Below are 56,658 nucleotides of genomic sequence, written 5' to 3'. Positions count from 1 at the left end.
CTGCAGTCGATCACCGACAAGGGGATCGTCCACACCCTCTTCACCGAGATCGCCCCGCGTTACTCGGAGCGTCCGGGTGGTTACACCCGTATCACCAAGATCGGCAACCGTCGTGGCGACAACGCCCCGATGGCCGTGATCGAGCTGGTCGAGGGCGAGATCGCCAAGAAGGCGACCGTCGCCGAGGCCGAGGCCGCCACCGTGCGCGCCGTCAAGGAGGCCGACGCGGCCGCCGAGGCTCCGGCCGAGTCCGTCGAGGACTCGACCAAGTAAGACGTCGTGAAGGACGCGTAGGCGTTCCGGCCGACTGTTCTCGTGAGCGGGCCCGTACCCCCTTGGGGTGCGGGCCCGTTCCCGTGTGTCTGAGAGGATCTCCGCGTGAGCGATGACGTGCAGGACGGGTTCGTACGGGTTCGGCTTGACCTGTCGTACGACGGCAGGGACTTCTCCGGCTGGGCCAAGCAGGCCGGCGGGCGGCGGACGGTGCAGGGGGACATCGAGGACGCCCTGCGGACCGTGACCCGGTCCAAGGAGACGTACGAGCTGACCGTGGCCGGCCGCACCGACTCCGGGGTCCACGCACGCGGCCAGGTCGCCCATGTCGACCTGCCGGCCGAGCTGTGGGCCGAGCACCGCGACAAGCTGCTGAGGCGGCTCGCGGGGCGCCTCTCCCACGACGTACGGGTGTGGTCCCTGACCGAGGCCCCCAGCGGCTTCAACGCGCGGTTCTCCGCGATCTGGCGCCGCTACGCCTACCGCGTCACCGACAACCCCGGCGGGGTCGACCCGCTGCTGCGCGGCCACGTCCTGTGGCACGACTGGGCCCTCGACATGGACGCCATGAACGAGGCCGCCACCGCGCTCGTCGGCGAGCACGACTTCGCCGCGTACTGCAAGCGGCGCGAGGGCGCCACCACCATCCGCACCCTGCAGGAGCTGCGCTGGGAGCGGCGGCCCGACGGTGTGATGGAGGCCACGGTGAAGGCGGACGCCTTCTGCCACAACATGGTCCGCTCGCTCGTCGGCGCCCTGCTGTTCGTCGGCGACGGGCACCGGCCGGTGGACTGGCCGGGCAAGGTCCTGGCGGCGGGGGTGCGGGACTCGGCCGTGCACGTCGTACGGCCGCACGGGCTCACCCTCGAAGAGGTGGGCTACCCCGCCGACGAGCTCCTGGCCGCCCGGAACCTGGAGGCCAGGAACAAGCGGTCACTCCCCGGGAGCGCCGGCTGCTGCTGAGGCCTGGGAGCGGCCCCGGGCGTAGATCTGGTTGAAGGTGAAGGTGCCCAGGTCGTCGCTGGCCTGGAAGACGGCCTTGTCGGCCTTGGTGACCTTCTTGCCGTCGGCGAAGCCGGCCTGGGTGAAGTACGCGTAGCGGCCGACCGAGTTCGAGCGGCGCAGACAGACCGTGGCGTGGCAGAAGTCACCCACGCCGGCGCCGGCCAGCGGGGAGACGCCGCCGGTGGCCTGGTTCTTCGCCTTGAGGGCCGCGGCCTCCGAGGGGAAGACGGCGACGCCGACGGTGATCGCCACGCCGTCCTTCACATAGGTGGCGCGGAGCACCCGCTGGCAGCCGTTGTTCTTCAGGACGGTGCCGAGACCGCCTTGGGTGACGGCCGCGCAGTTCGTCGTGGCGGAGGTCGCGCCCTTCTTGTAGGGGCGCTTGTTCATCGTGAGCTTCTTGCCCGGGAAGAGGCCCTCCGCGCTCAGTGGGGCCTTGTCCTTCTTCGGGTCCGAGATGTAGTCCTTCGGGTTCGGCGGGGGCGGCGGCGCCACCGACGAGAAGGTCGGCTCCGGGGTGGGGGAGGCGGTGGGGGCGGCCGTGCCGGTGGGCCCCCCGGCGGTCGCGGCCTCGTCGTTCTTCTTGCCGCTCGCCACCACGGCGGTGGCGACGATCGCGCCGACGACGACCGCGGCCACCGCGCCGCCGCCGATCATCAGCCAGCGCTTGCGCCGGTTACGGGAGGCCGAGGCATCGGCCAGGGCGCCCCAGTCGGGGGTGCTCCCGCCGCCCTGGGCGCCCGGGAAGGGGTCCGGCTGCCCGCCGCCGTATCCGGGCTGCCCGCCGTGGCCCTGCTGCGGTCCGTGGCCGGTCTGACCGCCGTATCCGGGCTGCTGCCCGTATCCCTGCTGCGGCTGTCCGCCGTACCCCTGCTGCCCCTGCTGCTGCGGCTCTTGCGGCCACTGCGGTCCCCCAAAGCTCATGCCGCGCATCCTAAACCGGTTGGGCCCGGCCGACGCGGGCGGCGACAATGCACCTCATGGGACATGTCGAGGCCGCGCATCTTGAGTACTACCTTCCCGACGGGAGGGTCCTCCTCGGGGACGCCTCCTTCCGGGTCGGGGAGGGCGCCGTGGTCGCCCTCGTCGGGGCCAACGGCGCCGGGAAGACCACACTGCTCCGGATGATCGCCGGAGAGCTCCAGCCGCACGGCGGCTCCGTCACCGTCAGCGGCGGGCTCGGCGTGATGCCGCAGTTCGTCGGCTCCGTACGGGACGAGTCCACCGTCCGTGACCTGCTGGTCTCGGTGGCGCAGCCGCGCATCCGGGAGGCCGCGAAGGCCGTCGACGAGGCCGAGCACCTGATCATGACGGTCGACGACGAGGCCGCGCAGATGAAGTACGCGCAGGCCCTCAGCGACTGGGCCGAGGTGCAGGGGTACGAGGCCGAGACCCTCTGGGACATCTGCACCATGGCCGCGCTCGGCATGCCGTACGACAAGGCGCAGTTCCGGGAGGTGCGGACGCTCTCCGGCGGCGAGCAGAAGCGGCTGGTCCTCGAGTACCTGCTGCGCGGCCCCGACGAGGTGCTGCTCCTCGACGAGCCGGACAACTACCTCGACGTGCCCGGCAAGCGGTGGCTGGAGGGCCGGCTGCGGGAGACCCGCAAGACCGTGCTCTTCATCTCCCACGACCGGGAGCTGCTCTCCCGGGCCGCCCAGAAGATCGTCGCGGTCGAGCCCGGCCCGGCCGGCTCGGACGTGTGGGTGCACGGTGGTGGCTTCGGCACCTTCCACGAGGCGCGGCGCGAGCGGTTCGCGCGCTTCGAGGAGCTGAAGCGGCGCTGGGACGAGGAGCACGCGCGGCTGAAGGCGCTGGTCTTCAAGCTGCGGCAGCAGGCGGCGATCAGCCCCGACATGGCGTCGCGGTACCGGGCGATGCAGACGCGGTTCAAGAAGTTCGAGGAGGCGGGTCCGCCGCCGGAGCCGCCGCGCGAGCAGGACATCCGGATGCGGCTGCGCGGGGGCCGGACCGGGGTGCGGGCCGTGACCGTCGAGAACCTCGAGCTGACCGGTCTGATGAAGCCGTTCTCGCTGGAGATCTTCTACGGGGAGCGGGTCGGCGTCCTCGGCTCGAACGGGTCGGGCAAGTCGCACTTCCTGCGGCTGCTCGCGGGGGATCCGTCGGTCGCCCACACGGGTACGTGGAAGCTGGGCGCGCGGGTCGTGCCGGGGCACTTCGCCCAGACCCACGCGCACCCGGAGCTGACCGGGCGCCCGCTCGTCGACATCCTGTGGACGGAGCACGCCAAGGACCGGGGCGGGGCGATGTCGATGCTGCGCCGGTACGAGCTGGAGCGGCAGGGCGACCAGTCCTTCGACAGGCTCTCCGGGGGTCAGCAGGCGCGGTTCCAGATCCTGCTCATGGAGCTGGCCGGGACGACGGCGCTGCTGCTCGACGAGCCGACGGACAACCTGGACCTGGAGTCGGCGGAGGCCCTGCAGGAGGGCCTTGAGTCGTACGACGGGACGGTGCTGGCCGTGACCCACGACCGGTGGTTCGCGAAGAGCTTCGACCGGTTCCTGGTCTTCGGCTCGGACGGGGTCGTACGGGAGACGAGCGAGCCGGTGTGGGACGAGCGGCGGGTCGAGCGGGCGCGGTGACCTCGGGCGGTCGGCGGTCGGTGTCCCGGGGCGTTTTGACCCGTCGGGGGGCGCGCGGGTAGTGTTGCGGTTTGTTATGCGTAGTGGCTTCGTCGTTCTCAGGCGAACGGCCCTTACGCAGGTTCCCTGGAGCAGTTACCAGTGGCTCGCATACGGGCGGTGTCCCGGCAGTGCAGGCCCAAGCTGCATGATCGCTTCAGGTGTGTCTGGACTCCATCCACTGAAGAAGCGAAGGCTACGAAGTGCGTACGTACAGCCCCAAGCCCGGCGATGTCACTCGCCAGTGGCACATCATCGACGCGCAGGACATCGTCCTGGGCCGTCTGGCGACCACGGCTGCGAACCTCCTCCGAGGCAAGCACAAGCCGGTCTACGCCCCGCACATGGACATGGGCGACTTCGTCATCATCATCAACGCTGACAAGGTCCACCTGTCCGGCAACAAGAAGACCCAGAAGCTGGCGTACCGCCACTCCGGCTTCCCGGGTGGTCTGCGCTCCGTCCGTTACGACGAGCTGCTGTCGAAGAACCCCGAGAAGGCCGTCGAGAAGGCCATCAAGGGCATGATCCCCAAGAACACCCTGGGCCGTCAGATGATCTCGAAGCTGAAGGTCTACGCGGGCGAGAACCACCCGCACGCTGCTCAGCAGCCGGTTCCGTTCGAGATCACCCAGGTCGCGCAGTAGTTCCGGCCACACCCCCTAAGAACGAAAGAAATCTGAGGAGAATCGTGGCCGAGACCACCCCCGAAACCCCCGTCGACGAGTTCGAGGGCGTTGAGGAGTACACCACCGAGACCGAGCTCGTCGAGGGTGAGTACACCTCCGAGTCGCTCGCGTCCCGCTTCGGCGACCCGCAGCCGGCCGCCGGCCTGGGCCGTCGCAAGAACGCCATCGCCCGCGTCCGGATCGTTCCGGGCACCGGCAAGTGGAAGATCAACGGTCGCACCCTTGAGGACTACTTCCCCAACAAGGTGCACCAGCAGGAAGTCAACGAGCCCTTCAAGGTGCTCGAGCTCGACAACCGCTACGACGTCATCGCCCGCATCGCGGGTGGCGGTGTCTCCGGTCAGGCCGGCGCCCTGCGCCTCGGCGTGGCCCGTGCGCTGAACGAGGCGGACGTCGAGAACAACCGCCCGGCGCTCAAGAAGGCCGGCTTCCTCTCCCGCGACGACCGTGCGGTCGAGCGCAAGAAGGCCGGTCTCAAGAAGGCCCGTAAGGCTCCGCAGTACAGCAAGCGTTAATCGCCTGCTCGGTCTGCTTTCGTACGCCCCGGCGGCACTGCCCGTGCCGTCGGGGCGTACGTTTTTTCATAAGCTCTTTCGTCACCTCTTTCATCTTTCATCAGCTTGGGCACGTATTTTCGGAGGACAGCTGTGGGACGACTCTTCGGCACGGACGGCGTGCGCGGTGTGGCCAACGCGGACCTGACGGCGGAGCTGGCGCTCGGCCTGTCGGTCGCGGCGGCGCATGTGCTCGCCGAGTCGGGCACCTTCGAGGGCCACCGGCCGACCGCCGTGGTCGGGCGGGACCCGCGTGCGTCCGGAGAGTTCCTGGAAGCGGCCGTCGTGGCGGGACTCGCCAGCGCCGGTGTCGACGTGCTGCGCGTCGGCGTGCTGCCCACCCCGGCCGTGGCCCACCTCACCGGCGTCCTCGGCGCCGACCTCGGCGTGATGCTCTCCGCCAGCCACAACGCCATGCCCGACAACGGCATCAAGTTCTTCGCGCGCGGCGGCCACAAGCTCGCCGACGACCTCGAGGGCAAGATCGAGTCGGTCTACGAGGAGCACCGCACCGGCGCCCCCTGGGAGCGTCCGACCGGTTCCGGCGTCGGCCGGGTCCGTGACTACGACGAGGGCTTCGAGACGTACGTCTCCCACCTCCTCGCCGTCGTCCCCAACCGGCTCGACGGCCTCAAGGTCGTCCTCGACGAGGCCCACGGCGCCGCCGCCCGCGTCTCGCCCGAGGCCTTCACCCGGGCCGGCGCGCAGGTCGTCACCATCGGCGCCGAGCCGGACGGCCTCAACATCAACGACGGCTGCGGCTCCACCCACCTGGGGCTGCTCCGCGCCGCCGTCGTCGAGCACGGCGCCGACCTGGGCATCGCCCACGACGGCGACGCCGACCGCTGCCTCGCGGTGGACGCCGCGGGCAACGAGGTCGACGGCGACCAGATCCTCGCCGTGCTCGCCCTCGCCATGCGCGAGGCCGGGACGCTGCGCGGTGACACCGTCGTCGCGACCGTCATGTCGAACCTGGGCTTCAAGCTCGCCATGGAGGGCGCGGGCCTGAACCTCGTCCAGACCGCGGTCGGCGACCGGTACGTGCTGGAGTCCATGAAGGAGCACGGCTACGCGCTCGGCGGCGAGCAGTCCGGGCACGTCATCGTGCTCGACCACGCCACCACCGGCGACGGCACCCTCACCGGCCTCATGCTGGCGGCCCGCATCGCCGCCACCGGCAGGTCGCTCGCGGACCTCGCCGGGGTGATGGAGCGGCTGCCGCAGATCCTGATCAACGTCCCCGACGTCGACAAGGCCCGGGTGAAGACCTCCGGCGACCTGGCCGCCGCCGTCGCCTCCGCCGAGCAGGAGCTCGGCTCCACCGGCCGCGTCCTGCTGCGCCCCTCCGGCACCGAGCCGCTGGTCCGCGTGATGGTCGAGGCGGCCGACATCGAGCAGGCCCGCGCGGTCGCGCAGCGGCTCGCGGATGTCGTGAAGTCGGCGCTGGGCTAGGCTTTCTGAGGCACCGTCATGCTCCGACGAGAGGCCCCGCCGCACCGGACGTCCGGTACGGCGGGGCCTCTTCGCGTGCTCAGCCCCTGCGCAGCCTGTGTCGCAGCCGGCCGCGCTGGGTCCGCCACAGCCGCTTCTGCAGGAACAGCGTCGCCGTTCCCGCCAGCATGATCCCCAGCAGGTTGAGCAGCAGCTGCTGGATCGAGCCCCACATCTGTCCGACCTCGCCGTAGCTGAGCGCCACCGCCGCGTTCGCCGCCGCCGGGACCGTCGTCACCGAGATCGCCACGCCCACCAGCGCGCCCGACTTGGACGAGGTCAGCGAGAGGGTGCCGGCCGCGCCCGCGAGGAGCGCCACCACGAAGGAGAACAGGTCCGGCTGCCAGATGAAGCTGGTCTGCGGGCGCTGCGCGTCGAGCATGGACTGACTGAACTGGTTCAGCCGGTCCATGACCAGGCTGAACACGGTCGTCGCCAGGATCGCCGTAGCGAAGCCGATGAGCAGCGCCATCAGCGAGCGCGCCGCCAGTTTCGGCGCCCGCTGCACGATCGCCGTACACACCCCGGCGAGCGGGCCGAACTCCGGGCCGACCGCCATGGCGCCCACGATCAGGATCGCGTTGTCCAGGACGACACCGCAGGCCGCGATCATCGTCGCCAGGCCCATGAACGAGAGGTACGTGAAGGAGAGCGTCGACTCCTCGTGGGTCGCCTCCGCCAGCTGCTCCCAGATGACCGCGTCCGCGCCCTCGCCCGGGGCCTCCCGCTCGGCCGTGTCCGCCCGGGTCGACATCGACAGGTCGATGCCGTCCACCGCGATCGAGCCGTCCTGATCGATCCTCATTTCGCGCAGTCCGTGCAGGAGTTCGTCGGCCGCCTCGCGGGCCGTGTCGCACATGACCACGTCGCCGTGGGGGTCTCTGGCCACGCCCGGCAGCACCACGAGGTGGGTGGTGCCGACCGTCGACTCGATCAGCGCGATCGCGGACGTGGTGCGGTCCGGCGGGACGATCATCCGTAGATGCAACATGCCCTGAGCTTACGAAGGTCAGAGCTTGCGCAGGCTCAGGCGCTGCACCTTGTGGTCGGGGCCCTTGCGGACGACGAGGGTCGCCCGGCCGCGGGTCGGGGCCACGTTCTCCAGGAGGTTCACCTTGTTGATGGTCCGCCACATGGTCCGGGCGTAGTCGAGGGCCTCGTCCTCGGAGACCTGCGTGTAGCGCTGGAAGTACGAGGACGGGTTCTGGAAGGCGGTGTCGCGGAGCTTGCGGAAGCGGTTGAGGTACCAGCGCTCGATGTCCTCCGGCCGCGCGTCGACGTACACCGAGAAGTCGAAGTAGTCGGCGAGGCCGACGCGGGTGCGGCCGTCCTGGCCCGGAAGCGCGGGCTGGAGGACGTTCAGCCCCTCCACGATGAGGATGTCCGGGCGGCGGACGACGAGCCGCTCGTCGGGCACGCGGTCGTAGATCAGGTGCGAGTAGACCGGGGCGGAGACCTCCTCCTTGCCCGCCTTGATGTCGGCGACGAAGCGGGTCAGGGCCCGGCGGTCGTACGACTCGGGGAAGCCCTTACGGGACATCAGCCCGCGCGCCTTCAGCTCCTCCATCGGGTAGAGAAAGGCGTCGGTGGTGACCAGCTCCACGCGCGGGTGCTCGGGCCAGCGGGCGAGGAGGGCCTGCAGGAGGCGGGAGACCGTCGACTTGCCGACGGCGACGGAACCGGCGACCCCTATGACGAAGGGGGTGCCGCGCTGCTCGGCGCTCTCGCCGAGGAAGGTGTTGAGGGCCCCGCGCAGCCCGCTGGTGGCCTGCACGTACAGGTTGAGCAGCCGGGACAGGGGGAGATAGATGTCCCGCACCTCGTCGAGGTCGATGACGTCCCCGAGACCGCGGAGCCGCTCGACCTCGACGGCGGTCAGCGGCAGGGGCGTCTTGTCACGCAGGGCGCTCCACTCGGCCCGGGTGAGGTCGACGTAGGGGCTCGCCCCGCTGGCGCTTCGTGGCGGCGAAGTGATCACCTCGCCATTGTCGGGGGTCGAGGAGGTTCACGGGACTCCGCGGGCCGTGGGCTGGGTCACGCGACAAAAGCCCTCCTCCGGCCCCGGCCGGAGGGGTGAGCCCGTCCGACGGCGCTCCCGGGGGACGTCGCCGACGCGCAGACCGCCGGGCTGGGCCGACTCCGGCCCTCCGGGCACCTTCCGCCGTACGCTTCCGTCATGTGCGGAATCGTGGGATACGTCGGCGGGCAGTCGGCGCTTGATGTGGTGGTCGCGGGCCTCAAGAGGCTCGAATACCGGGGCTACGACTCGGCCGGTGTCGCGGTGCTCTCCGACGGGGGGCTGGCCGCGGCCAAGAAGGCGGGCAAGCTCGTCAACCTGGAGAAGGAACTCGTCGACCGGCCGCTGGCCGGCGGGTCCGTGGGCATCGGACACACCCGCTGGGCCACCCACGGCGGGCCGACCGACGTCAACGCCCACCCGCACCTGGACAACGCGGGGCGGGTCGCCGTCGTCCACAACGGCATCATCGAGAACTTCGCCGGCCTGCGCGCGGAGCTCACCGAGCGCGGCCACGACCTGGCGTCCGAGACGGACACCGAGGTCGTGGCCCACCTCCTCGCGGAGGAGTTCTCCTCCGCCGGCGAGCTGGCGGAGGCCATGCGGCTGGTGTGCCGGCGACTCGAAGGGGCCTTCACCCTGGTCGCGGTGCACGCCGACCAGCCGGACGTCGTCGTCGGCGCCCGCCGGAACTCCCCGCTGGTCGTCGGCGTCGGCGAGGGAGAGAACTTCCTCGCCTCCGACGTGTCCGCCTTCATCGCCCACACCCGTTCGGCGATCGAGCTCGGTCAGGACCAGGTCGTCGAGCTGACCAGGGACGGCGTCACCGTCACCGACTTCGACGGTGCCCCCGCGGACGTACGGGCCTTCCACGTCGACTGGGACGCCTCGGCCGCCGAGAAGGGCGGCTACGACTACTTCATGCTCAAGGAGATCGCCGAGCAGCCGAAGGCCGTCGCCGACACCCTCCTCGGCCGGATCGACGGCACCGGCCGGCTGACCCTCGACGAGGTGCGCATCCCGGACGCCGTGCTCCGCGAGGCCGACAAGATCGTCATCATCGCCTGCGGCACCGCCTTCCACGCGGGACTCATCGCCAAGTACGCCATCGAGCACTGGACCCGCATCCCCTGCGAGGTCGAGCTCGCCAGCGAGTTCCGCTACCGGGACCCGATCCTCGGGCAGAAGACCCTGGTCATCGCGATCTCGCAGTCCGGCGAGACCATGGACACGCTGATGGCGCTGCGGCACGCGCGCGAGCAGGGTGCGAAGGTGCTCGCCGTCTGCAACACCAACGGCTCGACGATTCCACGGGAGTCGGACGCCGTCCTCTACACCCACGCCGGGCCCGAGGTCGCCGTCGCGTCGACCAAGGCCTTCCTCACCCAGCTGGTCGCCTGCTACCTCCTCGCGCTCTACCTCGGGCAGGTGCGCGGCACCAAGTGGGGCGACGAGATCCGCGCCGTCGTCCGCGAACTCGCCCGCATCGGCGACGAGGTGGAGCGGGTCCTGGAGACCATGGAGCCGGTCCGGGCCCTCGCCCGCTCGCTCGCCCACAAGAACACGGTCCTCTTCCTCGGCCGGCACGTCGGCTACCCGGTCGCCCTCGAAGGCGCCCTGAAACTCAAGGAACTGGCGTACATGCACGCCGAGGGCTTCGCCGCCGGAGAGCTCAAGCACGGGCCGATCGCGCTCATCGAGGAGGACCTGCCGGTCGTCGTGGTGGTGCCCTCGCCCAAGGGCCGCTCCGTCCTCCACGACAAGATCGTCTCCAACATCCAGGAGATCCGGGCGCGCGGTGCCCGGACGATCGTGATCGCCGAGGAGGGCGACGAGACGGTCGTCCCGTACGCCGACCACCTCGTCCGCATCCCCGCCACGCCTACGCTGCTCCAGCCGCTGGTCTCCACGGTGCCGCTCCAGGTCTTCGCCTGCGAGCTCGCCACCGCGCGGGGCAACGAGGTCGACCAGCCGCGCAACCTGGCCAAATCGGTGACCGTGGAGTGAGTGGTAAATGATCATTGGGGTGGGGATCGACGTGGCGGAGATCGACCGCTTCGCCGCGTCGATCGAACGGACGCCGGGGCTGCTCCAGCGTCTCTTCGTCGAGAGCGAGCTGCTGCTGCCCAGCGGGGAGCGGCGCGGACCGGCCTCGCTCGCGGTGCGGTTCGCCGCGAAGGAGGCGGTGGCGAAGGCGCTCGGCGCGCCGGGCGGACTGCACTGGACGGACGCCGAGGTGTACGTCGAGGGAACCGGGCAGCCGAGGCTCCGGGTGCGGGGCACGGTGGCGGCGCGGGCGGCGGAGCTGGGCGTGAAGCACTGGCACGTCTCGCTGAGCCATGACGCGGGGGTCGCCTCGGCGGTGGTGATCGCGGAGGGCTGAGCCCGGCCGCGCGGCTGCGGCCCTTACGTACGGGCCCGTGCGTGGGCCCGTACGGGGGCTCCCTTACGGCGGAGCCTGTACGGCGGTCCCGTACGGGTGCTCCCGTACGGCGGTCCCGTACGGGTGCTCCCGTACGGCGGTCCCGTACCTGGGCTCCCGTACGGCGGTCCCGTACGGGGAGCGTTCCTCCGGCGCGGGCGGCAGACTGCTGACCATGCGTACCGCTTACCGCGTGGAGACCGTACGGGCCGCCGAGGCCGCTCTCATGGCCCGCCTCCCCGAGGGCGCCCTGATGATGCGGGCCGCCGCCGGGCTCGCCGCCGCCTGCTGCTCACTGCTCGGCAAGGGACGGGTGTACGGGTCCCGGGTCGTCCTCCTCGTCGGCAGCGGCGACAACGGCGGCGACGCCCTGTACACCGGGGCCCGGCTCGCCCGGCGCGGCGCCGGGGTCACCGCCGTCCTGCTCGGCACCCGCGCCCACGGCGCCGGGCTCGCCGCGCTCCGGGCGGCCGGGGGACGCGTCGCCGAAGACCCCTTCGAACCGCTCGCCACCGCCGACCTGGTCCTCGACGGCATCACCGGCATCGGCGGGCGCGGCGGGCTCCGGCCCGAAGCCGTGCCCGTCGCCCGTGCCGCGCGCGGCTCCGACGCCGTCGTCGTCGCCGTCGACCTGCCCAGCGGCGTCGACGCGGACACGGGCGAGGTGGCGGGGGAGGCCCTGCGCGCCGACGTGACCGTCACCTTCGGTACGTACAAGCCCGGGCTCCTCGTCGACCCGGCACGGGAGTACGCGGGCGCCCTGCGCCTCGTCGACATCGGGCTCGGCGACGAACTGCCCGGCGTGCCCGACCTGGAGGCGCTCCAGCACCTGGACGTGGCACGGCTGCTGCCCGTACCGGGCGCCGCGAGCGACAAGTACCGGCGCGGGGTCCTCGGCGTCGTCGCCGGGTCCGCCCGCTACCCGGGGGCGGCGGTCCTCACCGTCGCGGCGGCGCTGCGCGGCGGGGCCGGCGCGGTCCGGTACGTCGGCCCGGCCGCCGACGCGGTGATCGCCCGGCACCCCGAGACGCTGGTCCACGCCGGGCCCCCGGACCGGGCCGGGCGCGTCCAGGCCTGGGTGGTCGGGCCCGGACTCGGCGACGGGCCGGGTGTCGCGGAGGTCCTCGCCTCCGACGTGCCGGTGCTCGTCGACGCCGACGGGCTGCGGGACCTCGACCCCGCCCTCGTACGGGCCCGCAGCGGCCCGACCCTGCTCACCCCGCACGCGGGAGAGGCGGCGGCGCTGCTCGGCGCGTCACGGGAGGAGGTCGAGGCGGGCCGGCTCGCGGCGGTACGCGAACTGGTGGGCAGGTTCGGGGCGACGGTGCTGCTCAAGGGCTCGACGACGCTGGTGCACGGGCCGGAGGGCGGTCCCGTACGGGTGAACCCCACCGGGACCGGCTGGCTGGCCACGGCCGGCAGCGGCGACGTCCTCTCCGGGCTCGCGGGCTCGCTCCTGGCGGCCGGTCTGCGCCCGGTGGACGCGGCCTCGTGCGCCGCGTACCTCCACGGTCTCGCGGCCCGGCGGGCGTCGGAGGAACGCGGACCTGTGACGGCGGGGGAGGTCGCCGAGGCGCTGGGGGGCGCGTGGCGGGACGTACGCGCCTAAGTCCTCGTACGGGCCTGGGTCCTCGTTTCCCCCACCCGGCGAAACCCGTTGCCCCACCCGCGTCTCCCGGCGCGCTGCTTCCCCGCGGTGGGGTGGGCGGGGTGACCAGAGGGAGAAGGCGCGTCGCGCCGCCGTCATGGCCTCTTGCCACCCCGCTCGTGCCCTTCCACGGCGTCTGCGGGCAGCTCGCCACGCCCACCGGCAGCCGGGGCCGCGTGAGTCTCAGCTATCGCAAGGCCGGGAAACTCTGGGACGTGCTGCGCAAGGGTGACCGGGTCTACATCTGGGGAAAGCGGCCCGCGGGCTGACACCTGAGAGACTGGGCGCGATGACTGAGACACCGCCGCCCCGCAGAGCCCGCGCCGAGATCGACCTCGGTGCGCTGCGTGCGAACGTCCGCACGCTGCGCGCCCGCGTCGCCCCCCACGTCCGGATCATGGCCGTGGTCAAGGCCGACGCGTACGGACACGGCGCGGTGCGCTGCGCCCGCGCCGCCCTGGACGCGGGCGCGGACTGGCTCGGTACGGCCACCCCGCACGAGGCGCTCGCGCTGCGCGCCGCCGGGATCACGGATGTGCCGGTGATGTGCTGGCTCTGGACGCCGGGCGACCCCTGGGACCGGGGCATCGAGGCCGGTCTCGACATGTCCGTGAGCGGGCTGTGGGCCCTGGAGGAGGTCGTCGAGGCGGCCCGCACCACCGGGGGGACGGCCAGGATCCAGCTCAAGGCCGACACCGGCCTCGGGCGCAACGGCTGCCAGCCCGCCGACTGGCCCGAGTTGGTGGAGCGGGCGCTGAAGGCCGAGGCCGAGGGCCTGGTCAAGGTCACCGGGCTCTGGTCGCACTTCGCGTGCGCCGACGAACCCCACCACCCCTCGATCGCCGCGCAGCTCGACGTCTTCCGCTCGATGCTCGACCACGCCGAGACGGCGGGCGTCCGGCCCGAGGTCCGGCACATCGCCAACTCGCCGGCCACCCTCACCCTCCCCGAGGCCCACTTCGACCTGGTGCGGCCGGGGATCGCGATGTACGGCGTCTCGCCGAGCCCGGAGCTCGGCACCTCCGCCGAGCTGGGGCTCCGGCCGGTGATGTCGCTCAAGGCGAGCGTCGCCCTGGTGAAGCGGGTCCCGGCCGGGCACGGCGTCAGCTACGGCCACCACTACGTCACCGACGCGGAGACGACCCTCGGTCTCGTCCCGCTCGGCTACGCCGACGGCGTCCCCCGGCACGCCTCGGGCCGCGGCCCCGTCCTGGTCGCCGGCACCGTCCGTACGGTCGCCGGGCGGGTCGCCATGGACCAGTTCGTCGTCGACCTCGGCGGGGAGGAGCCCGCGCAGGGCACCGAGGCCGTGCTGTTCGGCCCCGGCGACGGGGGCGAACCGACCGCCGAGGACTGGGCGGTGGCCGCCGACACCATCGCGTACGAGATCGTCACCCGGATCGGCGCGCGCGTCCCGCGCGTGTACCTGGGCGAGTAGAGGGGGCCCCGTGGGCGAGTCCAGCAGCACCGGTACCTGGCGGCGCGCCGGATTCGCCGGCGCCGCGATAGGCGTGCTGGCGGCGGGCGCGGCGGCCGGGGTGGCCGTCGAGCGGCTCACCGTCGGGCGTTCCGTACGGCAGAAGGCACGGCTGGCCCTGGACGCCACCGGCCCTTACGGGGGGCTGCGAGGGACGCCGGGACGGGCGCTCGCGGAGGACTCGACCGTCCTCTACTACGAGGTCGACGAGGTCGCGGACGACACTCCGCCGGCCCGCCGCCGAAGGCTCTTCGGGCGCAAGGAGCCCGCCCCGGTCACCGTCGTCTTCAGCCACGGCTACTGCCTGAACCAGGACTCCTGGCACTTCCAGCGGGCCGCGCTGCGCGGTCTGGTCCGTACCGTCCACTGGGACCAGCGCAGCCACGGCCGCTCGGGCCAGGGCGTCTCGCAGTCGGGGCCCGACCCGGTGCCCGTCTCCATCGACCAGCTGGGCCGCGACCTCAAGGCGGTCCTCGACGTGGCGGCGCCCGAGGGGCCGCTCGTCCTCGTCGGGCACTCGATGGGCGGCATGACGATCATGGCGCTGGCGGACCGGTACCCGGAGTTCGTCCGTGAGCGGGTCGTCGGCGTCTCCTTCGTCGGCACCTCCGCGGGGAACCTCGGAGAGGTGTCGTACGGGCTGCCGATCGCCGGAGTCAACGCCGTCCGGCGGGTCCTGCCGGGGGTCCTGCGGGCGCTGGGCTCGCAGGCGGAGCTGGTCGAGCGGGGCCGGCGGGCGACGGCGGACCTGTTCGCCGGGCTGATCAAGAAGTACTCGTTCGCGTCGAAGGACGTGGACCCGGCGGTGGCCCGGTTCGCGGAGCGGATGATCGAGTCGACCCCGATCGACGTGGTCGCCGCCTTCTATCCGGCCTTCGCCGAGCACGACAAGGCTGCGGCGCTGGCCGTCCTGAGCGAGCTTCCGGTGCTGGCGCTGGCCGGGGACCACGACCTGGTGACCCCCAGCTCGCACACCGAGGTCATCGCGGGGCTGCTCCCGGACGCGGAGCTGGTCATCGTCCCCGACGGGGGCCATCTGGTGATGCTGGAGCACCCGGAGGCGGTCACCGACCGCCTCGCGGACCTGCTGGTACGGGCGGGGGCCGTGCCGGCGACGGCGGAGCCTGACCCCCGCAACGGCTAAGTTGGCGGGTATGGAAGCAGCGCACCCGCCCGTCTCCGGCGCCACCCTCTCCGTCGACTCCCCCCAGCAGATGCAGGAGCTCGGCCGCAGCCTCGCGAAGATCCTCCGCCCCGGCGACCTCGTCATGCTCACCGGCGAGCTGGGGGCCGGGAAGACCACCCTCGCCCGGGGCCTCGGTGAGGGCCTCGGGGTGCGCGGGGCCGTCACCTCGCCGACCTTCGTCATCGCCCGCGTCCACCCGTCGCTGGTCGGCGGCCCGGCCCTGGTGCACGTGGACGCGTACCGCCTCGGCGGCGGTCTCGACGAGATGGAGGACCTCGATCTGGACGTCTCGCTGCCCGATTCGGTGGTCGTCGTCGAGTGGGGCGACGGCAAGGTCGAGGAGCTGACCGACGACCGGCTGCACCTCCTGATCCACCGGGTCACCGGCGACACCGACGACGACCGGCGCACGGTCGTGCTGCGCGGGATCGGGGCGCGCTGGGCCGACGCGGACCTGGCCGCGCTCTGAGCGGCGCTCCGTAGATTCCGACAACGTGTCGGGAAGGTGTTGCGTGCTTCGTGCGTGCCGTGGTGACATGGAGGCACGAGCTGGTTAGGTGTACCTAACCTACGGGAGGCATGCATGGCGACGCCGGAGCACGCGGAACCCGCCCGGGACCACGTCCCGATGAGTGAGCTGCTGGCGTCCTGCGCGGCGGCACGGGCGCTCTCGACCCCGCCGCGCAGAACGCCGGAGCGATACGACGAGGAGCCTTCGGGCGAGCCGGAGGCCGAGCCGGCGCGTCCGGTGGTGCGCGGCGAGGCCGCGTAGCCCTGACCGGGGCCCGTCCGGCAGGCCCCGCGCGAGGACGGCCTACGCGACGACGACGACCTTCGCGCCGATCACCGCGAACGTCCACAGCGCGTCGCCGTCGGTCCGCTTCATGCGGATGCCGCCCGTCCTCTTCGACGCGTCCGGGGCCGGCGTCGAGCCGTCGACCGCCGAGCTGAACCCGATCGCCACGTCCTGCGTCATCGCGAACCGCACGACGTGCTCGATCTGCACCCCGTCCGAACCGCGGACCGAGCCCGAGCGGGACGTCACGCGGTACGCCCCCGGCACCGGGTGCACGGTGCTCGGCATCACCGTGAACGTCCGGGTCGCCTTGCCCTTCGCGTCGACCAGCCACACGCGGCGGTCGTCGAGCGCGTACACGACCCGCTCGCCGCTGCCCGAGTCGGCGGGGACGGCGAGGGGGTTCTTGGCGGGTTTCCTGGGGCCGCCGCTCGGCGAGACCGAGGGCGCGGCGCTGCTCGGCGTCCGGGGATCGGCCGACGGATTCGCGGGAGCGTTCGCCGAGGCCTGGTAGGCCAGGAAGCAGACCGCGGCGACGGCCACCGCCGTGAGCCCGGCCACGAATCCCGAGCTGCTCCGTGCCACCGTGCCCACCTCTCGTACGAACGTTTCGAAGGGTGACGGTAGCAGCCGGGGGAGCGCGGGGCGGGGCACCGTGCCCGGGAGCCGTAGGCTGTTCGCGTGCTGTTGCTCGCCATGGATACCGCCACCCCCGCCGTCACCGTCGCCCTCCACGACGGCGAGGCCGTCGTCGCCTCCTCGGCCCAGGTCGACGCCCGCCGTCACGGGGAGCTGCTGCTGCCCGCCGTCGACCGGGTCCTCGCCGAGGCCGGGCTGAAGCTCGACGCGGTCACCGGCATCGTCGTCGGCGTCGGACCGGGGCCGTACACCGGACTCCGGGTCGGCCTCGTCACGGCCGCCGCCTTCTCCTCCGCGCTCGGCGTACCGGTCCACGGCCTGTGCACCCTCGACGGCCTCGCGTACGCCTCCGGGCTCGACGGTCCCTTCGCCGTCGCCACGGACGCGCGCCGCAAGGAGGTCTACTGGGCGCGGTACGAGGACTCCCGTACGCGCGTGACCGACGCGGCCGTCGACCGGCCCGCCGAGATCGCCGAGCGGCTCGCGGGCCTCCCGGTCGTCGGCGCGGGCGCCCGCCTCTACCCGGAGGCCTTCCCCGACGCCCGCGACCCCGAGCACCAGTCGGCGGCCGGGCTCGCCGCCCTCGCGGCGGAGAAGCTGGCGGCCGGCCCCTCGGCGGACGGCGACGACGGCTTCCTGGAGCCGCTGCCGATGTATCTGCGCCGCCCCGACGCGCAGGTGCCCAAGAACTACAAGGTGGTCACCCCCAAGTGACCGGCGCCGTGGAACTGCGCGAGATGCGCTGGTGGGACATCGCACCGGTGCTCGCTCTGGAGGACGAGCTGTTCCCCGAGGACGCCTGGTCGGCGGGGATGTTCTGGTCGGAGCTGGCGCACTCCAGGGGCCCCGGCGCCACCCGCCGCTACCTCGTGGCGGAGAACGGCGAGGGACGGCTCGTGGGGTACGCCGGGCTCGCCGCCGCAGGCGGCCTTGGCGACGTGCAGACCATCGCCGTCGCCCGCGACCAGTGGGGCACGGGCCTCGGCGCCCGGCTCCTCACCGACCTGCTCCAGCACGCCACCGCCTTCGAATGCGAGGAGGTCCTCCTCGAAGTGCGCGTGGACAACACCAGGGCCCAGAAGCTCTACGAGCGCTTCGGCTTCGAGCCCATCGGTTTCCGGCGCGGCTACTACCAGCCCGGAAACGTGGACGCGCTCGTGATGCGACTGACCGTTCAAGGAACCGGGACTGAGATCTGATGGCCGTACGACCCCTGGCTGGACCGACTGATGGCTGCTGACGAACCGCTCGTACTCGGTATCGAGACCTCCTGCGACGAGACCGGCGTCGGCATCGTCCACGGGACCACGCTCCTCGCGGACGCCGTCGCGTCCAGCGTCGACACCCACGCCCGCTTCGGCGGCGTCGTGCCCGAGATCGCCTCCCGCGCCCATCTGGAGGCGATGGTCCCGACGATCGAGCGCGCCCTGAAGACGGCCGGCGTCTCCCCGAAGGACCTCGACGGCATCGCGGTCACGGCCGGTCCCGGCCTGGCGGGCGCGCTGCTCGTCGGCGTCTCGGCGGCCAAGGCGTACGCGTACGCCCTCGGCAAGCCGCTCTACGGCGTCAACCACCTGGCCTCGCACATCTGCGTCGACCAGTTGGAGCACGGCAAGCTGCCCGAGCCGACGATGGCCCTCCTCGTCTCCGGCGGCCACTCCTCGCTGCTGCTCTCCTCGGACATCACCTCCGACGTCCGCCCGATGGGCGCCACCATCGACGACGCCGCCGGCGAGGCCTTCGACAAGATCGCCCGGGTGCTGGACCTCGGCTTCCCCGGCGGTCCGGTCATCGACCGGCTCGCCAAGGAGGGCGACCCGGCCGCCATCGCGTTCCCGCGCGGTCTGAGCGGCTCCAGGGACCCCGCGTACGACTTCTCCTTCTCCGGCCTCAAGACCGCCGTGGCCCGCTGGATCGAGGCCAAGCGCGCGGCCGGCGAGGACGTGCCGGTGCGGGACGTGGCCGCGTCCTTCCAGGAGGCCGTCGTGGACGTCCTCACCCGCAAGGCCGTCCGGGCCTGCAAGGACGAGGGCGTCGACCATCTGATGATCGGCGGCGGCGTCGCCGCCAACTCGCGGCTCCGGGCCCTCGCCCAGGAGCGCTGCGAGCGGGCCGGCATCCGGCTGCGCGTCCCCCGGCCCGGTCTGTGCACCGACAACGGCGCGATGGTCGCGGCCCTCGGCTCCGAGATGGTCGCCCGCAACCGGCCGGCCTCCGACCTGGAGCTGTCCGCCGACTCCTCGCTGCCGGTGACGGACCCGCACGTGCCGGGCGCGCACGCGCACTCCCACGACCACGATCATGTGCACGAGGTCAGCAAGGAGAACCTGTACCCGTGACGACGGTGACCCTGATGTGGGAGGCGCGGGCCGCCCAGGGGCGTGGCGCCGAGCTCCTGGAGTGGGCCAGGGCCCAGGTCCTCGCGCGCGAGCCGCTGCGCCGGGAGCTGTTCCGCGCACCCCAGGACCGGGTCCTCGTCCTCACCTGGTGGGAGGCGGCGGCCTTCGACGCGGAGCTGCCGGAACTGCCCGAGCCGGACGCGGAGCTGATCACCCGACCGGTCCACCGCTGGCGCTTCGAATCGGTCGAATAGGCGACTATCGAGCAACCTTTCGAGCGGGCCGGGCATCCCACCATGCGTGAAGAAGACGATCGTGCTGTGGGCGGCCCTCACCGCCGCCGCCCTGCTGGTGACCGGCTGCGCGGCGGGGGACCCGGCCGGTCCCGCGCCCGCGGGGAAGAAGACGCCCGCGGTGGGGCCGTCCGCCGGTGCGGGCGAGGCCGCCGGTGCGGGCGAGGCGGGTGAGGCCGCCGGGGTGCCCGAGGCGGCCAGGGCCGCCACTGCCGCCGCGTACCGGAAGTGGGGGCTCAAGCCCTTCCCCGCACCGCCCGCCCCGCCCGCGGTCAAGCCGGTGAGCCGCAAGCCGGGCGGTCCCGTGCCCGTGATCAGCGAGATACCCACCACCGAGAAGATCGTCTTCATCACGATCGACGACGGGGCCGAGAAGGACCCCGCGTTCGTCACGATGATGAAGGACCTCAAGGTCCCGGTCACGATGTTCCTCACCGACGCGGCCATCCGGGGCGACTACCCGTACTTCGCCCCGCTCGTCGCCCAGGGGCACGGGCTCGCCAACCACACCCTCACCCACCCCAACCTGCGCACCCTCTCCCAGGAGGCCCAGCGCCGGGAGATCTGCGGCCAGCGGGACAAACTGACGCAGCGGTACGGCAGGGCCCCGCGCCTCCTCCGTCCGCCCTACGGCAACTGGAACGAGGCCACGCGCGCGGCGGCAGGGGAGTGCGACGTCGACGCGATCGTGCTCTGGCGCGAGTCCATGCAGATCAAGAACATGCAGTACCAGCGCGGCGACCGGAAGCTGCACCCCGGCGACATCATCCTGGCCCACTTCCGGGGCCCCTCCGAGCTCAAGGGCCGGACGATGACCGAGATGACGGCGACGATGCTGCGCCGCGTCCAGGAGCAGGGCTTCACGGTGGCGCGCCTGGAGGACTACGTCTGAGAAATCTCCCGGGCGCGGTGTCGATGCGGGACGGGCCCGTTCGACGTATGAGTGAGAGGCGGGGAACAGCCCCGCCACCGCACCCCCGAGGAGCCACCATGCCCCGCTACCTCTCCCTGGTCCGCATCGAGGAGAACACCATCGACATGGCGGACGCCGACCCCGGCTTCGAGGAGCGCATGGGCGCCCTCTTCGAGGAGATCACCAAGGCCGGCGTCATGCTGGACACGGCGGGCCTCAAGCCGACCGCCGAGGCGGCCAGGATCACCTGGTCGGACGGGAAGCTGTCGTACACGGACGGGCCTTTCACCGAGACCAAGGAGGTCGTCGGCGGCTACGCCCTGATGCAGTGCAAGGACATGGCCGAGGCGATGGAGTGGTCCAGGCGCTTCCTGGCGGTGCACCCGGCGCACTGGACGGTGGGCCTGGAGGTCCGCGAGATCGAGGAGATGCCGGGCGGCTGAGCCCGGCCCGCTGCCGGTCCGCTGTCGGTGCCGTGTGCTGTCATGTGAGGTGTGACGGCACACGGCACCGACGCGGTGGAGAGCACCCTCGACACGGTCTTCCGCATGGAGTCCCCGCGGATCGTCGCCACCGCGGCGCGCATCGTCCGCGATGTCGGCATCGCCGAGGAGATCGCACAGGACGCCCTGGTCGCCGCCCTGGAGCAGTGGCCGCTGACGGGGGTCCCCGAGCGGCCGGGCGCCTGGCTGACGGCCACCGCCAAGCACCGCGCCGTCGACCTCGTGCGGCGCCGCGAGACATATGCGCGCAAGCTCGCCGAGGTCGGCAGGACCCTCACGGAGGAGTCGTACGACCCGGAGCCGTCAGGACCCGGCGACATCGACGACGACGTGCTGCGGCTGGTCTTCACCACCTGCCACCCGGTGCTCTCCGCCGAGGCGCGGGCGGCGCTGACCCTGCGGCTCGTCGGCGGGCTCCGTACGGACGAGATCGCCCGCGCCTTCCTCGCCCCGGAGGCGACCGTCGCGGCGCGGATCACCCGCGCGAAGCGGACGCTCGCCAAGGCCGGCGTGGAGTTCGAGGTGCCGTACGGGGAGGACCGGGCGGCCCGCCTCGGGTCCGTCCTCGAAGTCGTCTACCTCATCTTCAACGAGGGGTACGCGGCGACCGCCGGCGACGAACTGCTGCGGCCCGGCCTGTGCGAGGACGCGCTGCGGCTGGCCCGGGTCCTCGCCGCGCTCGTACCGCAGGAGGGGGAGGCGCAGGGCCTGGCCGCTCTGCTGGAGCTCCAGGCCTCCCGGACCGCGGCCAGGACCGGGCCCGACGGGCGGCCGGTGCTGCTCGCCGCGCAGGACCGGCGACGCTGGAACCGGCTGCTCGTCCGGCGCGGGTACGACGCCCTGGCGCGGGCCGGGGACGGCCGCTCGTACGGGCCGTACGCCCTGCAGGCCGCCATCGCCGCCTGTCACGCGCGGGCCGCCTCGTACGAGGAGACCGACTGGGCGACGATCGCCGCGCTCTACGGGCGGCTCGGCGTCCTCGCCCCTTCCCCGGTCGTCGAGTTGAACCGCGCGGTCGCCGTGTCGATGGCGCTGGGCCCGGCGGCGGCCCTCCCGCTGGTCGACGCCCTCACCGCCGAACCGGCCCTGGCTCGCTACCACTTGCTGCCGAGCGTCCGGGGCGACCTGCTGGCCAGGCTGGGGCGTACGGCGGAGGCCCGCGCGGAGTTCGAACGGGCGGCGGCCCTCACCCGCAACGAGAGCGAACGGGCGCTGCTGCGGGCGAAGGCGGGGCGGTCGGGGGAGTCGCGGGAGGCTTAGGGTGCTTGGCATGTCCCCGCGTATTCCGCTCCCTCCGCCGCCCCCGCCCGCCGAACTCCAGAGCTGGCCCGACCGGGACGCGCGGCTCGCCGACCGGGCGCTGGCCCTCGACGAGCTCGGCCGACGGCTGCTCGGCGGCGGGCGGCTCGCGCTGTTCCTGCTCTGGTTCCTCCTGCTGGAACTGGGCTGGTCGATGATCGGCCTCCTGGCCATCGCGGCCGGCGCGCCCCTGCCCGACCCGTTCATGGTGGTGTTCGGGATCATCTCGGCGTTCTTCGGCCTCGGGGTCTTCGGCCCGGCCGTGTGGCTGACGATCCGCAGCCTGCGGCGCGACCGGACCGTCCGCGAGCGCCTCGCCCAGTGGGCGGCCCTCGACCGGCACGCCCCGACGGACGCCCGGCTGCGCGCCCCCGTCCTCAGTGCCGCCTGGTTCCTGCTGTCCTTCGCGCTGTGCGGAACGGGCCTCTGGCTGGGCTTCGCGGTCCCGGCGGGCGTGAGCCGCGACGACGGGTACGGCCTGGTCGTCTACGGCATGGGCGTCGCCCTGATCTTCTGGATCACCGGCCTGACCGGCCTTGCCAAGGCCTTCGGCCACTACCGCTTCGCGGTCCGCCTGACCGGCGGAGGCGACGTCCGGCCGGGAGATGGCGTCCGGCCGGGAGATGGCGTCCGGTCGGAAGGTGACGTCCGGTCGGGAGGGGAGTCCTAGCCCTTCGTGGTTCCCGCCGGCCGTCCGATCAGCATCGTCGGTGCGCCCGCCACCCGGGTGAGCAGGACCGTCGCCGAGTTGGGGCCCTTCGGCTTCACCTTGCGGCGGATCTCCTCGGGTTCGACCGCCGAGCCGCGCTTCTTGACCGTCAGCGTGCCGACCTCGCGCTCCCGCAGCAGCGCCTTCAACTTCTTGAGGTTGAAGGGGAGTTCGTCGGTGATCTCGTAGGCGGCGGCGTACGGGGTGGGGACGAGCGCGTCGGCCGTGATGTACGCGATCGTCGCGTCGATCAGACCGCCGTCCAGGCCCTCCGCCACCTCCGCGACCAGGTGCGCGCGGATGACCGCGCCGTCCGGCTCGTAGAGGTAGCGGCCGACCGGGCGGACCGCCGGGTCGGGCAGGCCCCGGCCGACCAGGCCGGCCCCCGAGGGGAGCAGGGTGGCGCGGCGCGCGCCCGGCCGCGTACCGAACCAGAGCACGGCCTCCTTGACGTCCCCGCCGTCCGAGATCCACTCGGCCTCGGCGTCCTCGGGAACGGCCTCGTGGGGGATGCCGGGGGCCACCTTCAGGGCCGCGTGCGGGGCCTTGCGGGCCGCCTCGACCGCCCAGGAGAGCGGCGGGGAGTAGGCCTCGGGGTCGAAGATCCGGCCCCGGCCGCCGCGTCGCGCCGGGTCGACGAAGACCGCGTCGTACGGGCTGGTGTCGATGTCGGTGACATCCGCGCACCGCACCTCGATCAGCTCCGCGAGGCCGAGCGCCTCGGCGTTGGCGCGGGCCGCCTCGGCGGTCAGCGGGTCGCGGTCGACGGCGAGGACGGAGATCCCGGCGCGGGCGAGGGCGATCGCGTCGCCGCCGATGCCGGAGCAGAGGTCCGCGACGCTCCGGACGCCGAGCGCCTTGAGGCGGGCCGCCCGGTAGGTGCCGACGGAGGCGCGCGTCGACTGCTCGACGCCGTTGGGCGTGAAGTACATCCGGTACGCGTCCTCCGCGCCGAACTTCGCCACCGCCCGCTGCCGCAGGCGCGCCTGTCCGACGGCCGCCGTGACCAGTTCGGCGGGGTGGTCGCGGCGCAGCCGGGAGACGACGGCCAGCTCCTGGGCGGGGTCGTGGTCGCGCAGCGCGGCCAGCAGGGTCTGGCCCTCGGGGCCGAGCAGGGAGGCGAAGGAGGCGAGGTCGGTCACCCGTCCCATTGTGGGCCCTGCGGTGGTGTGGGCCGGCCGGGGGACGGTGGCGGCGGTACGGCGGTGTCGCGGCCCGGAAGGGCTTGCGCGCTGACAGGATGCGGCGCCATACCGCTCGTACGACAAAAGGAACAAATGATGGTCAAAGGTGTGCACCGTTCCTCTCGGGCGCTCGGGGCGGCGCTCGCCTTCGCCGCCCTCGCCGCCGCCACGGCCTGCTCCGCCGGCACCGAGCCGGCCGGCGGCCCGCCCGCACCCGCCGCCGGGCAGCACGCCCAGGGACAGGGTGCCGCCGGCGCGCTCAACGCGTACGTCGAGAAGGTCCGCGCGCAGCGGGCCGCCCGCGTCCTCGCCGCCAAGAAGTGGGGCCTGGCCCGGCCCCCGCTCGAAGCGCCCGCCCCGCCCGCCGTCAAGCCGAAGATCACCACCCGCAAGGGCTTCGAGACGGACGGCGAAGGCCTGCCACCGGTCTTCACCACCGTGCCGACCAAGCAGAAGGTCGTGTTCCTGACGATCGACGACGGCGCGGAGAAGGACCCCGCGCTGCTGCGGATGATGAACGACCTCCGCATCCCGTACAGCGCCTTCCTCAGCGACTACGTCGTCAAGGACGACTACGCCTACTTCGCCCGTATGCAGAAGTCGCAGCCGGGCGGGATCGCCCTGAACAACCACACCCTCAACCACCGCTACCTGCCCGGACTGTCGTACAGCGAGCAGAAGCGCGAGATCTGCGGCATGCAGGACGTCATCGAGAAGCGCTTCGGCAAACGCCCGCCGCTCTTCCGCCCCCCGTACGGCAACTACAACGAGGACACCCTGCGCGCGGCGAAGTCCTGCGGCGTCAAGGCCGTCCCGCTGTGGGCCTCCGAGGCCTTCCCCGACCACATGGAGTGGCGCGAGTGGGACCGGGACCTGCACCCCGGCGACATCGTGCTCACCCACTTCCGGGGCAAGGAGGACTGGAAGGGCACCATGCCGGACATGATCCGCAGGGTGATGGACGTGATCACGGCCAAGGGGTACGCGGTCGCCAAGCTCGAGGACTACGTGTGAGCCCAGCGCGACCGAGCCGCCGGGGGCCGCGTGCGCGTGCGCGCCGGTCCCTCGCCGTCCTGCTGCTCGTCGGCGTCCTGCTCGGCCTCGGTGGCTGCGCCTCGGCCGTGGACTCGATCGAGCGCCTCGGCCGCAAGGCGGCGGAACGGGTCGGCACCGGCCGGGACGGGACGGAGCGGGCCGACGCCACCCGTGACGCGCCGGAACACCTCGGCACGGACCGGGACTCGGAGGCGGTGCGGACCGCCACGGAGTGAGGAATTGGCACTCCGCTTGACCGAGTGCTAATCGCGGTCATAGTCTCGGCTCTGGCACTCCCCACTGGAGAGTGCCAACACAGCGACGGGCAGGTCCGGCACCCGCGACGACGGATCCACCTGGTCGCCACCTCAGACAGTTAACCCCGAGATCTCCGAAGGGGGAGGTCGGATCGTGACGACCACCAGCTCCAAGGTTGCCATCAAGCCGCTCGAGGACCGCATTGTGGTCCAGCCGCTCGACGCCGAGCAGACCACCGCCTCTGGCCTGGTCATCCCGGACACGGCGAAGGAGAAGCCCCAGGAGGGCGTCGTCCTGGCCGTGGGCCCGGGTCGCTTCGAGAACGGCGAGCGTCTGCCGCTCGACGTCAAGACCGGCGACATCGTGCTGTACAGCAAGTACGGCGGCACCGAGGTGAAGTACAACGGCGAGGAGTACCTCGTCCTCTCGGCTCGCGACGTGCTCGCGATCGTCGAGAAGTAATTCACCGACGTACCGAAGTACCTGAAGTACCGAGCACTGAAGCAGATGCTCTAGAGCTGCGCCCCGAGGCCCCTTCCAGGCGCCCCGGGGCGCGGTTCGTTCCACCCCGATTCCGAGAGGGCTGAACCGCTCCCATGGCGAAGATCCTGAAGTTCGACGAGGACGCCCGTCGCGCCCTTGAGCGCGGCGTCAACAAGCTTGCCGACACGGTGAAGGTGACGATCGGCCCCAAGGGCCGCAACGTCGTCATCGACAAGAAGTTCGGCGCCCCCACCATCACCAACGACGGTGTCACGATCGCCCGCGAGGTCGAGATCGAGGACCCGTACGAGAACCTCGGCGCCCAGCTGGTGAAGGAGGTGGCGACCAAGACCAACGACATCGCGGGTGACGGCACCACCACCGCCACCGTGCTCGCCCAGGCCCTGGTCCGCGAGGGTCTGCGCAACGTCGCCGCGGGTGCCTCCCCGGCCGCCCTGAAGAAGGGCATCGACGCCGCCGTCAAGGCCGTCTCCGACGAGCTGCTCGCCACCGCGCGCCCGATCGAGGACAAGTCCGACATCGCCGCCGTCGCCGCGCTCTCCGCGCAGGACCAGCAGGTCGGCGAGCTCATCGCCGAGGCGATGGACAAGGTCGGCAAGGACGGTGTCATCACCGTCGAGGAGTCCAACACCTTCGGCCTGGAGCTCGACTTCACCGAGGGCATGGCCTTCGACAAGGGCTACCTGTCCCCGTACATGGTGACCGACCAGGAGCGTATGGAGGCCGTCCTCGACGACCCGTACATCCTGATCAACCAGGGCAAGATCTCCTCGATCCAGGACCTGCTGCCCATCCTGGAGAAGGTCATCCAGGCCGGCGCCGGCAAGCCGCTGCTGATCATCGCCGAGGACGTCGAGGGCGAGGCCCTGTCGACCCTGGTCGTCAACAAGATCCGTGGCACGTTCAACGCCGTGGCCGTCAAGGCCCCCGGCTTCGGCGACCGCCGCAAGGCCATGCTCGGTGACATCGCCACCCTCACCGGTGCGACCGTCATCGCCGAGGAGGTCGGCCTCAAGCTCGACCAGGCCGGTCTGGACGTGCTCGGCACCGCCCGCCGCGTCACCATCACCAAGGACGACACCACGATCGTCGACGGTGGCGGCGACTCGTCCGAGGTGCAGGGCCGCGTCAACCAGATCAAGGCCGAGATCGAGTCCACGGACTCCGACTGGGACCGCGAGAAGCTCCAGGAGCGCCTCGCGAAGCTGGCCGGCGGCGTGTGCGTGATCAAGGTCGGCGCCGCCACCGAGGTGGAGCTGAAGGAGAAGAAGCACCGTCTCGAGGACGCCATCTCCGCGACCCGCGCCGCGGTCGAGGAGGGCATCGTCTCCGGCGGTGGCTCCGCGCTCGTCCACGCCGTCAAGGTCCTCGAGGACAACCTCGGCAAGACCGGCGACGAGGCCACGGGTGTCGCGGTCGTCCGCCGCGCCGCCGTCGAGCCGCTGCGCTGGATCGCCGAGAACGCCGGCCTCGAGGGCTACGTCATCACCTCGAAGGTGGCGGAGCTCGACAAGGGCCAGGGCTTCAACGCCGCGACCGGCGAGTACGGCGACCTGGTCAAGGCCGGCGTCATCGACCCGGTGAAGGTGACGCGCTCCGCCCTGGAGAACGCCGCCTCGATCGCCTCCCTCCTCCTCACCACCGAGACCCTCGTGGTGGAGAAGAAGGAAGAGGAGCCGTCGGACGGTGGCCACGGCCACGGTCACGGCCACTCGCACTGAGGCAGCTGACTGACAGTCGAGGCCCGGTGCTCCCGTCGCGGGAGCACCGGGCCTCGGTGTTTCTGCCTGTCGGTGTCTCTGCTCGTCGGTGATTCCGTCTGTCGGTGCCGTCACCCCTCGACCGCGCCGAGCTGCCCCATCAGCCCGAGCAGGTCGTACTGCCACCAGCCCTCCGCGATCTTCCCGTCCTCCCGGAAGCGGTGGATGACCGTGCCGGTCATCGTCACGTCCATGCCGGTGGGCTGGAGCCCCATGAAGTCGCCGTTGTGGGAGCCCCGCCAGGTGAAGCGGGTGCACACCCGGTCGCCGTCCGCGAGCTGGTCGTCGACGACGAAGGAGAAGTCGAAGCCGCCCCGCCACATCTCGACCTCGCGCCGGACGGCGTCCATGCCGATGACGTCCTGCCCGTTCGTCGGATCGTGGTCGTGGTACCCCTCGGCGAGCACCTCGTCGAGCAGCGCGAGTTCCGGCTCGGACTCGAACATCCCCAGGAGGCGGCGGGCGGTCGCCATGTGGAGGGCCTCGTCCCGGACGACGTCCAGGTCCGTGAAGGTCGGCATCTCGTCACAGAGCGCGACCATCTCCCGGAAGATCCGGTCGGTCTCGGGAAGCTGGGAATTCCGCATGGCCACGTCGTACGAGGGGAACTCGACGATCTCCACGAGGTGCGAGGCGTCGGACCGGTCCTTGCCGACGATGCTGTGGGTGGCGGTCCGCTTGCCCTGGGTCTGCTCGACCCACCGGTCCATGAGCCGGTTCAGGTCGTCCATCCGGCTGGTCCTGCAGTCGATGATCTGTACGAACGTCATGACGCCTCCAGACCCAGGTGCGGTCCTTCCAGTCTAGGTCGGGTCCATGGAGCCGGCCGGGTTCCGCCGGCGCTCCTCCCGCCCGCGGCTACGCCGAGCGCTGGAGGTCCGAGGCCCGTACCTCCTCCGCGAACGGGTCCCCCTTCCCGTAGCGCTCCACCTCGTCCAGCGCCTGGTCCGTCATGCGGTGGAGTTCGTTGCCCAGGGAGCCCGCCACGTGCGGGGTGAGCAGGACGTTCGGGAGGGTGTAGAGCGGGGAGCCCGGGGGCGGGAGTTCCGGGTCCGTGACGTCCAGGGTGGCGTGCAGGCGGCCCCGCACGAGGTGGGGGAGCAGGGCCTGTTCGTCGATCAGGGAGCCCCGGGAGGTGTTGATCAGGGTCGCGCCGTCCGGCATCGCCGCCAGTTGCGCCGCGCCGATCATGCGGTACGTGGACGGGAGCTGGGGCGCGTGGACCGAGACGACCGTGCTGCGGGCGCACAGCTCGTCGAGGTCCGTGACCAGCTCGACGCCGGCGGGCGGGACCTGTACGTACGGGTCGTACAGCAGGATCTCGATGTCGAAGGGGCGCAGCAGGTCGATGACCCTGCGGCCGATGCGGGAGGCGCCGACGACGCCGACCGTGCGGCGGTAGTTGCCCCAGGCGGCGGACTCGGTGAGCCAGGAGTGGTCGGCGCGGAGTTCCGCGTACCGCTGGGCGGAGCCGAGGACCCGTTTCCCGGCGAAGAGGATCGCGGCGAGGGTGTACTCGGCGACGGGGAGCGCGTTGGCGGCGGCGGCCGAGGTGACGCGCAGCCCGCGCTCCCAGCAGGCGTCGGTGATGTGGTGCTTGACCGAGCCGGCCGCGTGGACGACCGCCCTCAGGCGGGGCGCGCGGTCCAGGATCTCGGCGGTGAGCGGGGTCGCTCCCCAGCAGGTGAGGAGGATCTCGGCCTCGGCGAGGGCGGCGGCGACCCGGGGGCCGGGGTCCCTCAGGTCGTGGGCGACCAGGTGCGGGTCGGTGCGGCTGAGGGCCGTGAGGCGGGTGCGGTGGGCGTCGGTGAGAAGGCGTTCGGCGACGTCCTCGCCCATCGCGAGCAGCAGCGCGGGGCGGTTGTCAGTGGTCGGGTGCATCGTTGTACCTGTGTTCCTCACTTGACGCTGCCGGCGGTGAGACCGGCCTTCCAGTGGCGCTGGAGGGAGACGAAGGCGACGACGAGGGGGACGACGGCGAGCAGGGATCCGGTGACGACGAGGGGGTAGTAGTCGGGTTCGGCGTGGGCGTTGCTGTTCCACGCGTACAGGCCGAGGCTCAGGGGGTAGAGCTTCTGGTCCGACAGCATCACCAGGGGGAGGAAGAAGTTGTTCCAGACGGCGGTGAACTGGAAGAGGAAGACGGTCACGAAGCCGGGCATCACCATGCGCAGACCGATGGACCAGAAGACGCGCAGCTCGCCGGCGCCGTCGATACGGGCGGCCTCCAGGGCCTCATCGGGGATGTAGCCGGCGCAGAACACCCGGGACAGGTAGACGCCGAAGGGGTTGACGAGGACCGGGATCAGGACGGCCCAGTAGGTGTTGACGATGCCGACCTCGCTGGCGAGGAGGTACATCGGCAGGGCGAGCGCGGTGGTGGGGACGAGCACGCCCAGGAGGACGAGGCCGAAGAGCTTCTCCTTGCCCTTGAAGTCGTAGACGTGGAAGGCGTATCCGGCGGCGACGCTGACGAACGAGCAGGCCAGCGCGCCGAGTCCGGCGTAGAGGAGGCTGTTCAGGTACCAGTGGAAGTAGATGCCGTCGTTGTACTCGGCGAGCCGTGAGAGGTTGCCGCCGAGGTCGAAGCCCTCGAAGGAGAAGGCGTTTCCGGCGAGGAGACCGCCCGCGTCCTTGGTGGCGGCGGTCAGCAGCCAGACGAGCGGGAAGAGCATGTAGACGACGGCGAGGAGGAGGGCGCCGTTGACGGCGGTCTTCGACAGCCAGCGGTTGGGGGTACGGGGCCTGCTCATGCGGCCTTCTCCTTCCGGGCCGCACCGGCCTTGCGGCGCCCGGTCAGCCGGGTCACCACGAAGGAGAGCAGCGCCGCCGTCAGGGCGAGGAGTACGGAGGCGGCGGCGGCGAGCCCGTAGTCGTTGCGGTCGAAGGCCGCGGTGTAGGCGTACATGTTCGGCGTCCAGGTGGAGGTGACGGCGGATCCGGTGCCCTTGCTGAGGATCAGCGGCTCGGTGAAGAGCTGGAGGGAGCCGATGACCGTGAAGAGGCCGACCATCGCGAGGGAGGCCTTGACCAGCGGGATCTTGACGGAGAAGGCGATCCGCCAGGCCCCGGCCCCGTCGACGGTGGCCGCTTCGAGGACGGAGCGGTCGATGGCCTGGAGGGCCGCGTAGAAGATGACCATGTTGTAGCCGAGCCACTCCCACAGGGCGATGTTGACGACGGAGGGCAGGGCGCCTTCGGGGGAGAAGAAGTCGAAGCCGATGCCGCCGGACTCCATGGCCTGGACGACCGGGCTGAGCTGGGGTGTGTAGAGGTAGACCCAGATCAGGGCGGCGATGATGCCGGGGACGGCGTGCGGCAGGAACAGCGCCAGCTGGAAGAAGCGGCGGGCGCGGGCGAGCGCCGAGTCGAGCAGGAGGGCGAGGCCGAGGGCTCCGGCGAGCAACAGCGGGATGTAGAAGAGGCAGTAGCCGAGCAGGACGCCGAAGCCCTCGCGGAAGGCCCGGTCACCCAGCGCCGCGGTGTAGTTGTCGAGGCCGGTGAAGACGGTCTCGGTGCCGCCGAAGCCCAGTCCGGACTGCTTCTCGGTGAAGAGGCTGAGCCAGACCGCGTATCCGATCGGCACCACCATCACCGCGGTGAAGAGCAGGAAGAAGGGGGTCAGCAGGATCGTGGCGGCGCGGGTGCGGGCCTTCATACGGTCAGCCCTCGACCTTCAGGCCGCGCTTGGTGAGTTCGGCGACGGTGGCGTCGTGGCCGGCCTTGACGGCTTCGGCGATGCCGGGGCCGCCCTGGGCGATCTTGCCGAAGTTGTCCTTGATGGTGGTGTTGGTGGTGCCGGTGGTCGGTCCCCAGGCCCAGCCGGAGCTGATGGCGGCGCCCGCGTTCTCGAAGAGGGCGTAGATGTCCTGGCCGCCGTAGTAGCTCGCGTCGAAGGCCTTCTTCGCGGCGGGGCGGAGCGCGGTGGCGGCCGGGAAGGCGGAGGAGGTGCCGGAGGCGATGCGGGCCTTGACGCCTGCCTCGGTGGTGGACATCCACTCGGCGAAGGTGACGGCCGCGGCCTTCTGCTTGCTGTCCTTGGTCACGGCGAAGGAGGTGCCGCCGAGCATGCCGCTGGCGGGCTTGCCGTCCCAGCTGGGCATGGGGGCGACGGCCCACTTGCCGCTCTGCTCGGGGAGGGTGCCCTTGAGGACGCCCGCGCCCCAGCTGGCGCCGAGGTAGCCGATGGTGGTGCCGTTCTTGAGGGAGCCGGTCCACTCGGGGCTGAAGGAGGCGTTCTTGTGGACGAGTCCGCCGTCGAGGAGGCCCTGCCAGTAGGCGGCGACCTTGGTGGTGGCGGGGTCGGTGGTGTTGATCTTCCAGGTGTCGTTCTCGGCCTTGAACCACTGGGCGCCGGCCTGCCAGGCCATGGCCTCGAAGGTGGTCGGGTCGTCCGGGAAGAAGGTGGCGATACGGGCCTTGGCGTCGGCCTTCTTGACCTGCTCGGCGGCCTTCTTGAACTCGTCCCAGGTGGTGGGGACCTGGACCTGGTACTTCGCGAAGAGGTCCTTGCGGTAGAAGAAGGCCTGCGGGGCGGCGTCGAAGGGGACGGCCCAGGTCTTGCCGCCGAGGGTGGTGAGGTCGACGGTCTGCGGCAGCAGCTTGGCGCGGTCGGCCTCGGTGAACTCGCCGCCGATGTCCTGGAGGGCGCCGGAGCTCACGAACTCGGGGAGCGAGGAGTACTCGATGGAGACGAGGTCGGGGGCGTTGCCGGCCTTCACCGCGTTGGAGATCTTGGCGTAGCCGCCGGCGGTGCCGGAGGGGATCTCCTCGAACTTCACCTGGATGTCGGTGTGGGAGGCGTTGAAGGCGTCGACGACGTCCTTGGAGCCCTTGGCCCAGCCCCAGAAGGTGAGGGTCACGGGCCCGGCGGGCTTGTTCGCGGTGTCGTCACCGCCGCCGCCGCAGGCCGTGAGGACGGCGAGGGCGGTGGCGGTGCCGGCTATGACACGGGACGTTCTGCTCCAACTGCGGGTCACGGCACGACTCCTGAGGGCGGCGACGGGGAGGTTGTGGCCGTGATCCTGTGACCGTTCATGACCGAAGTCAAGAGCGAAAGATTGATTGATCGAAAAAAGATCAGAAAGTATGGGGGGGACGCGCCCCGCAGGAGGCCCGCACCCGCAGCCTCGGCAGCAGGCCGAGATGGCGCCGCGCCGCGTCCTCGTCGGGGTCCTGGGTGAGCCGCTCCACCAGGAGTTCCGTCGCGTGCCGCCCCACCTGCCGCTTCGGCGGGGCGACCGCCGTGAGCGGGGTGTCCGCGAGCGCGGCGACCTCGTCGTCGTACGCGATCAGGGCCAGGTCCTGCGGCACCCGCACGCCCAGCTCGGCCAGGCGCTGCACGATCTCGATCGCGTCCACGTCGTTGTGCACCAGGGCCGCGCCCGCCAGGCCCGAACCCACTGCCTCGTGCAGCGCCCGGACCGCCCGCTCGAAGCCCTCCGGGTCCGCCTCCGCCGGCACGGAGTCGATGACCGGCCGCGGCTCCTCCAGGCCCAGCGTCTTCAGCGCGTCGGCGTACCCGGTGCGCACCGCGAGCGCGGTGGGGGAGTCCTTGCGGGCCACGAGCAGCGGGGTCGCGTGCCCGAGGGAGAGCAGGTGGCGCAGGGCGAGCAGCACGCCGTGGCCGTGGTCGGACGCCACCCGGTCCAGCCCGTCCAGCGGGCTGCCGGGCTCGGCGGTGCGCTCCAGGAGCACCGCCGGCACGGGGAGTTCGGCCAGCCAGTCGCCGTACGCCGGGCGGTCCTCGGGACCCCGCCAGCCGGGCGCGACGAGCACCCCCTCGGCGCCGGCCGCGAGCAGCCCCTCGGTGCGGGCCCGGTCCTCCTCCGGCCGGTAGTCCGAGATGCGCAGCACGAGCCGCGCCCCGGCGCGGGCCGCCGCCTCGTGCGCCCCCCGGATGACCTCGGCGAAGTAGTACGTGGCGGAGGGCGCGAGCAGGCCGAGGACCAGGCCCTCGCCGGTCCCTCCGCCGCCGGGCGCGCCCTGCCGGAGCGGCCAGGACACCTGGCCGTGCACCCGGTCGAGCAGGCCGCGGCCGGACAGGACCTCGACATCGCGGCGGGCGGTGACGGGGGAGACCCCGAGCCGTTCGGCCAGTTCGGAGACGCGGGCGGTGCCGCGCTCGCGCACCAGGGCCAGCAGTCGGTCGTGTCGTTCGGCAGCACTCTCGCGCACGGCGCGTTCCCCCTCGCGGTGGTGGTGGATCCCCGACCCTAGCCCAGGAATGATCGAACGACGGGAGTTTCGATCATTCGCTCCGAATCTCTTGACGTTCGATCGGAGCCTGTTCAGGATTTCCGGCGACGCAGATGTCACCGCAGGAGTCCCAGGGAGCATCATGCCCACGCCGCCGGAGAACCGTGAGCTCAGCCCGTACACCGGCTGGACGCGTGCCCACTGGGAGAGCACGGCCGACCGACTCCTCCTGGACGTACGCCCGTTCGCCTCGCCCGGCCTCGGCCTCATCGACCTCCCCGGACCCCGCCCCAGCTGGTCGGGCCCCCGCTCCGACGGCCTGGAGGGCTGGGCCCGCACCTTCCTCCTCGCGGCGCTCAGGGTCGCGGGCGCCCGGGGCCGGGACCCGTACGCGCATCTCGACCGGTACGCGGAGGGGCTCGCGGCGGGGACGGCGGGGACGGTCGGGACGGCGGGGACGGTCGGGAAGGCGGGGACGGTCGGTAAGGCGGGGACGGTCGGTAAGGCGGGGACGGCGAATCCGGGGCAGGTGGGCGGCACCGACTCCTGGCCCCTGATGGCCGACACCCGCCAGGCGATCGTCGAGTCCGCCTCGATCGCCCTCGGTCTCCGCCTCACCCGCCCCTGGCTCTGGGACCGGCTCGACGACCGCGTCCGCGAGCAGGTCGTCGACTGGCTCCGCCCCGCGCTCGAACCCTCCCCCGTCGACAACAACTGGTGGCTGTTCGGCCTCACCGTCGCCGGGTTCCTCCAGGACGCCGGCATCGAGACGGACCTGGCCGCCGCCACGATCGACCGCTCCCTCGCCCGCGTCGAGGACTGGTACCTCGGCGACGGCTGGTACAGCGACGGCGACAACCGCGCCTTCGACCACTACAACGCCTGGGCGCTGCACTTCTACCCCGTGCTCCACGCCCACCTCGCCGGCGACCGGAAGCTCCTCGACCACTACGGGCCCCGCCTGCGCGCCCATCTCGACGACTACGTCCACCTCTTCGACGCCGGCGGCGCCCCCCTCCCGTACGGGCGTTCCCTGATCTACCGCTTCGCCGCAGCCGCCGCGCCCTGGCTGGGCACCCTCACCGGGCACACCCCGCTCACCCCCGGCGCCACCCGCCGCCTCGCCTCCGGCACCCTCCGGTACTTCCTCGACCGGGGCGCCACCGACCCGAACGGGCTCCTCACCCTCGGCTGGCACGGCCCGCACCCGCCGCTCGTCCAGGAGTACTCGGGCCCCGGCTCCCCCTACTGGGCGTCCAAGGGTTTCCTCGGCCTCCTGCTTCCCGGGGACCACCCCGCCTGGACCGACCCCGAGGAACCCCTGCCCGCCGAACGGGCCGACACCGTCCGGGCCTTCGCCCCCGCCGGGCTGCTCGTCCAGAGCACCGCCGCCGACGGGCTCGTACGCCTCCACAACCACGGCAGCAACCACGTGGGCAGCGCGCAGGGCGGGTCGGACGACCCCGGATACGCCCGCCACGCCTACTCGACCCGTACGGGGCCCACCACCGGCGACGCCCCTGCCGACAACCACTTCGCGCTGCTGACGGCGGACGGCCGGGCCACCACCCGGGGCCCCGCCATCCCCCTCGGTACCGGAGCCGACCGGGCCCTCTCCCTCCACCACCCGTTGCCCGGCGTCCGGATCCTCTCCGCGACCCTCGCCCACGGGCGGGCGGAGGTCCGCGCCCATCTCGTCCTCGGCGCCCCGGAAGGGACCCCCGTACGGCAGACCGGCTGGGCCACCACCCCCGACGGGCCGCACGCCCAGCTCCATCCGGTCCACGGCTATCCCGGGGACCGCCCGGCCGTCGAACTCCCCACCGGGGAAACCCTTCAGGGGCCCGGCAGTCGCACCCTGAGCCTGCACGGCGTGACGAGCGGCCCGGCCGCGCTCTTCGTGGCCCTCGCCTCCCTCACCGCCGAGCCCGGCCCCGCACCCGTGTCCGAGCTCGCGACCGTCCGCGTCACCGGCCCCCGGACTCTCACCGTGACCTGGCGGAACGGCACCACCGCCCACCTCGATCTCGAAGTTGCCGCTTCGGACAGTCGGTGACCCAGCCCCCGGCGACCGCTCCCGGTCAGGCGACTGAGCCGCCGAAAGCGCTACTTCGGCCCGTACTTCCGGCCCGCCCTGGAGGACGCCCCGCCCAGCAGGCCGCGCGGCGCCAGCTTCACCACACCCATCAGGGCCTTGTAGCGGGGGTCCGGGATCGACAGCGTCTTCCCCCGCTCCAGGTCCGTCAGGGCCGCCGTCACCAGCTTGTCCGCGTCGAGCCACATCCAGCCCGGGATGTTGTCGGTCCCCATCCCGGCCCGCTCGTGGAACTCGGTCCGTACGAAGCCGGGGCAGAGCGCCATCAGCCGCACCCCGCTGCCCGTGAGGTCCCGCGCCGCGCCCTGGGTGAACTGCACGACCCAGGCCTTCGAGGCGCCGTACGTCCCCCGGGGGACGAAGGCCGCCACCGAGGCGACGTTCACGACGGCGCCCCGGCGGCGCTCCTTCATCGAGACGGCGGCGGCCGAGGTCAGCCGCAGCACCGCCTCGCAGTGCACCGTGAGCATCTTCAACTCGTCGGCCATGGACACTTCGAGGAAGCGCCCCTTGTTGCCGAACCCGGCGTTGTTCACGAGCAGGTCCACCGGCCGCTTCGGGTCCGAGAGCCGCGCCTCGACGGCGGCGATCCCCTTCTCCTCCGAGAGGTCCGCCGAGAGCACCTCGGCCTCGACGCCGTGCCGGTCGTGCAGTTCGGTCGCCTGCTCACGGAGGCGCTTCACGTTCCTGGCCACCAGCACGACATCGTGGCCGTCCGCCGCGAGCCTGCGTGCGAAGGCGGCCCCGATGCCCGCGGTGGCGCCCGTAATCAGTGCAGTCGTCATACGGGCACGGTAGTGCCCCGCCGCGGACGTTCTTGTCCGCGTACCGGCGACTACGCGCGCGCGTACTTCTCCGCGTACTTGCGGGCGAGCGCGAGGAGTCCCGACTCCATCCACTCGGCGGCGACCAACGTGCTGGGCAGCAGCGGGCGTTCGGTGGTGGCGGCGCGGTGGAGCAGCGCGACCGTGATGTCGTGGTCCGGCCGGTGGACGACGGTGACCGGGTCGCCCGCGCGGATCTCGCCCGGCACGATCACCCGCAGCAGCGCGCCGGGACCCGCCTCGGACTGGGTGAACCGGCGCACCCAGCCCTTCTCCTCGAGGAAGCCCGCGAACGTACGGCAGGGGATGCGACCGCCGGTGACCTCAAGGACCACCTCGTCGCCGATCCGCCAGCGCTCGCCGATCAGCGCCCCGTTCACGTCGAGGCCGGAGGTGGTGAGGTTCTCGCCGAAGGAGCCGTTCGCGATCCCTCGGCCCAGCTCCCGCTCCCACCGATCCAGGTCCTCGCGGGCGAAGGCGTACGCGGCCCGGTCGTCTCCGCCGTGGAACCGCAGGTCGCAGACGGTGTCTCCGGCCAGCCCGCTCGCCCCGACGCCGGGCGCCCCGGGGGACTCGATCCGCACCGGCCCGTCGACCGGGCGCTTGTCGATGCCGGTCGTCCCGGCGGCGGCGTCGGTGTAGTCCACGGCCTTGGCACGGCCCACATTCACACTCAGCAACGTCATGCCGGCACTTTAGGGGCACAGGTCTCAAAGCCGCAGGCGAAAATGTGCTGGTTCACCCAAGATTCGCTTATGCTGGAACGCATGATCGAGGCACGCCATCTCCGCGTCCTGCGCGCCGTCGCCGCCACCGGCTCCTTCTCGGCCGCCGCGCGCGAACTCGGCTGCACCCAGCCCGCCGTCAGCCAGCAGATGAAGGCCCTCGAAGCCTCCGCCGGCACACCGCTGCTGATCCGCGCGGCGCGCGAGATGCGCCTCACGCAGGCCGGCGAGGTCCTCGTCCGGCACGCCTCCGGCATCCTCGCCGGGCTCACCGCCGCCGAGGAGGAGGTCGCCGCCATCGCCGGGCTCCGGGCGGGCCGGGTCCGTCTGGTCTCCTTCCCGAGCGGCAGTTCCACCCTCGTCCCCACCGCGCTCGCCGCCCTGCGGGCCGCGCACCCCGGCACCCGCGTCTCGCTCGTCGAGGCCGAACCGCCGCGCTCGGTCGAGATGCTCCGCGAGGGCGACTGCGACGTGGCCCTGGCCTTCCGTTACGGGGCCGGGCAGGCGGAGTGGGACGACCTGGTGGTCCGGCCGATCCTCGCCGACCGTCTGGTGGGCCTGGTCCCCGAGGGGCACCCGCTCGCCGGGGCCGGCTCCGTGGGCATCGCGGAACTCGCCGAGGAGTCCTGGATCGCGGGCTGCCCGCGCTGCCGCCGCCAGCTCGTCGACGTCTGCGAGGAGGCGGGCTTCACTCCCCGCATCGACTTCGCCACCGACGACTACCCGGCGGTGGTGGGCCTGGTCGGCGCGGGCCTGGGGGTGGCCGTACTGCCGGAGCTGGCCATCGAGTCCGTACGGCCGAAGGGGGCGCGGACCGTGGCCGTGGAGCCCGCCGTGGAGCGGGAGATCGTGGCCCTCACGCTGCCGGACCTGGCACAGGTCCCGGCGGTCGCCGCCACCCTCGACGAACTGACCCGCGCCGCTACGCGCGCGTGAGCCGTCTCGGCCGGGCGAAGGGCGTCCGCGCCGCCACGCGCGCGTAGGCACCCTGAGGGGCCCTCACGCGCGCGTGGGCGCGGCCGTGTCCGGGCTCGGTGGTGTCGCGGTCCTAGTTGAAGAAACGTTCCTTCACATGCGCTCCACGATCGGCCGGCCGGCTGCCGCCGCCGATGTCGTCAGGGGTGACATGGCCGGCGCCGCCGTCATCAGGCGATTGCGCGCGCGTCCCATGAGCTCTTCGCGTTCGTCCTCGGTGAGGCCGCCCCATACGCCGTAGGGCTCCCGCACGGCGAGTGCGTGTGCCGCGCACTCCGCGCGCACCGGGCACCGCATGCAAACCTCTTTCGCCGAGTTCTCACGCGCACTCCGTGCCGCGCCGCGCTCTCCCTCGGGGTGGAAGAACAGAGAGCTGTCGACTCCGCGGCAGGCCGCGAGGAGTTGCCAGTCCCACAGATCGGCGTTGGGTCCGGGAAGGCGGGAGAAATCTGCCATAGCGCTTGTCCCCTTGAAACCGTGTCGAACGGATAGGTGGGCGGATGGATGGCTGATGGCCGGGGGTCCTCGGGCCCCGGCGGGTCCGGGTCGGTACACCTACTGTCGAAGTAGATGTAAATATGACTCATTGCGAATCTAGCCACAGACACTGCGAAAAGGGAAGAAAACCCGCTAAATGGTGCATAGCTTTCAGTGAAGGGTGAATGACCCGCGTCGCTCTCCTCTGTGCGCAACCCCTCACGTAGAGTGCCGAAGGCCGCCGTCCGACCCGTAACTCTTTCGAGTGACCGTCGTTGAGAGTGCGGAGGCGGTTGAAGGAACAAGCGCTCGGGCAGGTGTCCGAGAGCGTCAATCGCACAGGTGACGATTACGTAAGCCCTGGAGGCTCAAGGTGACGCGCAACAGCTGCGAGAGCCGCGGAGGTCAGGCATGACATCCGTCCTCGTCTGCGACGACTCCCCGCTTGCCCGAGAGGCGCTCCGCCGGGCGGTCGCGACCGTGCCCGGCGTCGAGCGTGTGACCACCGCGGCCAACGGCGAGGAAGTCCTCCGCCGCTGGGGCGCGGACCGCTCGGACCTGATTCTGATGGACGTGCGCATGCCCGGTCTGGGCGGCGTGGAGACCGTCCGCCGGCTGCTCTCCGCGGACCCCGGCGCCCGCATCATCATGCTCACGGTCGCCGAGGACCTCGACGGCGTCGCCCTCGCGGTCGCCGCGGGTGCGCGTGGCTATCTGCACAAGGACGCCTCGCGCGCCGAGCTGCGGGCCACCGTCACCCAGGCACTCGCCGACCCGACCTGGCGGCTCGCCCCGCGCCGCCTCCGTTCGGCCGAGATGGGCGCCGCGCCCACCCTCACCGCACGCGAGATCCAGGTCCTCGAAGGCATGAGCCACGGCCGGTCCAACGCGGAGATCGGGCGCGAGCTCTTCCTCTCCGAGGACACCGTCAAGACCCACGCCCGGCGTCTCTTCAAGAAGCTGGGCGCCTCGGACCGGGCGCACGCCGTCGCCCTCGGTTTCCGCTGGGGCCTGGTCCGCTGAGTCGCAGGTCACCCGCCGTGTCCCCGTCCCCGTCCGCGTCCTTCGCGGGCCGGACGGGGCGGGCTTGTGTCACTTCCCCGCCGGATGACGCATCCTTGAGATGTGGAGTTCCTCGGGGACGAGTCGATCGAGCGGGAGGGGAGGGCGCGGGAGATGAGTTCCGGCGCGCCTGCTCATAACGCTTCGGTGCACAACTACGGACGCGGTGCCGCGAACGCAGGGGCGTCGGGGCACCATGGAGCGATGCGCGACGACGAGACCGTGGGTTCCCCCATGCCTGCCGGGCAGGGGGAGATCGGCGCGCTCGTCCGCCGCGCGGTGGAGGGCGACGCCCAGGCCACCCATGACCTGCTCGCGCGCGTGCATCCGCTCGCCCTGCGGTACTGCCGCACCCGCCTCAACCGGCTCCCCGGTGACGCCCGGCACTTCGTCGAGGACCTCGCCCAGGAGGTCTGCGTCGCGGTCCTGATGGCGCTGCCGCGCTACAAGGACACCGGCAGGCCCTTCGAGGCCTTCGTCTTCGCCATCGCCGGACACAAGGTCGCCGACCTCCAGCGGGCCGCCATGCGGCACCCCGGGTCCACGGCCGTGCCCTCCGACGAGATGCCGGAGCGCCCCGACGACTCCCTCGGTCCCGAGGAGCGCGCGCTCCTCAGCGATGACGCCGAGTGGGCCAAGAGGCTGCTCGCCAACCTCCCGGAGAACCAGCGGGAACTGCTCGTGCTCCGGGTCGCCGTCGGGCTGACCGCCGAGGAGACCGGCCAGATGCTCGGCATGTCCCCGGGCGCCGTCCGGGTCGCGCAGCACCGCGCGCTCAGCCGGCTGCGCGCGCTGGCGGAGCAGTAGCACCGAGCGGGCGGTGGCCTCGGCGGGCGGTGGCCTCGGCGGAGCGGTGCGCCGAGCGCGCGCGGTAGCCGGCCAGTAAGTGTTCCCAGTGCGTGTCGGCCCTTTCGTACACGTACGAATGTCCAAAGCTTGCGGCTGATCTTGATCGTGGAATGAGACACCGCTTCGGGCCGTTAGCATGGACATCCGCACCGATCAAGGCCATTTGGGGAAGGTGTCATGACTGCAAACGTCGACGGAGTGCCCGAGAAATTCGCGACACTCGGGCTGACCTACGACGACGTGCTGCTGCTGCCGGGCGCATCCGAGGTGCTCCCGAACGCGGTCGACACCTCGTCCCGCATCTCGCGCAACGTCCGGGTCAACATCCCGCTGCTGTCCGCGGCGATGGACAAGGTGACCGAGTCCCGCATGGCGATCGCGATGGCCCGTCTCGGCGGCGTCGGCGTGCTCCACCGGAACCTCTCCGTCGAGGACCAGGTCAACCAGGTCGACCTCGTGAAGCGCTCCGAGTCCGGCATGGTCACCGACCCGATCACCGTGCACCCGGAGGCGACCCTCGCCGAGGCGGACGCGCTCTGCGCGAAGTTCCGCATCAGCGGCGTCCCCGTCACGGACCCGGCCGGCAAGCTGCTCGGCATCGTGACCAACCGCGACATGGCCTTCGAGAGCGACCGCAGCCGTCAGGTCCGCGAGGTCATGACGCCGATGCCGCTGGTCACCGGCAAGGTCGGCATCTCCGGCGTCGACGCCATGGAGCTGCTGCGCCGCCACAAGATCGAGAAGCTTCCCCTCGTCGACGACAGGGGCGTGCTCAAGGGTCTGATCACCGTCAAGGACTTCGTCAAGGCGGAGAAGTACCCGAACGCGGCGAAGGACTCCGAGGGCCGTCTGCTCGTCGGCGCGGCCGTCGGCGCCAGCCCGGAGTCGCTGGAGCGCGCCCAGGCGCTCGCCGCCGTCGGTGTGGACTTCCTGGTCGTCGACACCTCGCACGGCCACAACAGCAACGCCCTCAGCTGGATGTCGAAGATCAAGTCCAGCGTGAACGTCGACGTGATCGGCGGCAACGTCGCCACGCGTGACGGCGCGCAGGCGATGATCGACGCCGGTGTCGACGGCATCAAGGTGGGCGTCGGCCCCGGTTCCATCTGCACCACCCGCGTGGTCGCGGGCATCGGTGTGCCGCAGGTCACCGCCATCTACGAGGCCTCCCTCGCGGCCCGCGCCGCCGGGATCCCGCTGATCGGCGACGGCGGCCTGCAGTACTCCGGCGACATCGGCAAGGCGCTGGCCGCCGGCGCCGACACCGTGATGCTCGGCAGCCTCCTCGCGGGCTGCGAGGAGTCGCCCGGCGAGCTGATGTTCATCAACGGCAAGCAGTTCAAGTCGTACCGCGGCATGGGCTCGCTCGGCGCCATGCAGTCCCGCGGCCAGGGCCGGTCGTACTCGAAGGACCGCTACTTCCAGGCGGAGGTCACCTCCGACGACAAGCTCGTGCCCGAGGGTATCGAGGGCCAGGTGCCGTACCGCGGCCCGCTCTCCAACGTCCTGCACCAGCTCGTCGGCGGTCTCCGCCAGACCATGGGCTATGTGGGTGCCGCCACGGTCGAGGAGATGGAGTCCAAGGGCCGCTTCGTGCGGATCACCTCCGCGGGCCTCAAGGAGAGCCACCCGCACGACATCCAGATGACGGTCGAGGCACCGAACTACAGCAGGAAGTAACACAGCGCGACGCGTGGGGGCGGTTCCGGAAAACGACCGGAACCGCCCCTCACGCTTGTGTCGGGGATACTGGTAGGCGCAGACGTAGAGGGAAAGGCCACACATCGTGACTGAGATCGAGATCGGGCGCGGCAAGCGCGGCCGCAGGGCGTACGCGTTCGACGACATCGCCGTCGTCCCGAGCCGGCGCACCCGGGACCCGAAGGAGGTCTCGATCGCCTGGCAGATCGACGCCTACCGGTTCGAGCTGCCGTTCCTGGCCGCGCCGATGGACTCGGTCGTCTCGCCGCAGACCGCCATCCGCATCGGTGAGCTGGGCGGCCTGGGCGTGCTGAACCTGGAGGGTCTCTGGACCCGGTACGAGGACCCGCAGCCGCTGCTCGACGAGATCGCCGAGCTGGACGAGGCGTCCGCGACCCGCCGTCTGCAGGAGATCTACTCCGCGCCGATCAAGGAGGAGCTGATCGGGCAGCGCATCAAGGAGGTGCGCGACTCCGGTGTCGTCACCGCCGCCGCGCTCTCCCCGCAGCGCACCGCGCAGTTCTCCAAGGCCGTGGTCGACGCGGGCGTGGACCTGTTCGTCATCCGCGGTACGACGGTCTCCGCCGAGCACGTCTCCGGCGCGTCCGAGCCGCTGAACCTGAAGCAGTTCATCTACGAGCTGGACGTCCCGGTCATCGTCGGCGGCTGCGCCACGTACACCGCGGCCCTGCACCTGATGCGCACCGGCGCGGCGGGCGTCCTGGTCGGCTTCGGCGGCGGCGCCGCGCACACCACCCGTAACGTGCTGGGCATCCAGGTCCCGATGGCGACCGCGGTCGCCGACGTGGCCGCGGCCCGCCGCGACTACATGGACGAGTCCGGCGGCCGGTACGTGCACGTCATCGCCGACGGCGGTGTCGGCTGGTCCGGCGACCTGCCGAAGGCCATCGCCTGCGGTGCCGACGCGGTCATGATCGGTTCCCCGCTGGCCCGTGCCACGGACGCGCCCGGCAAGGGCCACCACTGGGGCATGGAAGCCGTCCACGAGGACGTGCCGCGCGGCAAGCTGGTCGACCTGGGCATCGTAGGCACCACCGAGGAGATCCTCGCGGGCCCGTCGCACACCCCGGACGGCTCGATGAACTTCTTCGGCGCCCTGCGCCGCGCGATGGCCACGACCGGCTACAGCGAGCTCAAGGAGTTCCAGCGCGTCGAGGTCACGGTCGCGGACGCGCAGCACAAGCGCTGACCCCGAGAGCCGTACGCGAAGGGGCCCCGCACCGGGTGGTGCGGGGCCCCTTCGCCGAATGCGCGACTACGCGGCGGCCTTCCTGGCGCCGGCGAAGGCGGCGAAGGCGGCGAGGGCGAAGAACAGGAACGTGAGCGGGTCCAGGTCTTCCTTCCAGGCCTCGGTGAGCACGTCGAAGTGCTCGAAGAAGATGTCCGTGGCGGAGGCGTTCAGCTGCTTGGCGCCGATGATCGAGAGGGCGACCAGCTGGCCGAGGTACACCGAACCGAGCGAGAGCACGGCGCTGACCACGGACAGCACGGGGTTGTTGCCGCCGACCTTGCCGGCCGCGAAGCCGATGAGGAAGCCGACGCCGACGGCCGCCCAGCCGATCTCGCGCTCGACGGCGCCCGCGATGCCGCCGTACACCCCGCCCGCGACGAGCGCCGCGACCAGGGCGGCCACCAGGCCGAGACCCAGGTTGCCGCGGGCCGGGGCGGGCGGCGGGGCCATCGGGTAGGGCTGGGGCGCGGCGCCTTCGGCGAAGGGGTTGCCGGGCGGCGGAACGGGCTGAGACATGGTGGTGATCCCCCCTGGGACACATTGCGCACGTGTGTGCGAACAAGAGCCCGGAGACTAACAGCCCGGTCCGACACCCGCCCGGGAGATCTCAGAGGCGGTGGGCCGAGCCGGTGGGGGTGGCGCCCCGGGTGTCGAGGAGGAGCTGGGCCTTGACCGAGAGGCCCTGGAGGTCGTACGTGCGGTGCTGCTGGAGCAGCACCGTCAGATCGGCATGGGCCGCGGCCTCGTAGAGGGAGTCCGCGCGCGGGACGGGGAGTTCCCGGACGCGCCAGTCGGGGACGTGCGGATCGTGGTAGCTGACGGCCGCGCCCAGGTCCATCAGACGCCGGGCGATCTCGTCGGCGGGGGAGCCCTGACGGTCGGGGAGGTCGGGCTTGTACGTGATGCCGAGGAGCAGGACGCGGGCGCCCCGGGCCGACTTGCCGTGCTCGTTGAGGAGGGTGGCGGCGCGCTGGACGACGTACTGCGGCATGCGCTCGTTGACCTGGCCGGCGAGTTCGACCAGCCGGAGCGGGCGGTGGGCGCCGACGGTGTCGACGGGGACGCCGTGGCCGCCGACTCCCGGGCCCGGCCGGAAGGCCTGGAAGCCGAAGGGCTTGGTCTCCGCGCAGCGGATGACGTCCCACAGGTCGACGCCGAGTTCGTGGCAGAGCACCGCCATCTCGTTGACCAGGGCGATGTTGACGTGCCGGAAGTTGGTCTCCAGGAGCTTGACCGTCTCCGCCTCGCGGGGGCCACGCGCGCGTACCACCTTGTCGGTGAGCCGGCCGTAGAAGGCGGCTGCCGATTCGGTGCAGGCCGGGGTGAGGCCGCCGATGACCTTGGGGGTGCCGGCGAAGCCGTGGGTACGGCTGCCGGGGTCGAGCCGGCCGGGGGAGTACGCGAGGTGGAAGTCGCGGCCGGCGCGGAGGCCCGAGCCCTCTTCGAGGAGGTCGCGGAGCAGGCCCTCGGTGGTGCCGGGCGGGACGGGCGACTCCAGCAGGACGGTGGTGTGGGGGCGCAGCCGGGCGGCGAGCGCGCGGGCCGCGTCGGTCACGGCGGTGAGGTCGAGGGTGCGGTCGGGGGCGAGGGGGGTCGGCGCGCAGATGACGGCGGTGCGGACCCGGCCGAGTTCGGCGGGGTCGGCGGTCGGCCGGAAGCGCCCGGAGAGCATCCGGCGGATCTCCGGGACGGTGAGGGAGCCGTCGACCGGGGAGCGGCCCGCGGCGAGTTCGGCGGCGGGCCGGGGGTCGGTGTCGTAGCCGATGGTGTCGACGCCTGCGGCGGCGGCGGCCTGGGCGAGGGGGAGTCCGTGGTGGCCGAGGCCGATGACGGCGAGATCAGCGGGCATGGAGGTGGACCGTCCTTCCCAGTAGCCGGAGGGCACGCGAGGCGCAAGCCCGGTGGACAGAACGGGTCGAGCGCAATGTCAGACTAGGCGTAAATATGACCGATATGCCGCATTGTGGGGCCGAAGGTCATCGAGTGTTATCCACAGGTCGGCGGCGAGGCGGTGGCTGAAGTCGCCGGGGCGGGACAGAATCGAGCTGTGAGCCGGACCACACGCGGTCCGGGCCGGGCCGGTCCGGTCGGGTCAGGTCGGGTCAGGTCCGGTCGGGTCAGGTCCGGTTCGCGTGTCGGTGAGAAGAGAGCGACGCGCGACGACGAGGACGACAGGGACCACGGGAACGACAGGAACGACGGGAGCCGCAGCCGTGAGGACAGCGACACTGGGACCCGCCGAGCGCACCGAGGCGCTCGCGGCCATGGCCGAGCGTGAGTTGGACGTGCTGGTCGTCGGCGCCGGGGTGGTCGGCGCGGGGATCGCCCTCGACGCCGTCACGAGAGGGCTCTCCACCGGCATCGTCGAGGCCCGCGACTGGGCCTCCGGCACCTCGAGCCGGTCCAGCAAGCTCATCCACGGCGGCCTGCGCTATCTGGAGATGCTGGACTTCGCCCTGGTCAGAGAAGCCCTCAAGGAGCGCGGTCTGCTCCTGGAGCGGCTCGCACCCCACCTGGTGAAGCCGGTCCCGTTCCTCTATCCGCTCCAGCACAAGGGCTGGGAGCGGTTCTACGCGGGCTCCGGCGTCGCGCTGTACGACGCGATGTCGCTCTCCTCCGGCCACGGCCGGGGCCTCCCCGTCCACCGGCACCTCTCCCGGCGCTCGGCCCTGCGGGTCGCCCCCTGCCTGCGGAAGGACGCGCTCGTCGGCGCCCTCCAGTACTACGACGCCCAGATGGACGACGCCCGCTTCGTCACCACCCTCGTGCGCACCGCCGCCTCCTACGGCGCCAGCGCCGCGAGCCGGGCCCGCGTCACCGGCTTCCTGCGCGAGGGCGAGCGGGTCGTCGGCGCGCGCGTCCAGGACGTCGAGGCCGGTCTCGCGTACGAGATCCGGGCCAAGCAGATCGTCAACGCCACCGGGGTGTGGACCGACGACACCCAGGCCCTCATCGGCGAGCGCGGCCAGTTCCACGTCCGCGCCTCCAAGGGCATCCACCTCGTCGTCCCCAAGGACCGCATCCACTCGACCACCGGACTCATCCTGCGCACCGAGAAGTCCGTGCTCTTCGTGATCCCCTGGGGCCGCCACTGGATCGTCGGCACCACGGACACCGAGTGGGACCTCGACAAGGCCCACCCCGCCGCGTCCAGCGCCGACATCGACTACCTGCTTGAGCATGTGAACACCGTGCTCTCCACGCCCCTGACCCGCGACGACGTCCAGGGCGTCTACGCGGGCCTGCGACCCCTGCTCGCCGGCGAGTCGGACGCCACGAGCAAGCTCTCGCGCGAGCACACCGTCGCCCACCCCGTCCCCGGACTCGTCGTGGTGGCCGGCGGCAAGTACACGACGTACCGCGTCATGGCGAAGGACGCCGTCGACGAGGCCGTGCACGGCCTCGACCCTGGGGTGTCCCCTGCACGAAGTGCTTGGGGAAGGGTCGCCCCCTGCGTCACCGAGGACACCCCGCTCCTGGGCGCCGAGGGCTACCGGGCCCTGTGGAACGCGCGGGCCAGGATCGCCGCGCGCACCGGCCTCCATGTCGTCCGCGTCGAGCACCTCCTCAACCGCTACGGCTCCCTGACGGAGCAGATCCTCGACCTCGTCGCCGAGGACCCCGCCCTGGGCGAACCGCTCGCGGCGGCCGACGACTACCTGCGCGCCGAGATCGTCTACGCCGCCTCGCACGAGGGCGCCCGCCACCTCGACGACGTCCTCACCCGGCGGACCAGGATCTCCATCGAGACCTTCGACCGGGGCACCCGCAGCGCCCGCGAGTGCGCCGAGCTGATGGCGCCCGTCCTCGGCTGGGACGACCAGCAGATCGAGAAGGAGGTCGAGCACTACGAGAAGCGGGTCGAGGCGGAGCGCGAGTCGCAGCGGCAGCCCGACGACCTGACGGCCGACGCGGCGCGGCTCGGGGCGCCGGACATCGTGCCGATCTGACAGTACGTCCGGGTCGCCCGATTCCGGTGGGAACCTGGGGGGTGTGCAGGGGCGTCGTCATCCCGGAGTACGGACCCGGGGGCGCCACCCGTCCCGAGGTGAGGGACAATGGGCTCTCTTCCAGGGCGGGTTACCGCATCGCGCGGGAAGCGGCAGACGCGGCGAAGATCAGGGATCGCAGAGGGGACGCATGTCGGAGGCGGAGCAGTCGCGGGACACGGCGAAGGACCCCAGGCGGGACGCCGCCGCGGGGGCCGCGACCGACGGCGACCGAGGAGTGGTCCCGGCAGCGCGTGAGCCTGAGCGGGACGTACGGGACGCGGACGAGGACGCGCAGGTCAGCCGGGGTGCGCGAGGCCCGGAGGACGGGCGCGGGAGCGATCCGCAGCCCAGGTCGGAACCGGATTCGGGGCCGGGTTCGGAGCCCGGGTCGGGCTCGGCGCCCGAGCCGGCGTCGGGCCCCGAGGACGCGAAGGGCCCTCAGGACGTGCCGTCTGACGGCGTGACGGGTCCGGCGGGATCCGGGACCGGAGCCGGCGGTGGTGGCGAGGATGCCGCCCTGGCCGGAAGGCTGCGGGGGACCGAGCCGTCGACCGGGCGGGCCGGGTTCGGCGCCGGGGACGGCGACGGCGAGAGCGACCGCCGGCCGGCACCGGGCGCGGCCTCCGCGCGCGGCACCGGCGGAGACCGGATGCGCAAGGCCCCGGCCGGCGAAGGACGGCTGCTCGCGGGCCGCTACCGCCTCGGCGCGGTCCTCGGGCGCGGCGGCATGGGCACGGTGTGGCGCGCGGTCGACGAGACCCTCGGCCGTACCGTCGCCGTCAAGGAACTCCGTTTCCCCACCAGCATCGACGACGACGAGAAGCGACGCCTCATCACCCGGACCCTGCGCGAGGCCAAGGCCATCGCCCGGATCCGCAACAACGGCGCCGTGACCGTGTACGACGTCGTCGACGAGGACGACCGTCCGTGGATCGTCATGGAGCTCATCGAGGGCAAGTCCCTCGCGGACGCCGTGCGCGAGGACGGCACCCTCACGCCCCGGCGCGCCGCCGAGGTCGGCCTCGCCATCCTCGACGTGCTGCGCTCGGCCCACCGCGAGGGCATCCTGCACCGCGACGTGAAGCCGTCCAACGTGCTGATCGCCGAGGACGGCCGGGTCGTCCTCACCGACTTCGGCATCGCCCAGGTGGAGGGCGACCCCTCGATCACCTCCACCGGCATGCTCGTCGGCGCCCCCTCGTACATCTCCCCGGAGCGCGCCCGCGGCCACAAGCCCGGCCCCGCCGCCGACATGTGGTCGCTCGGCGGCCTGATCTACGCGGCGGTCGAGGGCAGCCCGCCGTACGACAAGGGTTCCGCCATCGCCACCCTCACGGCGGTGATGACCGAGCCGGTAGACCCGCCGAAGAACGCGGGACCCGAGCTGGAGAAGGTCATCTACGGCCTGCTCGCCAAGGATCCCGCCCAGCGGCTCGACGACGCCGGCGCGCGCGTGCTGCTACGCGCCGTGCTCGACGCGCCCGAGGTCTCGCCCGAGGTCACCAGGGTCGTACCGCTGCCGCCCCGCCCCGAGGGGACTCCGGGGGCGCCGGTGGGACCGCCGGCCCCCGCGGCCGGCCAGGACAGGACGCCCGCCACCGCCGACCGGATGCGGGGCGCCCTGAAGTCCGCACGCAACGCGGCGGCCTCGGGGAAGCCCGAATCCACTCCGGTGGCGCAGGGGAACGCGCACGCGGGCGCGGGCTCCGTGCGGCAGCGGGGGACCGGCCGGCCGGCCCCCGCGCGCGCCCCGCTCACCGATGTCGTGCCGCGCCGCACGCTGGTGATCATCGCCGCCGTCGTGGTGCTCGCCCTGCTCGGGACGATCCTCGCGGTCTCCCTCGGCGGTGGCGACGAGGGCGACCAGGGCAAGGGCGACGGGGGCGCGAAGTCCTCGGCCGGTGCCTCGGCCGGCGGCGACGGCTCCGGCTCGGACGGCGGCAAGGGACAGACCTCCGGCGGCCCAGGCCAGCAGGGCGGCGTGCAGCCGGGGGACAGCGGGTCCAACGGTTCGACGGGCGCGAACGGCACCACCGGCGCCACGAACGGGGCCAACGGGACGAACGGCAACGGCGTCACGCCGTCCGGGACGCCCAGTGGCGGCGCGGGCGGGCAACTGCCCGCCGGCTACACCCTCGTCACCAGCGACCGCTTCCACTTCTCCATGGCGATGCCCTCGACCTTCCGGGTCCGCGCGATACCGGGCTACAGCGGCGGCGGGATCTTCAGCGAGAGCGGCGGATTCCCGCGCATCCAGGTCGACTTCAACGGCAGCCCGAAGGACGACGCGGCGAGCGCCTGGGAGCTGGGCAAGATCGGCGTGGCCGCCACCAGCAAGAACTACAAGCACTTCGGCATCAGGACCGTCTCCTACAAGGGCTACCCGACCGTCGCGGACTGGGAGTTCGAGCGGACCCAGCAGGGCATGACCGTCCATGTGCTCAACCGCGGCTTCAAGGTGGACGCCAGGCGCGGCTACTCCATCATGATCAGCTGCAAGGCGGACGAGTGGAACGGTGCGGAGTGCCGGACGCTGCGGGAGACGGCGTTCGCGACGTTCAGCCCCAAGGACTGACCGGCGGGCCGTATCGTGAGAGTTCGAGGACCGTACGAAGTCGAACAGAGCCGTTGACTGCACGGTGCCGGACCGAAGGTGACCGACTCGCGTGACCCCGTACGACCCCGACCGGTCGGCGGGGTCCGGGGGTCCACGGGGGACAGCGTGCGCGCGTGGGGAGGCGTCGTGGACGACTACGCGGGAAGGGTGCTGGCGGACCGCTACCGCCTGCCGCTGCCGCCGGTGGACGCGGACGCGCCCGCCGACGCGTACGACCTGGCCGAGACACGGGCCTTCGACACCTACAGCGGTCAGGAGGTCCTGGTCCGCCAGGTGCCGCTGCCGGAGTTCGTCGACGCCGAGGTGCTCGACGGCGAGGGCGGTGCCGCAGGCCTTCACGGCAGTGCGGGGCGGGCCACCCGCCGCCCTGCCGAGCCCGTCGTGCGTCGGGCGATAGAGGCGGCCCAGGCCGCCGCGCAGATCCCCGACCACCCCCTCCTCGACCAGGTCTTCGACGTCTTCGCCGAGGCCGGCTCGCTGTGGATAGTGAGCGAACGCATCGAGGCCCGCCCGCTGGCGGCGCTCCTCGCCGAGCGGCCCCTCAACCCCTACCGGGCCGCCGAGATAGGCGCCGACGTCCTCACCGCCCTGCGCGCGCTCCACGCCCACGGCTGGGTGCACCGCAACATCACCGCCCGGACCGTACTCGTCTGTGACGACGGCCGGGTGGTCCTCACGGGCCTCGCGGTCGGCGCGGCCGAGGAGGCCCTCTGCGGATACGCCCCGGTGCCGGACCCGGACGCGGAGCCGCCCGTACGGGGGTGGGACTCGCCGACGGGGGAGGACGACGAGGACGAGGACGCCCCAGGGGACCAGGACGGCTCCGGGGACGAGGACGGCTTCGGGGGGTACGGGGCCGAGGAGTACGGGGCCGAGGAGTACGGGGCCGAGGAGTACGGATCCGAGGAGTACGGATCCGAGGAGTACGGATCCGAGGGGTACGGCTCCGACGGGCGGGGCGTCCAGGTGTACGGCGCCGACGGGCGGGGCGTCCAGGTGTACGGCGCCGAGGCCTACGGCTCCGACGGGCACGGTGGCGAGGAGTACGGCTCCGAGGTCTACGCCTCCGACCTGTACGAGGTCGAGGTCTACGAGGAGGCCGACGAGCGGGTCCCCTACGGGGCGGCACCGGACCCGGACCCTGATGTGTACGGCCCGGACCCGTACGGGCAGGCCCAGACCCCGGAACCGGACCCGTACGCGGACGGGGAGGCCGACCCGGACCCCGCCCCCGGCACCGCCCCCGACGTGTACGGCGTCGACCCCTACGGGCGGGCCACCCCCGCTTCCCCCGCCGAGACACAGCCCGCCACGGCGCCGCCCACCGCCGACGTGCGGGCCGCGCGGGCCGGCGCCATCGCCGCCTACCGGGCCGGGGCCCGTGCCGCCGCCCGGCTGGGCGAGACCGGGTCGCTCCCCGTCCAGCGGCCCGCGCCGTCGGAGCCGCCCGAACTTCCCCCGCCCCCGCCCCCGCCGCCGACGGCCCAGGCGGTCGGCGCGCCCGAGCCGCAGTGGTGGGCCCGGGTGGCGGACGACGACGAGGACGAGGACGACGGCGACGAGCCGTACGGGGACGGCGGCCCGCCGCCCGGCCGGCCGCCGCGCGTGATGCTGGCCGGCAGCTGGAGCGACGGCCCGCACAGCTCTCGGGACAGCTCGGGACCGATATCCGCCGGTGGCGGTTCGGGGGGTACGGGAGGCTCCGGACCCGGGAGGGGCCCCGTGCTGCCCGGTTCCGGCCGCCCGGCGCTGCCCGCCGGGTACACGGCGGCGACCCCGGACCCGGCCAGGCTCCCGGTCCCGGCCGGCGCCCGCGAGGACGGGCCGGTCGCAATCCCCGCGCAGGCCCACCGCGGTCCCACCACCCGGCTCGCCGCCGAGCGGGCCCGGCAGACCCGGATCGCGGTCGTCGGCGCCGTCACGGAGCGCTGGGCGCCCGAACAGGCCGGTCCCGTCCACGAGAACTGGCGGCTCGCCCCGCCGATCGGCCCCGCGACCGACCTGTGGGCGCTCGGCGCGCTCCTCTACCGGGCCGTCCAGGGGCACGCCCCGTACCCGGAGGACAGCGCGGCCGAGCTGGTCCAGCTGGTCTGCGCCGAACCGCCCGCCTTCGCGGAGGAGTGCGGGCCGCTGCGCCCGGTCGTGGAGTCGCTGCTGCGTCAGGACCCCACCGAGCGGCCCGACTTCGAGGAGCTGCGCGGCTGGTTGCGTTCCCTGGTGCGCTCGGCGCCCGAGCCGGAGGCGGGGGCCGGAGCCGTACCGCTGCCGTCCTTCGACGAGGCGCGGCTGCCGATCGTCCGCCGGCGCGGCGAGCTGGTGCGGCGTCGGCGTGGAGCGGCGGGGGCGGGCCGCCACCGCCACAAGCGCGGCAAGGACACGCGCCCTCCGGCCCGCCACGAGGACGCCCACGCCTACGAGGCCGACCGCGGTCGGGGCGCCGATCACGAACCGGCCGTCCCCGGCCGCGCCGAGCACGTGCAGCCCGAATACCGCGAGGAGTTCCACGAGGAGATCCCGCAGCGCGCGCCCAGGCCACCCCGTACCGGACGCTCGTCGTCCGCAGACTCCGAGGGTGCCTCGGGATCCCCCCGGAACCTCGGCCGTACGCTCCTGATCCTGGTCTTCCTCCTGCTCGGCGGGGCCGTCGCGTACGCCGTCCTCTTCCTGCCCGGGGACAAGGAGACGCCCGCGGGGCCGACCGCGCCCAGCACCGCGGGCAGGCCCCCGACCACCGCCGGTCAGAGCCCCGGCTCCGACGGCACCACCGCGCCGCGCACCACCCCGCCCCCCGCGGATCCTTCGGCGCCCGCGCCCGCCGCCGGGTACGCCCTGCGGCAGGACCCGGAGGGCTTCCGCATCGGGGTGCCGAAGGGGTGGCGGCGCAGCGCCATCAACGACGCCGGGCAAGTGCGGTACACCGGCGCTGACTTCACGTTGATCGTCGTGCCCGGCCGGGACACCGTCCGGGAGAACGGCTCGGACCCGCTGGAGTACCAGAACTCCAGGGAACGCGAGCTGGACCCGTGGCGCACATCGAGCTGGTCGGGGGCGGAGAAGACCCGCCGGGTCGACATCGGCAGCACGGCGACGGCCACGGGGAGTTACTGGTGGCTGGACAGCACGGGCCGTGAGGTTTTCGTCCGCAACCTCGCGCTGATCGACGGCGGTCGGTATCACGTCGTGCAGGTCATCGGCCCGCAGAGCGAGCGTGACAAGGTGTCGGAGATCTTCGACGAGGCCACGAAGGGGTTCCGCCCGGGACGTTGAACGGGCCGGATCACACACGGATCGCGCGCGCGACGCTCACGGAAGGCGCGCGCGACGCGCACACCGGGCGCACGGAAGGCACGCCTCGCGCACGCCCGGGGCGCGCGCGACCCGCGCGTGACGCACGAAGGGCGCCGAAACGTCCACCGGCCCCCGGTCACAGTGCTGTTCCTATGGCAGCCCCGAGGTTCCGCCGCGCGTACCCCCCTCCGTAACCTGGCATCAGAAGGAACGGGCGGGGGCAAGTGGAACATTCTCAAAGCACAGGGTCCGGGCTGTTGCTCGCCGGTCGCTACCGGCTGGGCGAGTCCATCGGGCGCGGCGGCATGGGCAAGGTCTGGCGCGCGCACGACGAGGTGTTGCACCGCGTGGTGGCGGTGAAGGAGCTGACGGCCGGCCGCTTCGTGGCCGAGGCCGACCGGCTGGTGCTGCACGCCCGGACGCAGAAGGAGGCGCGGGCCGCCGCGCGGATCACGCACCCGGGCGTGGTGACCGTCCACGACGTCCTGGAGCACGACGACCGGCCGTGGATCGTGATGCAGTACGTCGACGGGCCCTCGCTCGCCGACGCCGCCAAGGAGTCCGGCACGATCGATCCCCACGAGGCGGCCAGGATCGGGCTGCACGTCCTCGGCGCGCTGCGTGCCGCGCACGCGGCCGGGGTGCTGCACCGGGACGTCAAGCCGGGCAACGTCCTGCTGGCGCGGGACGGCCGCGTCCTGATCACCGACTTCGGGATCGCGGCGATCGAGGGGGACGCGACGATCACTCGGACGGGTGAACTTGTCGGCTCCATCGACTATCTGGCGCCCGAGCGGGTGAGGGGCGGCGATCCCGGCCCGGCCTCCGACCTCTGGTCCCTCGGAGCCACCCTGTACACGGCGGTGGAGGGCACCTCGCCGTTCCGCCGTACGTCCCCCATCAGCACCATGCAGGCCGTGGTGGCCGAGGAACCGCCGTACCCGGAGAAGGCCGGCCCGCTGGCCTCCGTCATCGTGGCCCTGCTCCGCAAGGACCCGGACCAGCGACCGCAGGCGGACGAGGCCGGGCGGATGCTGCTCGACGCGATGGAGGGGCGGGCGCCGGAGGCCGCGCAGGCGTACGTGCCGACCCAGCGCGTGGCCAGGGAGGAGCTGGAGTCGGCGGGGGACGGGCGGGGCTCGGTCCTCGACCTGGTCGAACTGGGCGACGACGCCGACGACGAAGGCGGCCGGGGCCACGAAGGCACCGGAGCGGGTACGGGCACCGGTACGGAGGACGCCACGGGCCCCTCGGGCACCTCCCACGCGCCCACCCCGGCCCGCACGGCGCAGTGGCCTCAGCCGCCTCACGGCCACCAGCCGTCCCAGGCCCACCAGCCCGCTCACCCGTACCAGCCGTCCCACCCCGCCCCCTCCGGCCGGGGCCGCTGGCGCACCGCCGTTCTCGCCGCCCTGCTCGCCGGGCTGGTCGCGGGCGGCGCCGTCTTCGCCGCGATGAACTACATGGGCGGCGACGGAGGCGGCGGCGACGCCGGCCGGACCACGACCGCCGGACCCGCCCCCTCCAAGCAGGGCCCCGGCACCGACATCCCGGTCGGCTGGCACCGCGTGGACGACCCGAAGGGCTTCAGCCTCCTCGTACCGGACGGCTGGAAGCGCCAGACCGAGGGCGACCAGATCGACTACACCCCGGACAACGGCAACCACCGCATCCGGATCAGCATCGACCCGAAGCCCGACTTCGAGAATCCGTACATGCACGCCCTCGACCTGGAACGGGTCCTGGAGCGGCGGATGGACTACAACCGGATCAAGCTCGGCCAGGTCACCTACCGTGACCAGGTCCGTTCCTGCCAGTGGGAGTTCACCTGGACGGAGAAGAAGGACTTCCCGGGGCCCCGGCACGCGATCGACCTGATGTACTACGCGGACGACGGCACCGAGTACGCCCTGTACATGTCCTCGCCGGAGTCGAGCTGGGCCCAGACCCGGGAGCAGTTCGACATCGTCCTCCAGCACTGGCGGGCGCCGGGCGACTGACCGGCTCGGCCGAAGGTGCCGGAAATTCTCCGCGAAAGCCCTCCGGTGGCCGTAAGCCGCTGATCAGGCCTTATGTGCCAGTGATCGCTGGCGCAATGTGAGTACCCGGTGAAAACGCGTTACCGACGGGTACCCAAAGGGCGGAAGGCGGCCTACGCTCGGCCGTATGACGGACTCGCAGGCCCCCGCCGCCCCCTCGGTTCCCGACGCCCCCGCCGCGAAGGCCGGAGCGGCCCCCGCGGGGGCGACCAATCCGGTCGCGCCCGCGCCCGCCGGCGCGCGTACCGCCGCCGACGTCGTGACGCCCGAGGTGGTCGCCCGGCTCACCCGTGGTGTCGCCGGTTCCGGACGCACCGCCAACCACACCCCCTTCACCGGGGCGAAGCTGGCGGACCTGCCCGAGTCCACCCCCGAGGACGTCGCCGAGGCCTTCACGCGCGCGCGTGCGGCCCAGAAGGCCTGGGCCGCCACCCCGGTCAAGGCCCGCGCCGCGATCCTCCTCCGCTTCCACGACCTCGTCCTCCAGCGCCAGTCCGAGGTCCTCGACCTCATCCAGCTGGAGACGGGCAAGGCGCGCCTGCACGCCCACGAGGAGGTGCAGGCGGTGGCCGTCGCCGCCCGCCACTACGGCCGCAAGGCCCCCTCGTACCTGCGCCCCAAGCGCCACACCGGCGTCGTACCGACCCTCACCAAGGTCACCGAGCTGCGCCAGCCCCGCGGTGTCGTCGGCCAGATCGCACCCTGGAACTACCCCCTGGAGCTGTCCGTCGGCGACGCGCTCCCCGCCTTCGTCGCGGGCAACGCCGTCGTCATGAAGCCCGACACCGAGACCGCGCTCACCGCGCTGTGGGCCCGTGACCTGCTCATCGAGGCCGGGCTTCCCGCCGAGGTCTTCCAGGTCGTCATCGGCGAGGGCCCGGTCGTCGGCCCCGAGGTCGTCAAGCACGCCGACTACGTGTCCTTCACC

General features: G+C 72.4%; 53 protein-coding genes (2 of these 53 only partly in view). 36 read left to right on the top strand and 17 right to left on the bottom strand.

The annotated features are described in order from the left end of the window. Positions 1-273, top strand: partial view of a 50S ribosomal protein L17 gene (gene rplQ / locus ABT154_RS23290; protein WP_351858756.1) — the 3' portion only. The gene continues 198 nt to the left of window position 1, outside the view; 273 of the gene's 471 nt are visible here — the last part of the coding sequence; its start codon lies off the left edge, out of view; its stop codon occupies positions 271-273. 105 nt (positions 274-378) lie between these two features. After that, complete coding sequence (truA, locus tag ABT154_RS23285) at positions 379-1,236, top strand: tRNA pseudouridine(38-40) synthase TruA (protein WP_351858755.1); 858 nt, start codon at positions 379-381, stop codon at positions 1,234-1,236. On the opposite strand, the gene ABT154_RS23280 is transcribed toward truA, so the two are convergent. Then, a complete protein-coding gene (locus ABT154_RS23280) occupies positions 1,207-2,202 on the bottom strand; it encodes a hypothetical protein (RefSeq protein ID WP_351858754.1) in 996 nt (331 codons plus the stop codon). The two genes, truA and ABT154_RS23280, sit on opposite strands and share 30 nt — an antisense overlap. A gap of 47 nt (positions 2,203-2,249) precedes the next feature. Between ABT154_RS23280 and ABT154_RS23275 the strand changes: the two genes are divergently transcribed. The 4 genes from ABT154_RS23275 to glmM all read left to right on the top strand — a co-directional run bounded on the left by ABT154_RS23275 (position 2,250) and on the right by glmM (position 6,615). Further along, entirely contained in the window at positions 2,250-3,881 is a 1,632-nt protein-coding gene (locus ABT154_RS23275; protein ID WP_351858753.1) for an ABC-F family ATP-binding cassette domain-containing protein, read from the top strand. A 242-nt stretch (positions 3,882-4,123) separates the two neighbouring features. After that, on the top strand, positions 4,124-4,567 hold the full coding sequence (gene rplM / locus ABT154_RS23270) for a 50S ribosomal protein L13 (RefSeq protein ID WP_030318630.1): 444 nt from the start codon (positions 4,124-4,126) through the stop codon (positions 4,565-4,567). 44 nt (positions 4,568-4,611) lie between these two features. After that, positions 4,612-5,124 carry a 30S ribosomal protein S9 gene (gene rpsI / locus ABT154_RS23265; RefSeq protein ID WP_015035601.1) on the top strand — a complete coding sequence of 171 codons (513 nt, stop codon included), beginning with the start codon at positions 4,612-4,614 and terminating at the stop codon, positions 5,122-5,124. Between the two features lie 132 nt (positions 5,125-5,256). Next, positions 5,257-6,615 carry a phosphoglucosamine mutase gene (gene glmM, locus ABT154_RS23260; RefSeq protein ID WP_351858752.1) on the top strand — a complete coding sequence of 453 codons (1,359 nt, stop codon included), beginning with the start codon at positions 5,257-5,259 and terminating at the stop codon, positions 6,613-6,615. Between the two features lie 79 nt (positions 6,616-6,694). On the opposite strand, the gene ABT154_RS23255 is transcribed toward glmM, so the two are convergent. Continuing rightward, positions 6,695-7,645 carry a DUF389 domain-containing protein gene (locus ABT154_RS23255; RefSeq protein WP_351858751.1) on the bottom strand — a complete coding sequence of 317 codons (951 nt, stop codon included), beginning with the start codon at positions 7,643-7,645 and terminating at the stop codon, positions 6,695-6,697. A gap of 18 nt (positions 7,646-7,663) precedes the next feature. After that, entirely contained in the window at positions 7,664-8,632 is a 969-nt protein-coding gene (gene coaA / locus ABT154_RS23250) for a type I pantothenate kinase (RefSeq protein WP_351858750.1), read from the bottom strand. 198 nt (positions 8,633-8,830) lie between these two features. Here coaA and glmS point away from each other — a divergent pair, with 198 nt between their 5' ends. Continuing rightward, positions 8,831-10,678 carry a glutamine--fructose-6-phosphate transaminase (isomerizing) gene (gene glmS, locus ABT154_RS23245; RefSeq protein ID WP_351858749.1) on the top strand — a complete coding sequence of 616 codons (1,848 nt, stop codon included), beginning with the start codon at positions 8,831-8,833 and terminating at the stop codon, positions 10,676-10,678. A 7-nt stretch (positions 10,679-10,685) separates the two neighbouring features. Next, positions 10,686-11,054: a holo-ACP synthase gene (locus ABT154_RS23240; protein ID WP_351858748.1), complete on the top strand. Its 369-nt coding sequence runs from the start codon at positions 10,686-10,688 to the stop codon at positions 11,052-11,054. Between the two features lie 63 nt (positions 11,055-11,117). Here the strand turns inward: ABT154_RS23240 and ABT154_RS23235 are convergent, their stop codons facing one another. Beyond that, complete coding sequence (locus ABT154_RS23235) at positions 11,118-11,270, bottom strand: hypothetical protein (RefSeq protein WP_351858747.1); 153 nt, start codon at positions 11,268-11,270, stop codon at positions 11,118-11,120. Between ABT154_RS23235 and ABT154_RS23230 the strand changes: the two genes are divergently transcribed. The 5 genes from ABT154_RS23230 to ABT154_RS23210 all read left to right on the top strand — a co-directional run bounded on the left by ABT154_RS23230 (position 11,269) and on the right by ABT154_RS23210 (position 16,176). Next, positions 11,269-12,702, top strand: coding sequence for an NAD(P)H-hydrate dehydratase (locus tag ABT154_RS23230; RefSeq protein WP_351858746.1), 1,434 nt, complete (start codon positions 11,269-11,271; stop codon positions 12,700-12,702). The two genes, ABT154_RS23235 and ABT154_RS23230, sit on opposite strands and share 2 nt — an antisense overlap. 328 nt (positions 12,703-13,030) lie before the next feature. Further along, a complete protein-coding gene (gene alr, locus ABT154_RS23225; protein WP_351858744.1) occupies positions 13,031-14,179 on the top strand; it encodes an alanine racemase in 1,149 nt (382 codons plus the stop codon). Between the two features lie 10 nt (positions 14,180-14,189). Beyond that, positions 14,190-15,362: an alpha/beta fold hydrolase gene (locus ABT154_RS23220; protein WP_351858743.1), complete on the top strand. Its 1,173-nt coding sequence runs from the start codon at positions 14,190-14,192 to the stop codon at positions 15,360-15,362. Positions 15,363-15,372: 10 nt separating this feature from the next. Then, positions 15,373-15,873, top strand: coding sequence for a tRNA (adenosine(37)-N6)-threonylcarbamoyltransferase complex ATPase subunit type 1 TsaE (gene tsaE, locus ABT154_RS23215; protein WP_351858742.1), 501 nt, complete (start codon positions 15,373-15,375; stop codon positions 15,871-15,873). 114 nt (positions 15,874-15,987) lie between these two features. After that, positions 15,988-16,176 carry a hypothetical protein gene (locus ABT154_RS23210; protein ID WP_351858741.1) on the top strand — a complete coding sequence of 63 codons (189 nt, stop codon included), beginning with the start codon at positions 15,988-15,990 and terminating at the stop codon, positions 16,174-16,176. Between the two features lie 42 nt (positions 16,177-16,218). Here ABT154_RS23210 and ABT154_RS23205 read toward each other — a convergent pair whose 3' ends face one another. Further along, on the bottom strand, positions 16,219-16,785 hold the full coding sequence (locus ABT154_RS23205) for a hypothetical protein (RefSeq protein ID WP_351858740.1): 567 nt from the start codon (positions 16,783-16,785) through the stop codon (positions 16,219-16,221). A 96-nt stretch (positions 16,786-16,881) separates the two neighbouring features. On the opposite strand from ABT154_RS23205, the gene tsaB reads away from it, so the two are divergent. The 8 genes from tsaB to ABT154_RS23165 all read left to right on the top strand — a co-directional run bounded on the left by tsaB (position 16,882) and on the right by ABT154_RS23165 (position 22,856). Beyond that, positions 16,882-17,553 (top strand): tRNA (adenosine(37)-N6)-threonylcarbamoyltransferase complex dimerization subunit type 1 TsaB, encoded by a 672-nt coding sequence (tsaB, locus tag ABT154_RS23200; RefSeq protein WP_351858739.1) that lies wholly within the window; start codon positions 16,882-16,884, stop codon positions 17,551-17,553. A gap of 23 nt (positions 17,554-17,576) precedes the next feature. Continuing rightward, entirely contained in the window at positions 17,577-18,038 is a 462-nt protein-coding gene (gene rimI / locus ABT154_RS23195; RefSeq protein WP_351858788.1) for a ribosomal protein S18-alanine N-acetyltransferase, read from the top strand. A 30-nt stretch (positions 18,039-18,068) separates the two neighbouring features. Further along, complete coding sequence (gene tsaD / locus ABT154_RS23190) at positions 18,069-19,178, top strand: tRNA (adenosine(37)-N6)-threonylcarbamoyltransferase complex transferase subunit TsaD (RefSeq protein ID WP_351858738.1); 1,110 nt, start codon at positions 18,069-18,071, stop codon at positions 19,176-19,178. Positions 19,179-19,192: 14 nt separating this feature from the next. Further along, positions 19,193-19,432 carry a hypothetical protein gene (locus ABT154_RS23185; RefSeq protein WP_317878931.1) on the top strand — a complete coding sequence of 80 codons (240 nt, stop codon included), beginning with the start codon at positions 19,193-19,195 and terminating at the stop codon, positions 19,430-19,432. A 46-nt stretch (positions 19,433-19,478) separates the two neighbouring features. Beyond that, positions 19,479-20,363 carry a polysaccharide deacetylase family protein gene (locus tag ABT154_RS23180; protein ID WP_351858737.1) on the top strand — a complete coding sequence of 295 codons (885 nt, stop codon included), beginning with the start codon at positions 19,479-19,481 and terminating at the stop codon, positions 20,361-20,363. Between the two features lie 98 nt (positions 20,364-20,461). Beyond that, positions 20,462-20,827, top strand: a complete 366-nt coding sequence (locus tag ABT154_RS23175; RefSeq protein WP_317878964.1) for a YciI family protein — start codon at positions 20,462-20,464, stop codon at positions 20,825-20,827. A 105-nt stretch (positions 20,828-20,932) separates the two neighbouring features. Then, on the top strand, positions 20,933-22,147 hold the full coding sequence (locus tag ABT154_RS23170) for an RNA polymerase sigma factor (RefSeq protein WP_351858786.1): 1,215 nt from the start codon (positions 20,933-20,935) through the stop codon (positions 22,145-22,147). 10 nt (positions 22,148-22,157) lie between these two features. Next, complete coding sequence (locus ABT154_RS23165; protein ID WP_351858736.1) at positions 22,158-22,856, top strand: hypothetical protein; 699 nt, start codon at positions 22,158-22,160, stop codon at positions 22,854-22,856. Here the strand turns inward: ABT154_RS23165 and ABT154_RS23160 are convergent. Next, positions 22,853-24,046 carry a class I SAM-dependent methyltransferase gene (locus tag ABT154_RS23160; RefSeq protein ID WP_351858735.1) on the bottom strand — a complete coding sequence of 398 codons (1,194 nt, stop codon included), beginning with the start codon at positions 24,044-24,046 and terminating at the stop codon, positions 22,853-22,855. The two genes, ABT154_RS23165 and ABT154_RS23160, sit on opposite strands and share 4 nt — an antisense overlap. A 129-nt stretch (positions 24,047-24,175) precedes the next feature. On the opposite strand from ABT154_RS23160, the gene ABT154_RS23155 reads away from it, so the two are divergent. The 4 genes from ABT154_RS23155 (at position 24,176) to groL (ending at position 27,597) form a co-directional block, all read left to right on the top strand. After that, positions 24,176-25,093 (top strand): polysaccharide deacetylase family protein, encoded by a 918-nt coding sequence (locus ABT154_RS23155; RefSeq protein WP_351858734.1) that lies wholly within the window; start codon positions 24,176-24,178, stop codon positions 25,091-25,093. Further along, positions 25,090-25,350: a hypothetical protein gene (locus tag ABT154_RS23150; RefSeq protein WP_351858733.1), complete on the top strand. Its 261-nt coding sequence runs from the start codon at positions 25,090-25,092 to the stop codon at positions 25,348-25,350. The genes ABT154_RS23155 and ABT154_RS23150 overlap by 4 nt, the downstream gene beginning before the upstream one ends. Before the next feature lie 175 nt (positions 25,351-25,525). Next, positions 25,526-25,834 (top strand): co-chaperone GroES, encoded by a 309-nt coding sequence (gene groES / locus ABT154_RS23145; protein WP_017239619.1) that lies wholly within the window; start codon positions 25,526-25,528, stop codon positions 25,832-25,834. Between the two features lie 134 nt (positions 25,835-25,968). After that, on the top strand, positions 25,969-27,597 hold the full coding sequence (gene groL, locus ABT154_RS23140; RefSeq protein WP_351858732.1) for a chaperonin GroEL: 1,629 nt from the start codon (positions 25,969-25,971) through the stop codon (positions 27,595-27,597). A 110-nt stretch (positions 27,598-27,707) separates the two neighbouring features. On the opposite strand, the gene ABT154_RS23135 is transcribed toward groL, so the two are convergent. The 6 genes from ABT154_RS23135 to ABT154_RS23110 form a co-directional block, all read right to left on the bottom strand. After that, positions 27,708-28,406, bottom strand: a complete 699-nt coding sequence (locus ABT154_RS23135; RefSeq protein WP_351858731.1) for an ester cyclase — start codon at positions 28,404-28,406, stop codon at positions 27,708-27,710. An 88-nt stretch (positions 28,407-28,494) separates the two neighbouring features. Then, positions 28,495-29,517, bottom strand: a complete 1,023-nt coding sequence (locus ABT154_RS23130; RefSeq protein WP_351858730.1) for a hydroxyacid dehydrogenase — start codon at positions 29,515-29,517, stop codon at positions 28,495-28,497. Between the two features lie 17 nt (positions 29,518-29,534). Further along, positions 29,535-30,389 carry a carbohydrate ABC transporter permease gene (locus ABT154_RS23125; RefSeq protein ID WP_317874256.1) on the bottom strand — a complete coding sequence of 285 codons (855 nt, stop codon included), beginning with the start codon at positions 30,387-30,389 and terminating at the stop codon, positions 29,535-29,537. Continuing rightward, positions 30,386-31,294, bottom strand: coding sequence for a carbohydrate ABC transporter permease (locus ABT154_RS23120; protein ID WP_317874255.1), 909 nt, complete (start codon positions 31,292-31,294; stop codon positions 30,386-30,388). Before ABT154_RS23120 ends, ABT154_RS23125 begins: the two co-directional genes overlap by 4 nt. Positions 31,295-31,298: 4 nt before the next feature. Next, positions 31,299-32,615, bottom strand: coding sequence for an ABC transporter substrate-binding protein (locus ABT154_RS23115; protein ID WP_351858729.1), 1,317 nt, complete (start codon positions 32,613-32,615; stop codon positions 31,299-31,301). A 100-nt stretch (positions 32,616-32,715) separates the two neighbouring features. After that, on the bottom strand, positions 32,716-33,813 hold the full coding sequence (locus ABT154_RS23110) for a substrate-binding domain-containing protein (protein ID WP_351858728.1): 1,098 nt from the start codon (positions 33,811-33,813) through the stop codon (positions 32,716-32,718). Between the two features lie 163 nt (positions 33,814-33,976). Between ABT154_RS23110 and ABT154_RS23105 the strand changes: the two genes are divergently transcribed. Continuing rightward, complete coding sequence (locus tag ABT154_RS23105; protein WP_351858727.1) at positions 33,977-35,890, top strand: DUF2264 domain-containing protein; 1,914 nt, start codon at positions 33,977-33,979, stop codon at positions 35,888-35,890. Between the two features lie 50 nt (positions 35,891-35,940). Here ABT154_RS23105 and ABT154_RS23100 read toward each other — a convergent pair whose 3' ends face one another. Both ABT154_RS23100 and ABT154_RS23095 read right to left on the bottom strand, forming a co-directional pair. Next, the gene (locus ABT154_RS23100; protein ID WP_351858726.1) at positions 35,941-36,714 is read right to left on the bottom strand and encodes an SDR family NAD(P)-dependent oxidoreductase; all 774 of its coding nucleotides are present in this window, start codon (positions 36,712-36,714) and stop codon (positions 35,941-35,943) included. A gap of 50 nt (positions 36,715-36,764) precedes the next feature. Continuing rightward, entirely contained in the window at positions 36,765-37,439 is a 675-nt protein-coding gene (locus tag ABT154_RS23095; RefSeq protein ID WP_351858725.1) for an MOSC domain-containing protein, read from the bottom strand. An 81-nt stretch (positions 37,440-37,520) separates the two neighbouring features. On the opposite strand from ABT154_RS23095, the gene ABT154_RS23090 reads away from it, so the two are divergent. Next, positions 37,521-38,414, top strand: a complete 894-nt coding sequence (locus ABT154_RS23090) for a LysR family transcriptional regulator (protein WP_351858724.1) — start codon at positions 37,521-37,523, stop codon at positions 38,412-38,414. Positions 38,415-38,546: 132 nt separating this feature from the next. Here the strand turns inward: ABT154_RS23090 and ABT154_RS23085 are convergent, their stop codons facing one another. After that, on the bottom strand, positions 38,547-38,909 hold the full coding sequence (locus tag ABT154_RS23085) for a WhiB family transcriptional regulator (RefSeq protein WP_351858723.1): 363 nt from the start codon (positions 38,907-38,909) through the stop codon (positions 38,547-38,549). A gap of 432 nt (positions 38,910-39,341) precedes the next feature. Between ABT154_RS23085 and ABT154_RS23080 the strand changes: the two genes are divergently transcribed. The 4 genes from ABT154_RS23080 (at position 39,342) to ABT154_RS23065 (ending at position 43,752) form a co-directional block, all read left to right on the top strand. Beyond that, positions 39,342-39,953, top strand: coding sequence for a response regulator transcription factor (locus ABT154_RS23080; protein WP_003948568.1), 612 nt, complete (start codon positions 39,342-39,344; stop codon positions 39,951-39,953). Positions 39,954-40,196: 243 nt separating this feature from the next. After that, positions 40,197-40,799: a sigma-70 family RNA polymerase sigma factor gene (locus tag ABT154_RS23075; protein ID WP_351858722.1), complete on the top strand. Its 603-nt coding sequence runs from the start codon at positions 40,197-40,199 to the stop codon at positions 40,797-40,799. Positions 40,800-41,018: 219 nt separating this feature from the next. Beyond that, complete coding sequence (gene guaB, locus ABT154_RS23070) at positions 41,019-42,521, top strand: IMP dehydrogenase (protein ID WP_332435868.1); 1,503 nt, start codon at positions 41,019-41,021, stop codon at positions 42,519-42,521. A gap of 106 nt (positions 42,522-42,627) precedes the next feature. Then, positions 42,628-43,752, top strand: a complete 1,125-nt coding sequence (locus tag ABT154_RS23065) for a GuaB3 family IMP dehydrogenase-related protein (RefSeq protein WP_351858721.1) — start codon at positions 42,628-42,630, stop codon at positions 43,750-43,752. 66 nt (positions 43,753-43,818) lie between these two features. Here ABT154_RS23065 and ABT154_RS23060 read toward each other — a convergent pair whose 3' ends face one another. Together ABT154_RS23060 and ABT154_RS23055 are read right to left on the bottom strand one after the other, a co-directional pair. Next, positions 43,819-44,310 (bottom strand): hypothetical protein, encoded by a 492-nt coding sequence (locus tag ABT154_RS23060; protein ID WP_351858720.1) that lies wholly within the window; start codon positions 44,308-44,310, stop codon positions 43,819-43,821. A 91-nt stretch (positions 44,311-44,401) separates the two neighbouring features. Beyond that, positions 44,402-45,643: a nucleotide sugar dehydrogenase gene (locus ABT154_RS23055; RefSeq protein ID WP_351858719.1), complete on the bottom strand. Its 1,242-nt coding sequence runs from the start codon at positions 45,641-45,643 to the stop codon at positions 44,402-44,404. 364 nt (positions 45,644-46,007) lie between these two features. On the opposite strand from ABT154_RS23055, the gene ABT154_RS23050 reads away from it, so the two are divergent. The 5 genes from ABT154_RS23050 to ABT154_RS23030 all read left to right on the top strand — a co-directional run. After that, positions 46,008-47,744, top strand: a complete 1,737-nt coding sequence (locus ABT154_RS23050; protein WP_351858718.1) for a glycerol-3-phosphate dehydrogenase/oxidase — start codon at positions 46,008-46,010, stop codon at positions 47,742-47,744. A 190-nt stretch (positions 47,745-47,934) separates the two neighbouring features. Next, on the top strand, positions 47,935-50,361 hold the full coding sequence (locus tag ABT154_RS23045; RefSeq protein ID WP_351858717.1) for a serine/threonine-protein kinase: 2,427 nt from the start codon (positions 47,935-47,937) through the stop codon (positions 50,359-50,361). Between the two features lie 168 nt (positions 50,362-50,529). Beyond that, positions 50,530-53,670, top strand: a complete 3,141-nt coding sequence (locus ABT154_RS23040; protein ID WP_351858716.1) for a serine/threonine kinase C-terminal domain-containing protein — start codon at positions 50,530-50,532, stop codon at positions 53,668-53,670. 245 nt (positions 53,671-53,915) lie between these two features. Next, positions 53,916-55,691, top strand: coding sequence for a serine/threonine-protein kinase (locus ABT154_RS23035; RefSeq protein ID WP_351858715.1), 1,776 nt, complete (start codon positions 53,916-53,918; stop codon positions 55,689-55,691). Between the two features lie 166 nt (positions 55,692-55,857). Beyond that, positions 55,858-56,658: the start of a succinic semialdehyde dehydrogenase gene (locus tag ABT154_RS23030; RefSeq protein WP_351858714.1), read on the top strand. Its footprint extends 861 nt past the window's final position; only the first 801 of its 1,662 coding nucleotides appear in the window; its start codon is at positions 55,858-55,860; its stop codon lies beyond the right edge, outside the window.

The organism is Streptomyces sp. NPDC001728 (assembly GCF_040297565.1).
Taxonomy (GTDB): domain Bacteria; phylum Actinomycetota; class Actinomycetes; order Streptomycetales; family Streptomycetaceae; genus Streptomyces.
The sequence above is the reverse complement of the archived record's forward strand: the minus strand, read 5'-3'. Positions and strand labels throughout refer to the sequence as shown.

Coding starts and splice junctions, on each gene's coding strand:
- tsaD (WP_351858738.1), top strand. CDS start 18,069: ATGGCTGCTGACGAACCGCTCGTACTCGGTATCGAGACCTCCTGCGAC.
- ABT154_RS23240 (WP_351858748.1), top strand. CDS start 10,686: ATGATCATTGGGGTGGGGATCGACGTGGCGGAGATCGACCGCTTCGCC.
- ABT154_RS23120 (WP_317874255.1), bottom strand. CDS start 31,294: ATGAAGGCCCGCACCCGCGCCGCCACGATCCTGCTGACCCCCTTCTTC.
- guaB (WP_332435868.1), top strand. CDS start 41,019: ATGACTGCAAACGTCGACGGAGTGCCCGAGAAATTCGCGACACTCGGG.
- ABT154_RS23135 (WP_351858731.1), bottom strand. CDS start 28,406: ATGACGTTCGTACAGATCATCGACTGCAGGACCAGCCGGATGGACGAC.
- ABT154_RS23160 (WP_351858735.1), bottom strand. CDS start 24,046: ATGGGACGGGTGACCGACCTCGCCTCCTTCGCCTCCCTGCTCGGCCCC.
- ABT154_RS23170 (WP_351858786.1), top strand. CDS start 20,933: ATGGAGTCCCCGCGGATCGTCGCCACCGCGGCGCGCATCGTCCGCGAT.
- ABT154_RS23100 (WP_351858726.1), bottom strand. CDS start 36,714: ATGACGACTGCACTGATTACGGGCGCCACCGCGGGCATCGGGGCCGCC.
- rimI (WP_351858788.1), top strand. CDS start 17,577: ATGCGCTGGTGGGACATCGCACCGGTGCTCGCTCTGGAGGACGAGCTG.
- ABT154_RS23155 (WP_351858734.1), top strand. CDS start 24,176: ATGGTCAAAGGTGTGCACCGTTCCTCTCGGGCGCTCGGGGCGGCGCTC.
- ABT154_RS23125 (WP_317874256.1), bottom strand. CDS start 30,389: ATGAGCAGGCCCCGTACCCCCAACCGCTGGCTGTCGAAGACCGCCGTC.
- ABT154_RS23175 (WP_317878964.1), top strand. CDS start 20,462: ATGCCCCGCTACCTCTCCCTGGTCCGCATCGAGGAGAACACCATCGAC.
- ABT154_RS23280 (WP_351858754.1), bottom strand. CDS start 2,202: ATGAGCTTTGGGGGACCGCAGTGGCCGCAAGAGCCGCAGCAGCAGGGG.
- ABT154_RS23060 (WP_351858720.1), bottom strand. CDS start 44,310: ATGTCTCAGCCCGTTCCGCCGCCCGGCAACCCCTTCGCCGAAGGCGCC.
- ABT154_RS23085 (WP_351858723.1), bottom strand. CDS start 38,909: ATGGCAGATTTCTCCCGCCTTCCCGGACCCAACGCCGATCTGTGGGAC.
- ABT154_RS23165 (WP_351858736.1), top strand. CDS start 22,158: ATGTCCCCGCGTATTCCGCTCCCTCCGCCGCCCCCGCCCGCCGAACTC.
- ABT154_RS23095 (WP_351858725.1), bottom strand. CDS start 37,439: ATGACGTTGCTGAGTGTGAATGTGGGCCGTGCCAAGGCCGTGGACTAC.
- ABT154_RS23130 (WP_351858730.1), bottom strand. CDS start 29,517: ATGCACCCGACCACTGACAACCGCCCCGCGCTGCTGCTCGCGATGGGC.
- alr (WP_351858744.1), top strand. CDS start 13,031: ATGACTGAGACACCGCCGCCCCGCAGAGCCCGCGCCGAGATCGACCTC.
- ABT154_RS23255 (WP_351858751.1), bottom strand. CDS start 7,645: ATGTTGCATCTACGGATGATCGTCCCGCCGGACCGCACCACGTCCGCG.
- tsaE (WP_351858742.1), top strand. CDS start 15,373: ATGGAAGCAGCGCACCCGCCCGTCTCCGGCGCCACCCTCTCCGTCGAC.
- ABT154_RS23105 (WP_351858727.1), top strand. CDS start 33,977: ATGCCCACGCCGCCGGAGAACCGTGAGCTCAGCCCGTACACCGGCTGG.
- ABT154_RS23230 (WP_351858746.1), top strand. CDS start 11,269: ATGCGTACCGCTTACCGCGTGGAGACCGTACGGGCCGCCGAGGCCGCT.
- glmS (WP_351858749.1), top strand. CDS start 8,831: ATGTGCGGAATCGTGGGATACGTCGGCGGGCAGTCGGCGCTTGATGTG.
- ABT154_RS23275 (WP_351858753.1), top strand. CDS start 2,250: ATGCACCTCATGGGACATGTCGAGGCCGCGCATCTTGAGTACTACCTT.
- ABT154_RS23090 (WP_351858724.1), top strand. CDS start 37,521: ATGATCGAGGCACGCCATCTCCGCGTCCTGCGCGCCGTCGCCGCCACC.
- ABT154_RS23185 (WP_317878931.1), top strand. CDS start 19,193: ATGTGGGAGGCGCGGGCCGCCCAGGGGCGTGGCGCCGAGCTCCTGGAG.
- ABT154_RS23045 (WP_351858717.1), top strand. CDS start 47,935: ATGTCGGAGGCGGAGCAGTCGCGGGACACGGCGAAGGACCCCAGGCGG.
- ABT154_RS23080 (WP_003948568.1), top strand. CDS start 39,342: ATGACATCCGTCCTCGTCTGCGACGACTCCCCGCTTGCCCGAGAGGCG.
- ABT154_RS23210 (WP_351858741.1), top strand. CDS start 15,988: ATGGCGACGCCGGAGCACGCGGAACCCGCCCGGGACCACGTCCCGATG.
- groL (WP_351858732.1), top strand. CDS start 25,969: ATGGCGAAGATCCTGAAGTTCGACGAGGACGCCCGTCGCGCCCTTGAG.
- ABT154_RS23055 (WP_351858719.1), bottom strand. CDS start 45,643: ATGCCCGCTGATCTCGCCGTCATCGGCCTCGGCCACCACGGACTCCCC.
- ABT154_RS23075 (WP_351858722.1), top strand. CDS start 40,197: ATGCGCGACGACGAGACCGTGGGTTCCCCCATGCCTGCCGGGCAGGGG.
- ABT154_RS23235 (WP_351858747.1), bottom strand. CDS start 11,270: ATGGTCAGCAGTCTGCCGCCCGCGCCGGAGGAACGCTCCCCGTACGGG.